Annotated in this window: 59 protein-coding genes and 2 pseudogenes (1 of these 61 cut by a window edge); 30 read left to right on the forward strand and 31 right to left on the reverse strand. The window is 65.0% G+C overall.

Going from position 1 to position 55288, the window contains the following annotated elements; translation table 11 throughout:
* Both AAGA11_07850 and AAGA11_07855 read left to right on the forward strand, forming a co-directional pair.
* Window positions 1–391: class II fructose-bisphosphate aldolase (locus AAGA11_07850; GenBank protein ID MEM9602761.1), on the forward strand; the 391-nt coding region annotated here is incomplete at its 5' end.
* A gap of 1181 nt (window positions 392–1572) precedes the next feature.
* Window positions 1573–2763, forward strand: a pseudogene (locus AAGA11_07855) (multidrug effflux MFS transporter).
* 15 nt (window positions 2764–2778) lie between these two features.
* On the opposite strand, the gene AAGA11_07860 reads toward AAGA11_07855, so the two are convergent.
* Together AAGA11_07860 and AAGA11_07865 are read right to left on the reverse strand one after the other, a co-directional pair.
* Window positions 2779–3804 carry a DUF5666 domain-containing protein gene (locus tag AAGA11_07860; GenBank protein ID MEM9602762.1) on the reverse strand — a complete coding sequence of 342 codons (1026 nt, stop codon included), beginning with the start codon at window positions 3802–3804 and terminating at the stop codon, window positions 2779–2781.
* A complete protein-coding gene (locus tag AAGA11_07865; protein MEM9602763.1) occupies window positions 3801–4655 on the reverse strand; it encodes a DUF6502 family protein in 855 nt (284 codons plus the stop codon). The genes AAGA11_07860 and AAGA11_07865 overlap by 4 nt, the downstream gene beginning before the upstream one ends.
* A gap of 166 nt (window positions 4656–4821) precedes the next feature.
* Here AAGA11_07865 and AAGA11_07870 point away from each other — a divergent pair, with 166 nt between their 5' ends.
* The 5 genes from AAGA11_07870 (at window position 4822) to AAGA11_07890 (ending at window position 9293) form a co-directional block, all read left to right on the forward strand.
* The gene (locus AAGA11_07870; GenBank protein ID MEM9602764.1) at window positions 4822–6558 is read left to right on the forward strand and encodes a serine protease; all 1737 of its coding nucleotides are present in this window, start codon (window positions 4822–4824) and stop codon (window positions 6556–6558) included.
* A gap of 112 nt (window positions 6559–6670) precedes the next feature.
* Entirely contained in the window at window positions 6671–7015 is a 345-nt protein-coding gene (locus AAGA11_07875) for a hypothetical protein (GenBank protein ID MEM9602765.1), read from the forward strand.
* Window positions 6972–7799 (forward strand): transporter, encoded by an 828-nt coding sequence (locus tag AAGA11_07880; GenBank protein ID MEM9602766.1) that lies wholly within the window; start codon window positions 6972–6974, stop codon window positions 7797–7799. Before AAGA11_07875 ends, AAGA11_07880 begins: the two co-directional genes overlap by 44 nt.
* A gap of 71 nt (window positions 7800–7870) precedes the next feature.
* The gene (locus AAGA11_07885; GenBank protein ID MEM9602767.1) at window positions 7871–8296 is read left to right on the forward strand and encodes an HIT family protein; all 426 of its coding nucleotides are present in this window, start codon (window positions 7871–7873) and stop codon (window positions 8294–8296) included.
* Between the two features lie 49 nt (window positions 8297–8345).
* Complete coding sequence (locus tag AAGA11_07890; GenBank protein ID MEM9602768.1) at window positions 8346–9293, forward strand: pyridoxamine 5'-phosphate oxidase family protein; 948 nt, start codon at window positions 8346–8348, stop codon at window positions 9291–9293.
* Window positions 9294–9477: 184 nt separating this feature from the next.
* Here AAGA11_07890 and AAGA11_07895 read toward each other — a convergent pair whose 3' ends face one another.
* On the reverse strand, window positions 9478–10089 hold the full coding sequence (locus tag AAGA11_07895; protein ID MEM9602769.1) for a luciferase family protein: 612 nt from the start codon (window positions 10087–10089) through the stop codon (window positions 9478–9480).
* Between the two features lie 207 nt (window positions 10090–10296).
* Here AAGA11_07895 and AAGA11_07900 point away from each other — a divergent pair, with 207 nt between their 5' ends.
* From AAGA11_07900 to AAGA11_07910, 3 genes are all read left to right on the forward strand, one after another.
* The gene (locus tag AAGA11_07900; GenBank protein MEM9602770.1) at window positions 10297–11601 is read left to right on the forward strand and encodes an NAD(P)/FAD-dependent oxidoreductase; all 1305 of its coding nucleotides are present in this window, start codon (window positions 10297–10299) and stop codon (window positions 11599–11601) included.
* 440 nt (window positions 11602–12041) lie between these two features.
* A complete protein-coding gene (locus AAGA11_07905) occupies window positions 12042–13340 on the forward strand; it encodes a hypothetical protein (protein MEM9602771.1) in 1299 nt (432 codons plus the stop codon).
* A gap of 285 nt (window positions 13341–13625) precedes the next feature.
* Window positions 13626–14099, forward strand: coding sequence for a GNAT family N-acetyltransferase (locus tag AAGA11_07910; protein MEM9602772.1), 474 nt, complete (start codon window positions 13626–13628; stop codon window positions 14097–14099).
* Window positions 14100–14112: 13 nt separating this feature from the next.
* Here the strand turns inward: AAGA11_07910 and AAGA11_07915 are convergent, their stop codons facing one another.
* On the reverse strand, window positions 14113–15270 hold the full coding sequence (locus tag AAGA11_07915; GenBank protein MEM9602773.1) for a M20 aminoacylase family protein: 1158 nt from the start codon (window positions 15268–15270) through the stop codon (window positions 14113–14115).
* Window positions 15271–15560: 290 nt separating this feature from the next.
* Here AAGA11_07915 and AAGA11_07920 point away from each other — a divergent pair, with 290 nt between their 5' ends.
* The 3 genes from AAGA11_07920 to AAGA11_07930 all read left to right on the forward strand — a co-directional run bounded on the left by AAGA11_07920 (window position 15561) and on the right by AAGA11_07930 (window position 17183).
* Entirely contained in the window at window positions 15561–16145 is a 585-nt protein-coding gene (locus AAGA11_07920) for a DUF2087 domain-containing protein (protein MEM9602774.1), read from the forward strand.
* A 29-nt stretch (window positions 16146–16174) separates the two neighbouring features.
* On the forward strand, window positions 16175–16543 hold the full coding sequence (locus AAGA11_07925) for a VOC family protein (GenBank protein MEM9602775.1): 369 nt from the start codon (window positions 16175–16177) through the stop codon (window positions 16541–16543).
* Between the two features lie 103 nt (window positions 16544–16646).
* Window positions 16647–17183, forward strand: coding sequence for an acyloxyacyl hydrolase (locus tag AAGA11_07930; GenBank protein ID MEM9602776.1), 537 nt, complete (start codon window positions 16647–16649; stop codon window positions 17181–17183).
* Between the two features lie 6 nt (window positions 17184–17189).
* On the opposite strand, the gene AAGA11_07935 is transcribed toward AAGA11_07930, so the two are convergent.
* Window positions 17190–17600, reverse strand: a complete 411-nt coding sequence (locus AAGA11_07935) for a hypothetical protein (protein ID MEM9602777.1) — start codon at window positions 17598–17600, stop codon at window positions 17190–17192.
* Window positions 17601–17783: 183 nt separating this feature from the next.
* Between AAGA11_07935 and AAGA11_07940 the strand changes: the two genes are divergently transcribed.
* Window positions 17784–18332, forward strand: a complete 549-nt coding sequence (locus tag AAGA11_07940; protein ID MEM9602778.1) for a hypothetical protein — start codon at window positions 17784–17786, stop codon at window positions 18330–18332.
* Window positions 18333–18353: 21 nt separating this feature from the next.
* Here AAGA11_07940 and AAGA11_07945 read toward each other — a convergent pair whose 3' ends face one another.
* Window positions 18354–18776, reverse strand: coding sequence for a GtrA family protein (locus tag AAGA11_07945; protein ID MEM9602779.1), 423 nt, complete (start codon window positions 18774–18776; stop codon window positions 18354–18356).
* A gap of 242 nt (window positions 18777–19018) precedes the next feature.
* Between AAGA11_07945 and AAGA11_07950 the strand changes: the two genes are divergently transcribed.
* A complete protein-coding gene (locus tag AAGA11_07950; protein MEM9602780.1) occupies window positions 19019–20185 on the forward strand; it encodes an FAD-dependent oxidoreductase in 1167 nt (388 codons plus the stop codon).
* A gap of 21 nt (window positions 20186–20206) precedes the next feature.
* Here the strand turns inward: AAGA11_07950 and AAGA11_07955 are convergent, their stop codons facing one another.
* A complete protein-coding gene (locus AAGA11_07955; GenBank protein ID MEM9602781.1) occupies window positions 20207–20680 on the reverse strand; it encodes an FKBP-type peptidyl-prolyl cis-trans isomerase in 474 nt (157 codons plus the stop codon).
* Window positions 20681–20792: 112 nt separating this feature from the next.
* The gene (locus tag AAGA11_07960; protein MEM9602782.1) at window positions 20793–21518 is read right to left on the reverse strand and encodes a hypothetical protein; all 726 of its coding nucleotides are present in this window, start codon (window positions 21516–21518) and stop codon (window positions 20793–20795) included.
* A gap of 93 nt (window positions 21519–21611) precedes the next feature.
* On the opposite strand from AAGA11_07960, the gene AAGA11_07965 reads away from it, so the two are divergent.
* On the forward strand, window positions 21612–22154 hold the full coding sequence (locus AAGA11_07965) for an NUDIX hydrolase (GenBank protein MEM9602783.1): 543 nt from the start codon (window positions 21612–21614) through the stop codon (window positions 22152–22154).
* A 168-nt stretch (window positions 22155–22322) separates the two neighbouring features.
* Here AAGA11_07965 and AAGA11_07970 read toward each other — a convergent pair whose 3' ends face one another.
* Window positions 22323–23462 (reverse strand): alpha-D-ribose 1-methylphosphonate 5-triphosphate diphosphatase, encoded by a 1140-nt coding sequence (locus AAGA11_07970; GenBank protein ID MEM9602784.1) that lies wholly within the window; start codon window positions 23460–23462, stop codon window positions 22323–22325.
* 49 nt (window positions 23463–23511) lie between these two features.
* Here AAGA11_07970 and AAGA11_07975 point away from each other — a divergent pair, with 49 nt between their 5' ends.
* Window positions 23512–24183: a DUF1045 domain-containing protein gene (locus AAGA11_07975; protein MEM9602785.1), complete on the forward strand. Its 672-nt coding sequence runs from the start codon at window positions 23512–23514 to the stop codon at window positions 24181–24183.
* Here AAGA11_07975 and phnN read toward each other — a convergent pair.
* Genes phnN through phnG form a run of 7 tightly spaced genes read right to left on the reverse strand, consistent with a single transcriptional unit; the run spans window position 24165 to window position 29154 of the window.
* Window positions 24165–24725, reverse strand: coding sequence for a phosphonate metabolism protein/1,5-bisphosphokinase (PRPP-forming) PhnN (gene phnN / locus AAGA11_07980; GenBank protein MEM9602786.1), 561 nt, complete (start codon window positions 24723–24725; stop codon window positions 24165–24167). The two genes, AAGA11_07975 and phnN, sit on opposite strands and share 19 nt — an antisense overlap.
* Window positions 24722–25405 carry a phosphonate C-P lyase system protein PhnL gene (phnL, locus tag AAGA11_07985; protein MEM9602787.1) on the reverse strand — a complete coding sequence of 228 codons (684 nt, stop codon included), beginning with the start codon at window positions 25403–25405 and terminating at the stop codon, window positions 24722–24724. The genes phnN and phnL overlap by 4 nt, the downstream gene beginning before the upstream one ends.
* Window positions 25406–25414: 9 nt before the next feature.
* Window positions 25415–26194, reverse strand: a complete 780-nt coding sequence (gene phnK / locus AAGA11_07990) for a phosphonate C-P lyase system protein PhnK (GenBank protein MEM9602788.1) — start codon at window positions 26192–26194, stop codon at window positions 25415–25417.
* Window positions 26191–27048: an alpha-D-ribose 1-methylphosphonate 5-phosphate C-P-lyase PhnJ gene (locus tag AAGA11_07995; GenBank protein ID MEM9602789.1), complete on the reverse strand. Its 858-nt coding sequence runs from the start codon at window positions 27046–27048 to the stop codon at window positions 26191–26193. The genes phnK and AAGA11_07995 overlap by 4 nt, the downstream gene beginning before the upstream one ends.
* Window positions 27045–28136 (reverse strand): carbon-phosphorus lyase complex subunit PhnI, encoded by a 1092-nt coding sequence (locus AAGA11_08000; protein MEM9602790.1) that lies wholly within the window; start codon window positions 28134–28136, stop codon window positions 27045–27047. Before AAGA11_08000 ends, AAGA11_07995 begins: the two co-directional genes overlap by 4 nt.
* On the reverse strand, window positions 28136–28699 hold the full coding sequence (gene phnH / locus AAGA11_08005) for a phosphonate C-P lyase system protein PhnH (protein MEM9602791.1): 564 nt from the start codon (window positions 28697–28699) through the stop codon (window positions 28136–28138). Before phnH ends, AAGA11_08000 begins: the two co-directional genes overlap by 1 nt.
* Window positions 28699–29154: a phosphonate C-P lyase system protein PhnG gene (phnG, locus tag AAGA11_08010; GenBank protein ID MEM9602792.1), complete on the reverse strand. Its 456-nt coding sequence runs from the start codon at window positions 29152–29154 to the stop codon at window positions 28699–28701. The genes phnH and phnG overlap by 1 nt, the downstream gene beginning before the upstream one ends.
* Before the next feature lie 83 nt (window positions 29155–29237).
* On the opposite strand from phnG, the gene phnF reads away from it, so the two are divergent.
* Window positions 29238–29960 (forward strand): phosphonate metabolism transcriptional regulator PhnF, encoded by a 723-nt coding sequence (gene phnF, locus AAGA11_08015; protein ID MEM9602793.1) that lies wholly within the window; start codon window positions 29238–29240, stop codon window positions 29958–29960.
* Window positions 29961–29967: 7 nt separating this feature from the next.
* On the opposite strand, the pseudogene AAGA11_08020 reads toward phnF, so the two are convergent.
* From AAGA11_08020 to AAGA11_08030, 3 genes and pseudogenes are all read right to left on the reverse strand, one after another.
* Window positions 29968–30585 (reverse strand): annotated as a pseudogene (locus tag AAGA11_08020) (chloramphenicol acetyltransferase).
* 73 nt (window positions 30586–30658) lie between these two features.
* Complete coding sequence (locus AAGA11_08025) at window positions 30659–31534, reverse strand: hypothetical protein (protein ID MEM9602794.1); 876 nt, start codon at window positions 31532–31534, stop codon at window positions 30659–30661.
* Entirely contained in the window at window positions 31531–31989 is a 459-nt protein-coding gene (locus AAGA11_08030) for an ABA4-like family protein (protein ID MEM9602795.1), read from the reverse strand. Before AAGA11_08030 ends, AAGA11_08025 begins: the two co-directional genes overlap by 4 nt.
* A 125-nt stretch (window positions 31990–32114) precedes the next feature.
* On the opposite strand from AAGA11_08030, the gene AAGA11_08035 reads away from it, so the two are divergent.
* The 3 genes from AAGA11_08035 to AAGA11_08045 all read left to right on the forward strand — a co-directional run bounded on the left by AAGA11_08035 (window position 32115) and on the right by AAGA11_08045 (window position 34282).
* Window positions 32115–32729 carry a TetR/AcrR family transcriptional regulator gene (locus AAGA11_08035; GenBank protein ID MEM9602796.1) on the forward strand — a complete coding sequence of 205 codons (615 nt, stop codon included), beginning with the start codon at window positions 32115–32117 and terminating at the stop codon, window positions 32727–32729.
* A 74-nt stretch (window positions 32730–32803) separates the two neighbouring features.
* Window positions 32804–33637 carry an AraC family transcriptional regulator gene (locus AAGA11_08040; protein ID MEM9602797.1) on the forward strand — a complete coding sequence of 278 codons (834 nt, stop codon included), beginning with the start codon at window positions 32804–32806 and terminating at the stop codon, window positions 33635–33637.
* A 126-nt stretch (window positions 33638–33763) separates the two neighbouring features.
* Window positions 33764–34282 carry a YbhB/YbcL family Raf kinase inhibitor-like protein gene (locus AAGA11_08045; protein MEM9602798.1) on the forward strand — a complete coding sequence of 173 codons (519 nt, stop codon included), beginning with the start codon at window positions 33764–33766 and terminating at the stop codon, window positions 34280–34282.
* A 78-nt stretch (window positions 34283–34360) separates the two neighbouring features.
* On the opposite strand, the gene AAGA11_08050 is transcribed toward AAGA11_08045, so the two are convergent.
* The 6 genes from AAGA11_08050 to AAGA11_08075 all read right to left on the reverse strand — a co-directional run bounded on the left by AAGA11_08050 (window position 34361) and on the right by AAGA11_08075 (window position 41153).
* Complete coding sequence (locus AAGA11_08050; protein MEM9602799.1) at window positions 34361–35494, reverse strand: substrate-binding domain-containing protein; 1134 nt, start codon at window positions 35492–35494, stop codon at window positions 34361–34363.
* A gap of 82 nt (window positions 35495–35576) precedes the next feature.
* Window positions 35577–36701, reverse strand: coding sequence for an ABC transporter permease (locus AAGA11_08055; protein MEM9602800.1), 1125 nt, complete (start codon window positions 36699–36701; stop codon window positions 35577–35579).
* The gene (locus tag AAGA11_08060; GenBank protein MEM9602801.1) at window positions 36701–37459 is read right to left on the reverse strand and encodes an ATP-binding cassette domain-containing protein; all 759 of its coding nucleotides are present in this window, start codon (window positions 37457–37459) and stop codon (window positions 36701–36703) included. Before AAGA11_08060 ends, AAGA11_08055 begins: the two co-directional genes overlap by 1 nt.
* A gap of 89 nt (window positions 37460–37548) precedes the next feature.
* Window positions 37549–38586, reverse strand: coding sequence for a substrate-binding domain-containing protein (locus AAGA11_08065; GenBank protein MEM9602802.1), 1038 nt, complete (start codon window positions 38584–38586; stop codon window positions 37549–37551).
* A 28-nt stretch (window positions 38587–38614) separates the two neighbouring features.
* The gene (locus AAGA11_08070; protein ID MEM9602803.1) at window positions 38615–39637 is read right to left on the reverse strand and encodes an ABC transporter permease; all 1023 of its coding nucleotides are present in this window, start codon (window positions 39635–39637) and stop codon (window positions 38615–38617) included.
* Entirely contained in the window at window positions 39624–41153 is a 1530-nt protein-coding gene (locus AAGA11_08075; GenBank protein ID MEM9602804.1) for a sugar ABC transporter ATP-binding protein, read from the reverse strand. Before AAGA11_08075 ends, AAGA11_08070 begins: the two co-directional genes overlap by 14 nt.
* A gap of 155 nt (window positions 41154–41308) precedes the next feature.
* Here AAGA11_08075 and AAGA11_08080 point away from each other — a divergent pair, with 155 nt between their 5' ends.
* Window positions 41309–42301, forward strand: a complete 993-nt coding sequence (locus AAGA11_08080; protein MEM9602805.1) for a LacI family DNA-binding transcriptional regulator — start codon at window positions 41309–41311, stop codon at window positions 42299–42301.
* 20 nt (window positions 42302–42321) lie between these two features.
* On the opposite strand, the gene AAGA11_08085 is transcribed toward AAGA11_08080, so the two are convergent.
* From AAGA11_08085 to AAGA11_08110, 6 genes are all read right to left on the reverse strand, one after another.
* Window positions 42322–43518, reverse strand: a complete 1197-nt coding sequence (locus tag AAGA11_08085) for an MFS transporter (GenBank protein MEM9602806.1) — start codon at window positions 43516–43518, stop codon at window positions 42322–42324.
* 1 nt (window position 43519) lies between these two features.
* Window positions 43520–44281 (reverse strand): ABC transporter permease, encoded by a 762-nt coding sequence (locus tag AAGA11_08090; GenBank protein ID MEM9602807.1) that lies wholly within the window; start codon window positions 44279–44281, stop codon window positions 43520–43522.
* On the reverse strand, window positions 44278–45201 hold the full coding sequence (locus AAGA11_08095; protein ID MEM9602808.1) for an ABC transporter ATP-binding protein: 924 nt from the start codon (window positions 45199–45201) through the stop codon (window positions 44278–44280). Before AAGA11_08095 ends, AAGA11_08090 begins: the two co-directional genes overlap by 4 nt.
* A 98-nt stretch (window positions 45202–45299) precedes the next feature.
* Window positions 45300–46187: an NAD(P)-dependent oxidoreductase gene (locus AAGA11_08100; protein ID MEM9602809.1), complete on the reverse strand. Its 888-nt coding sequence runs from the start codon at window positions 46185–46187 to the stop codon at window positions 45300–45302.
* Between the two features lie 20 nt (window positions 46188–46207).
* On the reverse strand, window positions 46208–46735 hold the full coding sequence (locus AAGA11_08105) for a gluconokinase (GenBank protein MEM9602810.1): 528 nt from the start codon (window positions 46733–46735) through the stop codon (window positions 46208–46210).
* Window positions 46732–47499 carry an SDR family oxidoreductase gene (locus AAGA11_08110; protein ID MEM9602811.1) on the reverse strand — a complete coding sequence of 256 codons (768 nt, stop codon included), beginning with the start codon at window positions 47497–47499 and terminating at the stop codon, window positions 46732–46734. The genes AAGA11_08105 and AAGA11_08110 overlap by 4 nt, the downstream gene beginning before the upstream one ends.
* A 110-nt stretch (window positions 47500–47609) precedes the next feature.
* Here AAGA11_08110 and AAGA11_08115 point away from each other — a divergent pair, with 110 nt between their 5' ends.
* The 8 genes from AAGA11_08115 to AAGA11_08150 form a co-directional block, all read left to right on the forward strand.
* On the forward strand, window positions 47610–48533 hold the full coding sequence (locus AAGA11_08115; GenBank protein ID MEM9602812.1) for a 2-hydroxyacid dehydrogenase: 924 nt from the start codon (window positions 47610–47612) through the stop codon (window positions 48531–48533).
* 25 nt (window positions 48534–48558) lie between these two features.
* Window positions 48559–49590 carry an L-idonate 5-dehydrogenase gene (locus tag AAGA11_08120; GenBank protein MEM9602813.1) on the forward strand — a complete coding sequence of 344 codons (1032 nt, stop codon included), beginning with the start codon at window positions 48559–48561 and terminating at the stop codon, window positions 49588–49590.
* 144 nt (window positions 49591–49734) lie between these two features.
* Window positions 49735–50742: a LacI family DNA-binding transcriptional regulator gene (locus AAGA11_08125; GenBank protein MEM9602814.1), complete on the forward strand. Its 1008-nt coding sequence runs from the start codon at window positions 49735–49737 to the stop codon at window positions 50740–50742.
* 149 nt (window positions 50743–50891) lie between these two features.
* Window positions 50892–51986, forward strand: a complete 1095-nt coding sequence (gene ugpC / locus AAGA11_08130; GenBank protein ID MEM9602815.1) for a sn-glycerol-3-phosphate ABC transporter ATP-binding protein UgpC — start codon at window positions 50892–50894, stop codon at window positions 51984–51986.
* 93 nt (window positions 51987–52079) lie between these two features.
* Entirely contained in the window at window positions 52080–53354 is a 1275-nt protein-coding gene (locus AAGA11_08135) for an extracellular solute-binding protein (GenBank protein MEM9602816.1), read from the forward strand.
* A 100-nt stretch (window positions 53355–53454) separates the two neighbouring features.
* A complete protein-coding gene (locus tag AAGA11_08140; protein ID MEM9602817.1) occupies window positions 53455–54324 on the forward strand; it encodes a sugar ABC transporter permease in 870 nt (289 codons plus the stop codon).
* Window positions 54324–55256, forward strand: coding sequence for a carbohydrate ABC transporter permease (locus tag AAGA11_08145; protein MEM9602818.1), 933 nt, complete (start codon window positions 54324–54326; stop codon window positions 55254–55256). The genes AAGA11_08140 and AAGA11_08145 overlap by 1 nt, the downstream gene beginning before the upstream one ends.
* Window positions 55256–55288, forward strand: partial view of a cytochrome b561 domain-containing protein gene (locus AAGA11_08150; protein ID MEM9602819.1) — the 5' portion only. The gene runs 702 nt beyond the window's last position; the window shows 33 of its 735 coding nt (coding positions 1–33); it begins with the start codon at window positions 55256–55258; the stop codon falls past the right edge of the window. Before AAGA11_08145 ends, AAGA11_08150 begins: the two co-directional genes overlap by 1 nt.

The raw sequence follows: 55288 nt of genomic DNA on the forward strand, positions 1-55288 counted from the left end.
CGAGGGCACCGACCCGGCCGAGGCGGCGGTTTTCGCGCGCGACACCCGCGTGGATGCCATGGCCATCTCCGTTGGCAACGTCCACCTGCAACAGGGTGCTGGCGATGGCCTCGACATCGAACGCATCCGCGCGATCGAGGCACTCACCGATGTGCCGCTCGTGATCCACGGTGGCTCGGGCGTGCCGGTCGAACAGCGACGGGAACTGGCCCGTGACACGCACATCTGCAAGTTCAACATCGGCACCGAGCTTCGAATGGCCTTCGGCACCGCCCTGCATGCGTCCGTCGCAAGGGACCCCGACCGCTTCGATCGCCTCGCGCTCCTCGGTGATACGGTCGAGGCGGTCACCGCCGCTGCGCGCACCAGCCTGAGCTCACTGAAGGTGTAGTGCTATCCACTACACTGGAGTGGCTTCGAGGAGTACGCAGTGTCTCATCCATTTCCGTCTCGACTGTCTATGAACGCGGAGGCTGGGTGTGCCGGTTTGACGCTGACACGTTCGCATTAGCCTGGGCTAGAAAGGCCACAGTGATGGCGGACACATTAATTGAAAGTCTTAATTAGAACACCAAGGGTGGCTGATCGGCCTCGTGGCATCTTTCTCCAGCAATCGCCTGGTAGGCTTCGTTATTTTCGAAGACTAGATGCACCTTGCAAATACAATAAGACTCGTTTAGTGCTTTGATCGTATGCACGTTTGGGTTTCTAGACTGATCGAACAAGATATAGGCTTTCGCACTGATCAGTTCTTGCTTGCTAAGCTTTGCCGCGGCGATCTTTTGGTTGAAAAGCTTAACGGACCGAACCAGGAACTCCGTCAGTTCCGATGAAGCTGGGAATATCGACTGTTTTATGAAGTCTACAGCGATAGGTTGGCTTTTCATTCCGACAGATGACCCGATCTGCCTGGAGATGCTGAGAAGTTTGGGCAAATGCCAGTGAGCTGGGTCGGGATGCTCATTGTAAATGAGGCTTTTTGCAATATCAGCGCTCAACCTATCCATGGTTTTTTAAAATACGTAGCAGTTAGGTGGGGTGATCTCGGCTGTCCCTATCAATTGTTAACATGCAATCTATTCGTAAGAGGGTTATGTGGGGCAGTCGGGCCGACAGTTGTTAGTGACCAGTATCTTGCTGTCAACAACAATGTGTCACACTGTCAAATCTTATATTTTTGGGTACCTGGTACCTTTAGAAGGGGTGCTGTTCGCTCTCGTATGAAAGAGGCGTAACGAATGCAATCTACCGTCCCGATGTAAATTGGCGCGCGCGTTATTGCTAATTTCTTGGGAGAATATCAGTATGTTGCACGCTGATTGTGTGAAACTGAGTGTTGCATTGGTGTCAGTGTCTGCGTTCTGTGAAGAGCATGCAGCAGGAAGGAGCAGATAGCAAGCGAGTCTGCAAAGTAGCGAATGGAATTACTTAAGTACAGCGCTGACTAGTAGCCCAAACCGTATCTCTCTCTTTTCATCTCGTTGCTGCGGGGGTAGCCACCTTAGATTGCTGCTGCTCCCGTCGTGACGTCTACGCACTTGGTGCGCTGGACAGGTTTCACACTGTGTGCTTATGCGTGCTAGCCCGCCCCACCTTCTGACCCTGATCCTGCTGACCGGCTTCTCGCCGTTGTCGCTCAACATGTTCATGCCGTCGCTTGCGAACATCGCGTTGGACCTCGGGACGGACTACGCGACGGTGAGCTGGTCGGTGTCGGGGTACCTCGCGATCACCGCGTGCGTGCAGCTTGTGATCGGGCGTCTGTCCGACCGGGTGGGCCGTCGACCGGTGCTCCTCGGCGCCGTGGGGGTGTTTGCCTGAGCGTCGGTCGGGTGTGTGTTTGCCGACTCGGTACAGAGCTTCCTGTTCTTTCGCATGCTGCAAGGTGGCATGACGGCTGGTTATAGCCTGTCGATGGCCATCGTGCGCGACACCCGCACCGAGCGTGAAGCGGTCAGCCTGATCGGCTACATCGGCATGTCGATGGCCGTGGCACCCCTGTTCGGCCCGATGCTGGGTGGCGTGCTGGACACGGTCTTCGGTTGGCGCTCGATTTTCGTCTTCTACGCGTTGGCGGGTTTTGGGTTGTTTGCGGTGTGCTGGGTTGACCTTGGCGAAACCCGGCGCGTCGCTCCCTCTGAGTCGGGCGCAGCAACCCGGTCGACCGGTTCCCTGTTGCGCGAGCCAACCTTCTGGGCCTATGCCCTGTGCAGCGCGTTCTCGGTTGGCGCCTTTTACATCTTCCTGACCGGTGCGCCCTGGGTCGCGGTGACGGACTTCGGCGTTGGCACGGCCGAGCTCGGCGTCTACATCGGGACCATCACGCTTGGGTTCATGTTCGGCGGGTTCCTGAGCGGGCGCTTCGGCGCTCGATTCGAACTGACCACGATGATGGTGGCCGGGCGCGTGGTCGCCTGTGTGGGTCTGATCATCGGGCTGCTGTTGCTGGCGTTCGGCGTGAAAAACCCGCAGTTGTATTTTGGCTGCACTGTGTTTGCCGGTCTCGGAAACGGCCTCACCATGCCGGCGAGCAACACCGGCGCCATGTCGGTGCGGCCCGATCTCGCCGGCAGCGCGGCCGGCCTGAGTGGCGCCTTGATCGTGGCGGGGGGCGCGGTGCTGACGGCCATCACGGGAGCGGTGCTGACGGAACGCAACGGCGCGGTCGCGGTGCTCGTCCTGATGCTGTCGGTGTGTCTGGTGGGCCTCGGCCTCGCGCTCTGGGCCGCCAGACTCAAACGCACTGCCCGGTTGGCGCGCTGACTGGGGCTGCGATCGCTACTCGAAGAACAGGTCGATCTCGTCGTCGGTGAAATCGTCGAAATCGGAAAACAGGTCGATGTAGTCGCCGCCATCCTCGGGGAACACCGACAGGCCGTTGCCGTAGAAGAGGTCGTCATCGCCGAGTTCGGCTTCAATGAACACCGGCTGGTCGAAATCGATACTCGCATCGAGTTCGACGTGCGCGGGCAGGACGATGTCGATCCCGCCGACGGCGATATCACCCTCGAACGCACCGTCGACCAGAAAGCCTTCGATCAGCAGTTCGCTTGATTGCGCCACGGTGTAGGCCACATCGTCGAGTGCGACGGAGTCGATGTGCACTCGGCCATTCTCGAGTCGACCGCGGGCGCGCAACCGACCCGCGGGGGTGGTCCCGGCCAAGCCCGATGCCAGCACCACGGGCATACCGGACAGCATGCCGTCGCGCAGCGTGCCGACGAGCTGGACCGTGGGCGAAGGTGGAGTGGACTCGATGAGACTGGCGACAATGCTACCGTCAGCGCGGCGCAAGCCGCTGACCCGCACACGCTCGCCCGGTGTGAGGTCGGCGAAGCTGACGGCGGCGTCTCCCCTGATGACCCGTGCCGCATTGCCCAGCGTGATCGACTGGTTCAACACGGTGAGTCGGTTGGCGCTGCGGTCGACAGTGGCGATCGCGCCGATCACCTCGTACACAATGGCGATGCGCCTGGCCCGGTAGCGCGCGTCGAGCTTGTCGGATAACACGGCCACCACCTGGCCGATCTCGAGGGCGTCGGCCGGCCGTGTCTGACCGTTGGCTTCGATGGTGGTCGTCTCGTCGAACTCGACGCGCACATCGGAGAGCCAGATGGACCCGAAATCGGTGACGGTGCCGACGATGCCCGTCCCGCCAATGCCGTCCTCGAGGCGCTGACCGGTGCCCCCGATACCGTCGGCGAGGCGTTGCCCGGTACCCCCGATGCCGTCGCTCGGCAGCGGCAGTTGGCAACCCAACACCGCCGCCGCGGCCAGCAACGCCGCCCAGAGCAGTCGTGTCACTGTGGCGTCTCGGGGCGTGTGCTGTGCTCGTGCCAGGTGTAGATGCCCATGTTGATGCGTTGTGTGCCGCCACCGCGCGCCGCGTCGCGTTGCTTGAGCTCGCGCGCGCGTGCGTTTATCCGCTTGAGCGCATCCATGCCGACCTCCTCGGTCAACGCCCGCAGCTCGGCGATGGCTTCGTCGCTGAGTTCGTCGTAGTAGACACAGCGTTCGAAAAAGGGCGGGGTGCCGCCCTGGATGTTGTGTGCCACCGCGTTGAGGTGGTCCGAGAGGTTCATGCCGAGGAAAAAGGCCTGCTCCTCGACGCCTTGACGTGGTACGAACGCCTCGCTCTGCAACGTGATCCGGCCGTCGTCGGCTTCCGAAACGATGCCCAATCGCAGCCATTCGTCGAGCACGACGCGCGGCCGCAGATCCTGTCGGCAGACCTCCTCGACCAGCGATTCGAAGCTCGGTTGATCCGTCGCCTTGAACGGTAAGGGTGCAGCGCTGCCGTCCGGTAACCGGTAGTGCGGTTCGCTGATCCAGCGGGCGACGATGCGCACGCTCTGGTTTACCGCGAGCGGTTCCTCGACGCCGGCTGCGAGTTGTGTGCGCAGCCGCTTGATGTCCTTGCGGTGGATACCGGTGAGCAGGCTCATGCGCGTGTCGGTCTGCGGTTTGCCCGGCAGCGGGTGTTCGTGCTCAGCCACCTGGACGTAAGCGCTCTTGAGCAGCTCCAGCAACTGGGGATAGACGACGCGGTAGCGCATCAGCAGCCGCACCAGCGCCAGCACGATCAGCCGTAAAGCCTTGATCAAGGGTGCAGGAGGCTCGCCGAGGCCGCCCTTTGTCGGGGGGGCGTTGTTCATGTCCACGACCGTAGCACAAGGAGGGAATTATTCCCACTCACTGGTTCCCAGACGGTGTGAACGGTTCTCGAGGCGACATCTCAGGGTTGACGTGGGAAATTTTCCCACTATTATTGCCTCCGAAAGCGAGGGAAATAATCCCACGCTATAACCGGAGACACTCGACATGAAGACCCCCTTATTGGCACTCGCCGTGTCAGCCGCTTGTCTGGCCAGCGCGCACGCGCAGGCGTTCAGCGTTCGGATCATCAACGGAACCACCGCACAACCCAGCGCCTACCCCTGGATGGTGTCGCTGCGGCAGGGCGGAGGACAGTTCTGCGGTGCGAGCCTGATTGCACCCAACTGGGTGATGACCGCCGCGCACTGCGTTGAGCAGGAGAGTGCGCAAGGCATGCAAGCGGTGATCGGTGATTTCGACCTGACTGACACTGACCAGGCCGAGCAGACACGGGGCGTGAAGCGCATCGTGATCCACCCGGACCGCACAGGTCGGGACGAGGACCACGACATCGCCCTGTTGGAGCTGCAACGGCCGGCGAGCAACGCCGCGGTGGCACGTGCATCCGCCGCCGAGACCGACGCGATCGCCGCCGGCACGCCGCTGACGGTGATGGGCTGGGGTAACCGGTCCACCACAGGTGAAGACTTTCCCGATCGGCTACACGAAGTCCAGGTGCCGTTGGTCTCGCAGCGCCAGTGCGAGACCAACTACGGCGGTGGCATCACTGGCAACATGATCTGTGCCGGCCTGCCGCAGGGCGGCAAGGACTCGTGCCAGGGTGACAGCGGTGGGCCTTTGGTGTTCCAACGCGATGGGCAGTGGTTGCAAGTCGGCATCGTGAGCTGGGGCGAAGGCTGCGCGGTACCCGACCGACCCGGTGTCTACGCGCGCGTCGGCGCCTACACCGACTGGATTGCCAACACGCTGTCCGGTGGCGCCGGCAGTAACGGCGGCACGGGTGACATGGGTGACACAGGCGGCACGGGCCAGCCGGATGAGCCCACTGACCCGGATGCCGGCCCAGATGTCGGCGGTGGCGACAACGGGGATGGCGGTTTCCCGCTGGCGGGAGACGTGTTTGGTCTGCCCGCGTGGCTGGATCTCTTTGCCTATGAGGGCGAGGTGGCCGAGGCGAGCCTGAGCTTCGTCAACACGACCGACACGTCGGTGGTCGTGTCGTCTGCAACCATCGACAGCCCGGCCTTTGACGTCGTGGCCAACGGGTGCACTGCATCCCTTGCGCCAGAGGCGAGCTGCGACATCGGCGTCGCGTACCAACCGGGCGACTACGGCGACTTCGACACCGCTAACCTCATGATCACTGTGGACAATGGCGCACTGATCGACGTCGTGTTGGTCGGGGAAAACCTTGCCAGCCTGCCGGGTATTGGCGGCGCCGACGAAGGTGACTGGTTCGCCGACGACAGTGTGTGGATGCTCGATGCCGACGGTGATGGCTACGCGCTCAATGCCTGGTCCGTGGTGGACGGGGACACCGGATTGCTGTTCGCCGAATTCGACGGACCCGGTCTGCTCGAATTCGAGTGGGGTCTGTTTGGTGAAGACCCAGAGAATCGTCTGGTCTATGCCGTGGACGGCGAACCGGTGCGCACCTTGACGGGCGGACACCGCACGGTCGGCACGCATGCGACGACGCTGTCCGACGGTCGGCACACGGTGACCTGGGCGTTTCAGAAGCGGGCGGCGTCGACCGGTCAGGCCAAGGTCAGTGCGCCCCGGTTTACGCCTCGGACGAACGTGGCAACGCAGACGCAGTCTCGACCCACAGCTGCTCAACCGGACGCTGGGACACCGATAACCGGGGGCGGTGCTGGCGGCCCGCTCGGTACGCTCATGCTGCTCGGTGCGGTGGCGTTGCACCGTCGTCGCCGCGGCTGATGACCACGGCGTGACCGCGTGTTTTCGGGGCGGGTCGTCAGCCCGCCCCGAAACCGCTCGCGGCACGGCCCAAACCCGCGTCCGCGCGGATCGTATTGTTCAGGAGCTCACCATGTTGATCGACACACGTTCTCTTTTTCTCGCCCTCGGCTTGTGCAGCATCGGCCCGTCGGTGGGGGCCACCGCCGCACTCGAACCCCTGCGCGCCGTGGGATTTGATGCCGAGGGTGTTAGCATCGAGGTGCGTAGCCACGGCTGCACCCACGCGCACGACTTCGTGCTCGACTGGGTGTTTGTCGAGCAGACGCCGGTTGCCTTGCAGGTTCGCCGGGAACGGCCCGACCGCTGCCGCGGTAAGCCGCGCTGGGTGCGCTTGCGATTCGATGTGAACCACACCTTCAGCCGAGACATTGATGTCACGAACCCGTTCTCCGCGTGGGCGCGGTCCCCTCAGTAACGGCCTTGCGTTGACCGTGTGCGCCAGCGCCCTGTGGCTGCTTCCCGCTGCGCACGCGAGCACGGTCGGCACACGGGGTGCGACCTCGTTGCTCAGCCTCTCGCAGACGTTCAGCAACGGTGACTACGGGCTGGATGTCGACACCGACCTCAAGGCGACGGTGGTGAAGTGGGTTTACCGCCAACGCGACTGGGGCTTCAGTCTCAGTGTGCCGTACCTCGACATCACCGGGCCTGCGACGGAAATCTGGGAGGACATCGACACCGGCGAGCTGTTTCTCGTCGACGTCGACGACGACAACCGCGAGGGCCTCGGGGACACGGTGTTCAGTGTCGACCGCGTGCTGTCGCACTCCGTGGCCGGGCGACCCCAGCTCAAGGCGGGCGTGTCGCTCAAGGTGCCGACGGGCGATGAGTTCAAGGGACTGGGCAACGGTGAGTTCGACCTTGCCCTGGTGGGCAGCGGCCGTGTGCGGCGTGCCGAATCGGTCTTCAACGTGTCCGTGGGCTACCAGTTGATGGGCGACACCGATGACATCGACTACAACAACCGGGCGTTCGTGGCTGCCGGTGTTTTCCGTCAGCTCGACAGGCGATCCGGCGTGGGGTTGCGCTGGCAATACAAGCAGGCTTCGCGTGATGAGCGGGACGACCTGATGTCCGTGGGCGCCTTTGTCACCCACCGGCTGCGACCCGCGTGGACTGCGGCAGTGAATCTGAACGTCGGCCTCAGTGATGCGGTGGCGGATGTGGCGTTTGGTGTGCAGGTCTCCCGGCGCTTCTGACCGCAGCTGAGTCGCGCTTTATGGACGCAGGGCGTACCCTCAACAGTCCACGGGTTGCGAAGCGGTTCGTCATGTGTCTCTTCTGCGAGATTGCCAACAAGCGGGTGCCATCGGTCATTGTCTGGGAGGACGCGGACATCATGGCGTTTCTGGATATTCACCCCATCAGGGAGGCGCATTGTCAGATCATGCCAAAGGCGCACTACGAGACGTTCGAGGACGTGCCCGCGAGTGTCATGACCGAGCTGGTTGCGGCCGCGCAACGGCTGGCGAAGCGTATGAAGCAGGTCTACACGGTGGATCGGGTCGCGTTCCTGTTCACCGGCGGTGATGTACCGCACGCGCACGCGCACCTGCTGCCAATGCACGAGAAGACCGACATTACCTCGGTGCGGTACATTCTCAACGACGAACCGCTGCGCTACGGTGAAGCACACCTGCACGCCGACACGGACACACTGAAACGGGTAAGGCGGCAACTCGACTTCAGCGTCTGATGCTGTGCCGGCGGCCAGGCCGATTCGTTCCACCCCGGAGAAAGGCCCGATGACGCGATCTGACAACGCAATCTGGCACGCAGGCGAACGTGCACTGCAGGACGAGGCTGGTGTGCGCGCTCGCATGGAGGCGGTGGGCCGCCACGCCATCCGGCCGTACCTGCAACTGGAAGACAAGGCCTTCTACGCGCAGTTGTCCTGCATCGCGATCGGGACGGTCGACGACCGAGATCGACCCTGGGCCACGCTGTTGTTCGGGCAACCCGGGTTTGTGCACGCCGACTCGTTCACCGAGATGCGTGTCGCAACCGCGCCGCCCGATACGGATCCTGCGGCGTCCGGTCTGCAAGCCGGGCGGGCCATTGGCATGCTGGGTATCGATCTGGCGACACGCCGTCGGCACCGCGTCAATGGCCGCATTGGCTCTCGCGCGGAGGGCGGGTACTCGGTGTCGGTCGATCAGGCGATGGGCAATTGCCCGAAGTACATTCAAACCCGAGACACTGCCGTCGACGGTGGCGTGAAGCGCGGTGGGGAAAAGCGCAACCTGAGCCCAGCCGCAGACGACGTCCGTTCCAGGGTCGGTCGCGCAGACACCTTCTTTGTGGCCTCCTACACCGACATCGAGGATGTCCGCTTGGTCGATGCGTCCCACCGTGGCGGCAACCCCGGATTCGTGCATGTCGACGACGACGGCACCCTGACAGTACCCGATTTCGCAGGCAACGGCTTCTTCAACACACTCGGCAATGTTCACCTCACCCCGTTTGCGGGGTTGGCATTCCCCGATTTCGACACGGGTGAGCTCTTGCAGCTCACCGGTGAAGTGGAGCTCGTCGCACACGACGCCACTCGCCTCCACTACGCGGGCGCGGAGCGGTATTGGCGTGTGACACCAAGCGAGGTCGTGCTTCGGTCCGACGCGGTGCCGGTCGGCTGGACGCTGCGCGCAGCGTCGATGTACAACCGTCGGCTCGGGCCGTGGTCGTCGCCGTGACCCTGCGTCAGTCGGCGGGAAGAGCCAGCCCGTCACAGCAGTGGTTGTTTGTCGGTTCGCTGAGCGAGTTGTTGCGCAGACGCTGAAGCCCGTCCCGTTGGTACCGTCGCTGGCTGCGGCGCGTAGAGGTGTCGTGCTCTCTGCACGTGCTGCCTGTCAACTGTCGGGGTATCGGCCCGGCAGTTCAGGAAGCGGAAATCGACACGGACAGACCGGTAACATGGTTGTATGACTCAACAATGAGTTGTTTCACTACCTGAAGCTGTGCGTCTGTCAAGGGTGTGAAGATCATCACCAGGCCGTCCCAGCCGTCGCGCCTGTCGGCCCAGGGGTGGCGCTCACCCCAACCCCGCTCGACCATCTCGAGCGCCCGTGCATAGGGCAGCGGTGCGTGCAGACTACCGTCGGTGTGAATGTGGGCGAACTCCCTGCCAGAGACGATGGTTTCAGGTCGGGCGACCGGCAGGCTGTCGTTCAGCCACATGCCCTTTGCGCCCGGTAATGACACAATCGTGCGACGTTGCTCGACGCCCGGCAGGGCGAACGCGAATCGTGTCAATGCCGTGAGCAGTTCGGTGTCTGGCGTGATGTTTTTTTGCACGTGCGGCACCTGGCCGCTGGTTGTGATCGGGTCGCCAACGCGCTGAGGCAAGGGTGCGGTTGCCGTTGTCGATGCCGTGGCCAGCGCCGCCATTGCTATCGGCATGCTGCTGCGGTTCACCGCAGCGACCGCTTGCCACACGCCGAGCGCAGCGGCCAAGACCGCGGCGAGCGTTGCTGTGCGTGAGATGGACATCGCGTTCTCCCGGTGTGCGGCACATCACGGCGTCCCGCGGGCGTGCACTGCGTGTGGGTTGACTATACGGCAGGCGCTGGCGGTCGGAACCCGAAGACACTGTTCGGCTGACCGGTGCAATCGGGGGCGCGGGTCTCGCGCGGTTGCACGCGGGCAATGCGGGTATCGGATAGACTGAGCGACCTGGCGGAGCTCTTCAGGCGCGACATGACAGACTGTGACATCGCGATCATGGGCGGCGGCCTGGCGGGCGTCACGGCCGCGCGCGAGTTGCGCGCGGCAGGGCGCTCGGTAGTGCTGCTCGAGGCGCGCGACCGCGTCGGCGGGCGGGCCTGGTTTCAAGCCTGGCACGGCTACCCGATCGAACTGGGCGGGGGCTGGGTCTACTGGTCGCACCCGCATGTGTGGACGGAAATCACCCGCTACGGTCTCGAGCTGTTCGAGCGGCCGGGGTGGCCGAGTTCGCCGGAGTCCCGTGTGCATGCCCTGGTCGGCGGCAAACGTGTGACCCGAGCGCTCGGCGACAACCTGGCCGCGCTGCAACCGGTGATCGAGGATTTCGCAAACGAAGCACGGCGGGTGTTCCCTCGGCCATTTGACCCGACGCATGCCTGGGACGTGGTCTGTGCGCTGGACCACCTCTCGGCGCAGGACCGCATGGACCAGCTCGAACTGCCCGACCTGCAACGTGCGATGCTGCACCGCATGTTGGCGATGCAGAGCCACAACCACCCGTCGCAGGGCGCCTACGTTGAGTTCCTGCGCTGGTACGCGCTGAGCCATTTCAATGTCGAGGTGTATCTGTCGTCAGCGTCGCGCTTGCAATTCCAAGGAGGCACCTGCAGCTTGATCGACGCGATGTTGGCCGACGCCGATGCCGACGTGCGGCTGAACTGGCCAGTACGGTCGGTGACTGAGTCGTCAGATGGGGTTGTGCTGACATCCGTCTCGGGATGCCAGCTTACGGCACGGCACGCTGTGGTGGCCACACCGCTCAACACCTGGAAAGACATCGATTTCGACCCGCCCTTGTCGACGGAGAAACGCACCCTGAGCCAGGAGGAGCACACTGGCAAGGGCCAGAAGCTCTACGTGCGCGTCAAAGGGCACTGGCCCGACCTCAACCTCGCCGCCGACGGCGAGGCGGCGATCTGCACGGTGATCGTGCAGGAGGCGCGGCCCGACGAAACGCTGTTGGTGGTGATGCTGGTGAATGACCAGCTGGCGCCCTACAACGTAGCCATTGTTCAACGCGGTCTGCGCGCGTTTGTGCCTGAGTTGGAGGTCATCGACTTGTTTCACCACGACTGGGTGGCCGACCCCTACGCGCAGGGCACCTGGTGTGGCCTCCGGCCCGGTCAGACGTCGCGGTACCTGCTGCAGGCGCAGCGGCCCGAGGGCAGGCTCGTGTTTGCCGGAGCCGACATCGCCTCGGGTTGGCGCGGGTTCTTCGATGGTGCCATCGAATCCGGGCTGCGCGCGGCTCGAACGCTGTTGCAAGATCCGCCCTAGGGCGTTGTATCGCCACGCCGTCATTGTGCCAACCCGGCACAGCGTGTTCGATTCCCGCTGGGTATCCAGTTCGGCGTCGCCCGTCGAGTGGCCTCTATGGCGACAGCCGACGCGTCTTGCGTCACGTTTTCTCCACGGTGTTTTTAGACGCGTCGCACACAGAAAACCGCGGTTTTTCTGACCCATGCCGCATTGGGTGCATTTGTGTGACCAGCGTCACACGCGTTTTGTGACGGGCGTCACACAAGCCCTATCAATCGCATTCAAGCGAACGCCGATACCTGAAGTGCGTGTGCGGGGTAGTGCTCAAGTCCTCCCCACACCCGACTGCAGACCCCTCCGGGGCGACGCCGCGAAGAAAAGCAACAACTCAACCCCAATCGGCTCCGGCTGCGGGCCATGTTTCACGCAGCACTGGTCGTTCAGTAGGAAAAACCACAATGAAGAAGCACGTATTGCTTGTCCCCGCCGCACTGCTCCTGGCCGCCTGTGGCGGCGGAGACAACACCACCGGTTCCCGTCAGCTCAGTGCCCCGGTGCAATCCGACACCACCATCCAGGGCGACGTGCGCACCAGTGCGTCGTTGCTGCCAGTCGGCGAGATCCGGGTCTCGGTGCGCGGCAGTGACGTCAGTACCACCGTTGACGCGGCCAGCCAGTACCGCATCGACCTGCCAGCCTCGGACGACGACCGCACCGTCATCGTCGACTTCCGCGGCGACAACATCGTCGAACAGAGCCTCAGTGTCTTCGTGCCCGCACAGATCGAGTCGGTTGAAGCGGACGTCGACGTCGGCACACGCACCGCACCGGTCGCGTTCAACCTCGACGTCGGTGGCGAGCTCAAGAACGCAGGCAGCTCGACCCGCACGTCCGTGACCGTGCCGCCGAACGCCTTCGAGTTGCCCGACGGCACGATTGCGACCGGCGACGCCTTCGTCAGTATCACCGAGATCGACATCCAGGACTACGCGGGCAACAGTGCGTGGGTGCCCGACATGATCGGCACGCGTGTGAACAGCACAGAAGAAGTGGCGATCACGTCCTTTGGCATGAGCGACTTCCACTTCTACCAGGGTGACCAGGTTTTGCAGCTGCGAGCCGGTGTGGAAGCAACCATCAAGATGGACCTGCTCGAGCCCTACACCATCACCAACGACAACGGTGTGCCGCTGCCCGCGCAGGCCGGTGATGTGATGCCGCTCTGGCACTACGACCCGCAGGACATGATCTGGGAAGAAGAGGGCTTCGCGGTGGTGTCAGCCGACGTCGGCTCGTCTTCGGGTTACAGTGCAGCGGGCAAGGTGTCGCACTTCTCGACCTGGAACATTGACGTCTGGACGCCGCAGATCCCGGCTGAAGTCAACTTGTATTTCGAAGACGAGAACGGCGTGATCATCGAGGGCTCTAACACCTGGATCAAGAGCTACCACGTGACAGCCAAGACCGTGCGCCCGAGCTGGCACGGCGAGAGCGCCTGGACCAACCGCCGCAACCTGACACCAACCGACCGCTGGATCACCGTGATGGCCAACGGACCCGACCGCCAGCACCTGATCGACACGGTGCCCTACGTCACGGGCTGGGTGGAAATGGACATCTCGGTTGACAGCATCGTGCTGGACGACGCCTACCTGCCCGGCATGGGCATGAACTTCCAGCTGCCGGTGTCGGGCCGCAAGGTGTTCCGCAGCTACGACGGTGACCACTCCATCACCCTCAGCTTGCCAGTGAACTGACACAGCCAGGCCCCGTGCAGGCCTGCGGGCCTGCACGGGGCTGTTCGAAACCGACGACAAGACGCGCCTCAGCGCGTCTTTTATGTGTGCCCGATCTGAAACGCGCCGATCGCGGGTGCCGCAAGAACACTGACCCCACCGCCGTTGCACTGAATTTGTTGGGTGGGCCGCTGTCTACCGGGGTGCGTGTGCTCCGGAGCCCCGGTGGCAGCGTGGCGTGATTGAATCTGCATTGCGCGCCTGCATGTTAGGCACGCCGCGCCACACCATAGCTTCGGTGACCCCATGTCCACTGACACCCTGCAACTCGAATTGGCCAAGCAATCCGATGCCGCGGCGATGAGCGTCCTGTCGCGTGACGAGATCGAACACGGGCTCGGCTGGCGCTACACACCGCAGCGGCTGGTGCAGGTGATTCGCCATCCGGCCAAGAATGCGGTCGTGGCGCGGCGCGACGGGGTGCTCGTGGGCTTCGGCGTGATGACCTACCGGCGCAACCAGGCCAACCTCGACCTGCTCGCGGTGGCGCCAGAGCACCGTCGCCACCGCGTGGGCTCGGAACTGGTGCGGTGGCTCGAGAACGTCGCGGACACGGCCGGCTGCTACAACGTGTTCGTGCAACTGCGCAGCCGAAACGCCCGCGCCACAGCGTTCTACCGTGCGCTTGACTACCACGCGCTCGGCCGCGTGCCGCGCTACTACCAGGGTGTGGAAGACGCGACCGTGATGGCCAAGAGCCTGCGCCCGATGGTGGGCTGACGCAAACGGTGCCTCAGGCCGCCGTCCGCGTTTCGATCAGCCGCGCGTAGATCGACGCGCCAATGGGCAGACAACTCTCGTCGAGGATGAAGCCCTCGTTGTGCAGCGGCACGGTGCCCTCGTGCCCGACCGTGCAGTAGGCGCCGGGCACGGCGCGCAGCATGTCGGCAAAATCCTCCGAGCCCAGCACCGGGTCGGGGGTGAGATTGGCCTGGTCGTCGCCGACCACCTCGGCGGCGACGTCGAGCATCACCTGCGACAGGGGTTCATCGTTGACCAACACGTCAAAGGTGTCGCGAATGTCCACGTCGATGTCGACGCCGTAGGCGGTGGCCGCGCCGGCGCACAGGTCGCGGATCCGCTGCCGCACAGTCTTGGCGAGCTCGGCATCAAAGTAGCGCATGGTGCCGGCGATGGCACACTGCGACGGAATGACGTTGTACGCTGACCCGGCGTGAATCTGGGTCACCGACAGCACGATCGAGCTGATCGGCGGCACGTTGCGGCTGACGATGCTCTGCAGCTGCTGCACGAGCGACGAGCCGATCACGATCGGGTCGATCGACACGTGCGGCATGGCGGCGTGCGCGCCCGAGGCGTTGATCGTGATGTCGAAGAAATCCGCCCCGGCCATCGCAACACCGGGTTTGATGCCGACGGTACCGGGCTTGCCATCCGGCTTGTTGTGCATGCCGTAGATCTCGTCGCAGGGGAAGCGCTCGAACAGCCGGTCGGCGAGCATCGCGCGGGCGCCGCCAAGCCCCTCTTCGGCAGGCTGGAAAATGAACACCGCCGTGCCGTTGAAATTGCGGGTTTCGGCGAGGTAACGCGCGGCACCGAGCAGCATGGTCGTGTGCGCGTCGTGGCCACAGGCGTGCATGACGCCCGGGTTCTTGGAGGCAAAGGGCAGGTTGGTCTGCTCGTGTATCGGTAAGGCGTCCATGTCGGCGCGCAGACCGATCGTGCGGCCGGGCGCGGTGCCTTCGAGCACGCCCACCACGCCGGTCTTGCCGACGCCGGTGTGGGTGGTGATGCCCCACTTTTCGAGGTGCTCGGCGACCAGGGCCGAGGTGCGGACTTCCTCCATGCCGAGTTCGGGGTGGGCGTGGATGTCGCGTCGAATGGCGACAAGGTCGTCGGAGAAGTCGGCGATCCGGTCGATCACGGCCATGGCGGGGGGGCTCCGAGCGCAGAAGGGTGTGGCTGCCACCTTACAACGCCGCGCGCGGTGTGTCTGTGTGCCGTGGGCTGGTGTTCTGCACGGCGTGGCGGGTGCCCGGCTTGACGGCATTTTGGCGTGCGCCGGATAATGGCGGCGGGTCGGCAGTTCCCCAGGCGTCGCTGCTCCTCCGGGAGAGCTAAACCTGCCGCGTCATATTTTTCAGGCTCCGCACGTCACAGGGCGCCGTACCGTCAAGTCAGCGACCAGCGATCACCCAGCGCGCCCGCTGTGGATGCACCATGAGCAAGAAACCCGTTCCGCTTCAGGTCGACGATCTGTCGGCGTTCACGCGCGCGCTGTCACGCCAACTCGGTGACGCCAGCCCCGCCCACCTCACACTGCTGAACATGGTGGCCCGCTCGGCGGGCTTCCAGAATGCACAACACATGCGTGCCGCGACCACAGCAACGCGGCGGCCCAACCCACCGTTGGACTCGCCCCCCACCGATGTGCGCGCAGTAGAGCGCTCGCTGCGGCAGTTCGACGCGGAGGGCCGACTGCAGCAATGGCCAACCCGCCGCGCCGTGCAGACCTTGGCGCTTTGGGGGCTCTGGGCGGTGCTGCCGGCCGCGACCGAGCTCTCGGAAAAAGACATCAACCGTGTGCTGGAGGGTGAACACCTGTTCGGCGACCCGGCCACGTTGCGCCGCACCTTGATCGCGTGCGGTTTGCTGACCCGCGAGACTGACGGCTCCCGCTACCGGCGGGTCGAGCAGGCCCCGTCTGCGGAGGCGCGGGCCGTGATGCGCAGTTTGCGGGATCGACGTCGACAGCGCGCGCAGGTCCACACGGACGCGCCCTCGGCGGCGCCCGCAACGCGGTAGAGTGGCGGCACCCAACCGGAGTCGCCGCTGTGGACGCACTCAACGTCACTGAAATCAAGGCCTTCGTGCCCGCACGCGACTTCGCACAGTCCAAGCGCTTCTACACCGACATCGGTTTCACGATGGCGTCCGAGGGCGGGGGCGTTGCCTACTTTTACCGGGGCAACGCGAGCTTCCTGTTGCAGGATTTCTGCACGGACGGGCTGGCGCAGGACTTCACCATGCACCTGTTGGTGACCGACGTCGACGCCTGGTGGCAGCACATCGACGACGCCGGCGTGGTCGAGCGCTACGGCGTGACGCTGTCTCCGGTCGAGCAGCAACCGTGGCGCATGCGCGACTTTTGCCTGAGCGACCCCACCGGCGTGGTCTGGCGCATCGGTCAGAACACCGACTGAGCCCGCCCGAGCATCGCCAATGCGCTGGCGCCGGCGCGGGGTGCCGGCCGGTGCCGCTCGTGGTAGGCTTTCGCGCCCTGTGACCCAGCCCGTGGAAGCGGACGTGCGCTCTTGGCATTCGACCTTGTACCCGATTCTGTTCGCCGGCGCGGCGAGCGTGTGGAGCGGCACCGCCCCCGCCTTTGACGGCATTGTCTACGGCGTTGGCGAAAGCCGAGACTCGATCGCGATTTTCAGGTCAGGGCTGCAATTGGCGTTCGGTCGGCGGTGGTACGAAACCGAGCGCGGCTTCGTGTCGGGGTTTCACGAGGTGTCACTGAACCACTGGTGGACCGGCGAGGAGTCGATCACCGGCGTCGCGTACTCACCCGTGTTCACCTACCACTTCGTCGGCGGGGCCCGCGTGCAACCCTACGCCGAGTTCGGTATCGGCGTCGGTTACCTGTCCGACAAGACCATCCGCTTCCGCAACCTCTCGACGCGGTTTCAGTTCGAAGACCGCTTGGGCGTCGGGTTGACCTTCGGCAAGGACAACGCGCACGACCTCAATTTTCGGTACATGCACTACTCCAACGCCAACATGAAGGAGCCGAACCACGGCATCGACATCTTCATGCTGTCGTACGCCTACACCTACTGACGCGGGTCAGTCGCTCGACCCGCTGGCCGTGGCGCGCTTGGGCCAAAGTCGGTACCACGCGCGCTGCCACCACGGGCGTGTGTCTGTCGGGTCGGGCGATGTGCTCGCCTCCGGGTCGGTCTCCAACCACACCACCAACGGCAGGTCGGTGTCGGGCAGTTCGCGGCAGCCGTCACCGCCGTCCGCGTCGCTCGCGCGGGTCGGGGCGACTTCGATGTACACGGTCTGCTCAAGCGCGTGCAGGACGGCGAGTTCGGCCTCCCGCTCCACGGTGAACCGTTGGCGTGGCGCGTCGTCGGTGTCCCAGGGGCAATCCATGCCGACGACGGTGTCGCCCAGTGCCAGGGACGTGGACAAGACGCGGCGCAGGTGGGTGCGGGCCGGGCCGGTGACGCCGTTTTGTGACTGCACTTTCATTTTTCTCAAGGTGTGCTTCGACTTTGAGACAGAATGCCCATTTCAGGCGGGAACAGATGTGACGCAGTTCGCAAAACGCGGGCGCGGGTGTACCGTTTTCGAGCCGGGTGTCTGTGGCCGTGTTGTTGCACACTGGCGGTGGTGTCGAGGCCGGAGGGTGAGATGACGAGACGGGGGCGGGGTATGACAATCGATTGGCGCTGTGCGCTCTGCGTGTTCTTCGCCGTTGCAACCACCGTGGCCGCTGCCCGTGACGTTGTGCACGTGCGGTTGCAGGACCGCCTCGACCGGCCACGTGATGGCTATTGCCTGGACATCGTGGGCACTGGCTCGAACCTGCGCCTCGACCTGCCGTTGTTTGCACACAACTGCAAATCCGGCCCCACGCCGGATAGCAGTGTGCGCGTGAGCCGCGAGGGCTGGCTGCGCTTTCCCGGTCCCGGCGTGTGCGTGACGGCCTTCGGTGTCAACAACACGGTGTTGCCCGGGACGGCGGTGTTGCTGCGCCCGTGCGGTCACCAGAGTGCGTTTTTCGACGCATCACGTCTGCAGCGCTTTGACTGGCAGTCGAACGGGCAACTGCGACTGCGCGGTTTCGACGTGTGCCTGTCGGTTGGTGAAGACTCAGCGGAGACCTTCTCCCCAGCTGATCGGTGGCGGGTGTTGCTGCTGGCACGCTGCACCGAAGTGCCCCTGCGTCTCTCGGCCTGGGAACGCGCGCCGCTGCGGTGACCACAGGCGTCGCGGCGCGAGCTAGTCAGGCGGTGGGCGGGTGTCGCCGGGCCGGCGGAAGGTGATGAGCTTGTTGCAGGTGAAGTTGAACAGGAATACCACGCCGATGGCCATGGCTGTCGCGATCAGGTACTGCACGTGCAGCTCGTGGATGCTGAAACTGAAGATGAAACGGTTGATGCCAAGCCCGATCACGGCGAAGCCGACGAACAGCGGAAACTGCTGCAAGTGGTACTGCACTTCACTGCTGAAGGTGATGAAGGCCTGAAACAGGTAGTTCACGATGACGCCGAAGATAAAGCCGATGGAGTTGGCGTCCTCCTTGTCGACCGCGGCGAGCTCCACCAGTCCGGCCACAATCGAGATGTGGATCCCCGCCGCGAGGCAGCCGCCGAGGATGTAGCAGAAGAACGTGATGCGTAGCAAGCGTCCCAGGACAGACACGACAGACCCCAGACAGAGCGTTTCACCCTAGTGTACCGAAGCCCGTGCAAGGCAACAGGCCAAATATGGGGACTGCATTCGGTTTTCGCACGAAAGCGCGATGCGGTGGATCACTATTCTGCCGGTTTGGCGTCCGGGCTGCAGTGGTGCGATTGGCTCCCGCGACACGCCTGCGCACGCACCCAGACATCGGCAGGCGTACAATGTCGCGGCTGGTGGCACGCGGCAACGGGGAGACGACAGTGAACAGGCGGCGGTTTCTGGCGATGGCGAGGGCGCTCGGGCTCGGCGCACCCGCGGCGGCGGCGCTGGCCGCCTGCGCGGGCACCCCGGCGGGGGCGACGACAGTCGGGCGCGTCACGGTCATCGGTGCGGGTGCGGCAGGCCTCACGACGGGCTATCTGCTGCAGCAACTCGGCATCCCCTTCACGATCCTCGAGGCGGCGGCGCAGCCCGGCGGCCGCATGAAACGCACGGCCGACTTTGTCGACTTCCCGGTCCCGCTCGGCGCCGAGTGGATCCACGTCGACACCGACATCCTCGAGGAGATCGTCAACGACGACACCGTCGACGTCGACGTGCCGACCACGCAATACAACCCGCGCACCGACTACGCGCTCTTCGAAGGCGATCGCTACACCATGCGGGACATCGGCTTCGCGATCGAAAGCAAGTTCATCGGCGCCACCTGGCTCGATTTCTACGAGCGCTACATCCTGCCGTCGGTGGCCGAGCACATCCGCTACAATGCCGTTGTCGAGTCGGTGGACTACACCGCCGACGCGGTGGTGGTGCGCACGCGGGAAGCCGCCTACACCTCCAAGCGTGTGGTTGTCACCGTGCCGGTCAAACAGCTGCAGCGCAGTGCCATTGCCTTTTCGCCGCCGCTGCCGGGCTGGAAGCAAACGGCGATCGACCGCGTGCGCGTCTGGGACGGCTGCAAGGCTTTCATCGAGTTCTCGAAGACCTTCTACCCGGCGGCTGTCGCCTTCGAGATCACGCCCGAAACGGCGGGCCAGAAGCTGTACTACGACGCGGCCTACGGGCAACGTGTCGACCGGCACGTGCTCGGGCTCTTCGCCGTCGGCACCGGTACGCTGCCCTACGTCACGCTCGACGACGACGCGTTGATCGCCTACATGCTGGCGGAACTCGACGCCCTCTTTGAGGGGCAGGCCTCACGCCACTACCTGCAGCACACCTTCCAGAACTGGAACACCGAGCCCTTCATCAACGGCGCCTACGTGGTCAGCCACGAGAACTGGCGGCGCGTGCGCACCCTTGGCAAGCGCGTGGGCGAGCGGCTGTATTTCGCCGGCACGGCCTACACCGAGGGCGACGACTGGAGCAGTGTGCACACCGCGGCGCGCTCAGCGGCGCGCGCCGTGCGCGAGATGCTCGGGGCCTGATGAGGCGCCGTGCGGCGGTGTTCAGTCGGGGTTGATCGCCAACAACTCGACGTCGAAGACCAGCGTCGAGCCCGGTGCGATCTTGCCCGCCGCGCGGTTGCCGTAGGCGAGGTTGCTCGGGATGAAGAGCCGTGTTTTCTCACCCTCGACCATGAGCTGCAGGCCTTCGGTCCAGCCCGGGATCACCTGATTCAAGGCGAATGTGATGGGTTCGCCGCGGTCAACCGAGCTGTCGAACACCGTGCCATCGATGAGTGTGCCGTGGTAGTGCACCTTCACCCGGTCCCGCGCGCCGGGGTGGTCAGATCCGCTGCCCTCGGTCAGCACTTTGTATTGCAAGCCGGACGCCGTCACCTCGACGCCGTCCTCGCCCGCGTTGGCATCGAGAAACTGCTTGCCGAGCGCGATGTTCTCCTTGGCTTTGCCACTGCCGATGAACTGCATCGCGATGTACGCGACAAGGAAAACGGCGATCAGGATGAGAACAAATTTCATGGGAGTCACTCAGGGGTCAGGTCGGCGTCCGCGTCAGACACCGCGCGGGTAGGCAGCGCAGTATAGCGACTGATCGCTGTCTTCTGTGGCCAACACGCGACGGCTGATCGGGTCACTGGTGCAACCAGATGCGGTGGCGACCCAAAGGCGACACCGTCAGCGGCGCGAGGTCGTCGAGGTCGGTAGCGTCACCGTAGCCCACAACAGGGCGGTCGTCTGTCAGCGCCATCGCGTGCCGAACGGCGTCGCGCAACACCCCCGCGCGGGCAGGCTCGGTACCGACGAACACATTGGACAGGCCGATGCCGTGTCGGTCTACGTGCGTGATCGCACCGCCCACGGCATGCTCGCGATCGCGGAGGGTCCAGAAGGCGTTGTCTGCATGCTGCAACACGGCGGGTGGGAAGACGCGGCCTGCAGGTGAGGGTGACCACTGGCGCCACCGGGCTTCCCAATCGGCGAGTTCAGGTGCGGTCGTCACCCGCTCGAAACGCAACGCGGTCTCCCGCTCGGGCTTGACCGCGTCATCGACGCCAAACCACTCGGCGTCGAACAGGATCCTGAAGCCCAGCGCTGCCATGGCGGCGACGTCGAGCGCGGCCGCACAGTCGGCCACGCCGAGCGGGTGGGGTCGGCGCTCTGCCACGATGGCGTCGATGGCAGCGAGCTGCCGCTCGGGGTCACCTGCAACGCGGGTGACGATGTCGGAGTAGTAGGGCGGCGCGCGGTCGCGCGCGAGTGCCCAGAGGTCGGCGTCGCAGGCGTAGGCGAGGCCGTGCGCGTCCATGACGCGGCAATACCACGCGAGGTTGTTTTCGCTGGCGTCGGCTCGGTGCATGGGTGCGCTCGGCGAGTGGGTGGGGTCTCGGACTATGCTCAGTATGCAGCCCGCCCCCGGTGGCTGCACGACCGCACACGAAGAGACCCCGCCGTGGCTGAAATCGAATCGATCGACAGCGTTGTTGCCTACCAGAACAAGTGGATGACGGTGCGCGAACACCGCATTCGCCGCCCGAGCGGCGCCGAGGGAATATTCGGCGTGGTCGAGAAACCCAATTGCGTGGTGTTGCTGCCGATCGACCGCGGGGAGATTCACCTGGTCGAGCAGTACCGCTTCCCGGTGGGCGCGCGGTTCTGGGAGGCGCCGCAGGGCGCCTGGGAGGAACGCCCCGACGCGCCGATCGAGGCGCTCGCGGCCGGCGAATTGCGCGAGGAAACCGGCCTGGTGTCCCACCGGCTCCGCTGCCTCGGGCAGGTGCACCTGGTGCCCGGGTACTCGAACCAGGCGTGTTGGGTGTTCCTCGCCAGCGAGCTCGAGTCGGCTGGCGAAACGCGCCTCGACCAGGAGGAGGAGGGGCTGATCTCGCGGGCGTTCCCGGTGGAGACGTTCGAGGCGATGATCGCATCGGGCGAGGTCAAGGACTCGACCACCCTGTGCGCCTACGGTCTCGCGAAAGCCAAGGGCGCGCTCTGACCTGAACCGGACTGGGGAGCGCGCTAGCAGGATGCTGAAAAACTACTGCGAGCCTCAATTACCGCGTTGCTGCGCTGCTCGGACCGAGCCTATCTGCTTGATATGTCTCGGCCTCTGCGCTGCTCGCGCCTTGTACTTGAGTCTCTCGCTACGTTTTTCAGCAACCTGCTAGACGCGCGTGCCCTTCGACCAGGTGCTGCGCACGCGTGGCGTGCCCTCGTGCACGGCCACGTGCAGCAGGTCGCCCCGGCACCCTACGGCGATGCGGCCGCGGTCGAGCAACCCGCTGGCGACAGCGGGGTTGTGCGAGACACAGTTGATCGCGCGCGGCAGGTCCTGCCAGAGGTCCGCCAGACGAAATGCTGACAGCAGCAGCGCAGCGGGCACGTAGTCCGACGAGGCGATGTCGAGCAGGTCGGCCTCGGCGAGCGCGCGCGCCGACACATTGCCCGAGTGCGACGCGCCGCGGATGATGTTGGGCGCGCCCATCATGATGTGGATACCGTGCTCGCGGCAGGCGGCAGCCGCTTCGACTGTGGTCGGAAACTCCGCGATCTGCACGCCGTGTGTGTGGGACGTCGCCACCTGAGCTGCGGTGGTGTCGTCGTGGCTTGCGAGCACCGCGCCGTAGCGGGCCGCCTCGGCCACGGCCGTGACTTCGTGTTGGATGCCGACGCGGGCATGCAGTGCCTGCTGGGCGGCAACGTGTTCGCGGAACGCGTCGTCGTTCATGTTGCGTTTTTTGCCGAGGTACACCTTCAGGGCGTCGAGGTCGCGAAACTGGCGTTGCCCCGGTGTGTGGTCCATCAGGCTGACGATACCAACCCGGTCGGCCGGGCCGAATTCGGCCAGTTCCGAGGTCAGGGTTTCCGAACACACCTCGGCGCGCAGATGCAGGAAATGGCTGATGCGCAGCACCCCTGCGGCACGTGCGCGCAGCAATGCCGTGGCGAGCTTGCGCGCGTAGGCGCCGTAGTGCACATCGCGCGACACGATCGAGCCGACGCGCAGCGCGTCGAACACGGTCGTGATGCCGGTTGAAGCGAGCTCGGCGTCGTGTGCGATGATCGCGGCGGTCAATGGCCAGTGCACTTCCGGCCGCGGTTCGATGTGGCGCTCGAGGTTGTCGGTGTGCAGCTCCACGAGGCCCGGCACGACGTGGTCGCCTTGGCAGTCGACGCCGCCGTCGGGCACGCGGGCGCCCTCGCCAATTTCCGTGATGACACCGTCCTCGACGCTGACGTACCCTCTCAGTACACGGTCTTGCAATACCAGGTTGGCGTTGGCGAGACTGACGGTGCCTGACACGGCGCTGTCATCTGCCGCTGCTATACGGTCAGCAGCCAGGGATAATGTCATGACCTACTCTCGCTTTGCACTGTACGATCTGCCGGCGGATGCCGAATTGGCGCGGCACGGTGCCGCGTGGCTCGGCTGGGACGCAGAGCGCGGCACGGTGTGCGACTCGCCTACGCTGCCCGGCCTCGATGACGTCACGATGACACCGCGGAAATACGGCTTCCACGGCACGCTGAAAGCCCCGTTCCGTCTGGTGGACGGCGTCGATCTCGATGCCCTGAAAGAGGCCGTTGCCGCGCTTGCGTTGTGTACGGCACCTGCGCGCTGCGATGGCTTGCGCGTCGCGACGCTCGGACGCTTTCTCGCGCTGGTGCCGGTGGGTGACGCGAGCGACGTATCCGCCCTCGCGGCGCGCTGCGTGACGGCGCTGGACTGCTTTCGCGCGATGCCGAGTGACGCCGAGATGGCGCGGCGGCGTGCCGTCGGCCTCACACCGGCCCAGGACGCGCTGTTGCTGGAATGGGGCTACCCCTACGTGCTGGAGGCCTTCCGCTTCCACATCACCTTGACCGGCGTCCTTGGCGCCGACGCGCTCGACGCGTGGTATGCCACGGTGGTGTCCTTCCTGCCCGCCCTGCCGGCGCCGTACACCGTTTCGAGCTTGGCGTTGGTGGGTGAGCGCGAGGATGGTCATTTTGAGCTCATCGAGCGCTACGCGCTGACCGGTTGAAGCGCCCGCAAGGCGGCTGCGACCGCGTCGTCGAGCGAACCGTCGTTCGCGATGTGGACAACATCAACGCTGTCCGGCAACGGTCGGTTCGACCGCGCGAGCCGGTGCCGTATCTGGTCGAGGCTCTCGCGGCCGCGCTGGGCCAACCGCGCCGCGATGGTCTCGGGGCGTGCCGTGACATGCAAGGCAATCACGGCTGGAAACCGGGCCACGGCGTCGCGCACCGCGTCTCGAGACAGGTTGACCACGCAGTGCTCGCCGGCCGCCACGTCGCGCAGCACGTGCAAGGGGATGCCGTAGGACAGCCCGTGGGCGTGCCAGTGCAGGCAAAAGGCGCCGGCGGACACGGCCTCACCGAAGGCTTCGGCGTCCATCGGTATGTGGTCTTCGCCGGGTAGACCGGCTTCGCGCGTGACCACACGGCGCACACGCCGCAGTCGCGTGTCGGCTGCGAGCATGCCGTCGATGACGCTGTCCTTGCCGACGCCGGAAGGCCCGACGACGGCGATCAGCCGGCCTGCGTCCAGGCTGTCGCGGTTCACGCTGCCTGCTCCGGTGTGAAGGCGCTTATGTCGATCGCCCGGTCGCAGACCCGGTCTCGCGCCTCCGTGTCGTGGAAAATGCCGACGATCGCGGCACCGCGGGCCTTGGCCCGTTCGATCAGCGACAACACCACTTCGCGGTTGACCGGATCGAGGCTGGCAGTGGGCTCGTCGAGCAACATGGCCGGAAAGGCGTGGGCAAAGCCGCGCGCGATGTTGACGCGCTGCTGTTCACCGCCCGAGAAGGTCGTGGGCGAGAGCGACCACAGGGCCTCGGGAATGTTGAGTTCGCGCAGCAGTTCGCGTGCGCGGTCTTCGGCGTCGGCCTCGGACACGCCAAGCGCACGCAGCGGCTCGGCGACCACCGCGAGGGTCGGGACGCGCGGTACCACGCGCAGGAATTGGCTGACATAGCCCAGCACCTCGCGCCGGGTGGCGATGATCTCACGTGGCTCGGCGGAGGCCATGTCGACATCGCCGACCCGGATGACGCCCTGACCGGCGAGGTAGTTGCCGTGGATCAGGCGCATCAGGGTGGACTTGCCCGAGCCCGAGGCACCCATCAGGGCGACACACTCACCCGGGTCGACACGGAAGGACACACCCTCGAGCACCTGAATCACCGCGCTGCCCTGGTTGTGCAGCGTGAAGGTCTTGGCGACGTCGTTGAGTTCGATCATGGCGGTGTCTCAGACCTGCAGGACGGAGCTGACGAGCAGCTGGCTGTACGGGTGTTGTGGGTCGTCGAGCACCTGGTCGGTCAGGCCGCTCTCGACCACGTAGCCCGACTTCATGACCATCAGCCGGTCGGCGAGCAAACGGACCACGGCGAGATCGTGGGTAACGATGATGGCGGACAGCCCCATGTCGCGCACGAGGCCGCGCAGCAGGTCGAGGAGCCGGGCCTGCACCGAGACATCGAGGCCGCCGGTGGGCTCATCCATGAAGATCAGGCGCGGGTTGGTGACGAGGTTGCGCGCAATCTGCAGGCGTTGCTGCATCCCGCCCGAGAAGGTACTCGGGCGGTCGTCGATGCGCGCCTCGTCGATTTCAACGCGCGTCAGCCAGTCGAGTGCGCTGTCGCGGATGCTGCCGTAGTGGCGTGCGCCGACGGCCATCATGCGCTCACCGACATTGCCGCCCGCCGACACGCCCATGCGCAAACCGTCGCGCGCGTGCTGGTGAATGAAGGCCCAATCGGTGCGCGAGAGCATGCGGCGCTCGGGTTCGGACATCACGACGGTGTCGCGCGGCCCGTCGACGCGGGTGTCGAACACCACCTCGCCGTTGTCGGGTGGCAGGTGGCCGGCCAGGCAGTTGAGCAGCGTGGACTTGCCCGAACCGCTCTCGCCGACGATGCCCATGACTTCGCCTGGGTAGAGGTCGAAACTGACGTCGGCGCAACCGATGTGCGCGCCGTAGAACTTGTCGAGTTGGCGCACCGACAACAGGGGGGTGGGTTGGCTCATGCTGCGTCCTTGCCGCGGTATCCCGCTGCGCGTCGGTCTTCACAGTAGTCGGTGTCGGAGCACACGAACAGGCGGTTGCCGGCGTCGTCGACGATGACTTCGTCGAGGTAACTCGTGTCCGCGCCACAGAGCGCGCAGGCGTGGTTGGCCTTCGAGGGGTCGAAGGGGTGGTCGTCGAAATCCAGGCTCACGACGCGGGTGTAGGGCGGCAGCGCGTAGATGCGCTGCTCGCGGCCGGCGCCGAAGAGCTGTATGGCCGGGCACTCGCCGAGCTTGGGGTTGTCGAATTTCGGGATGGGCGACGGGTCCATCACGTAACGGTCTTCGACCCGGACGGGGTAGGCGTACGCCGTCGCAATGTGGCCGTGTCGACTGATGTCCTCGTACAGCTTGACGTGCATCAGGCCGTACTCTTCGAGGCTGTGCATCTTGCGCGTTTCGCTTTCGCGCGGCTCGAGAGAACGCAGGGGCTCCGGGATCGGCACCTGGTACACCAGGATCTGGTCTTCGGTCAGTGGCACTTCGGGGATGCGGTGCCGTGTTTGTATCAAGGAGGCCTCGCGCGTGTGCGTGGTTGTCTCGACCCCGGCCGTGCGCTCGAAGAACTGCCGGATAGACACCGCATTGGTGGTGTCGTCCGCCCCCTGATCGATCACCTTGAAGCGGTCGTCGGGGGTCATCACCGCAGCCGAGACCTGCACACCGCCGGTGCCCCAGCCGTGGGGCATCGGCATCTCGCGTGCGGCGAACGGCACCTGGTAGCCCGGCACCGCCAGCCCCTTGAGGATGGCGCGTCGGATCATGCGCTTGGTTTGTTCGTCCAGGTAGGCGAAGTTGTAGGCTTCGTCTCTCATGCGGCACTCTGCGGGTTGGCGGCGTGTTCCGTGGCCTCGGTGCGCAGCTTGCGAATCAGTTCCAGTTCGGACTGAAAATCGACGTAGTGCGGCAGCTTGATGTGCTCGAGAAAACCGGTCGCCTGGATGTTGTCGGCGTGGTACAGCACGAACTCGGTGTCCTGTGCAGGTGCACCGACGAAATCCTCACCGAGCTCTTCCCAGCGCAAGGCACGGTCGACCAGGGCCATGGAGATCGCCTTGCGCTCGGTGTGGCCGAACACCAGCCCGTACCCGCGGGTGAATTGCGGGGGCTCGGTCTTCGAGCCCATGAACTGGTTGACGGTCTCGCACTCGGTCAGGGTGATCTCGCCGATCTCGATCGCGAAACCGAGTTCCGGGATGTCCATTTCCACCACGACCGCGCCGATGCGCAGCTCGCCGACAAAGGCGTGGTTGCGTGCGTAGCCGCGTTGGGTCGAGTAGGCGAGGGAGAGCAGAAAACCCTCGTCCGAGCGGGTCAGGGCTTGCAATCTCAGGGCGCGATCCGCTGGCATTTCCAGTGGCTCGCGCGTCAGGTCAGGCGGTTCGCTGTCGTGTTGCGGCACCGCCTCCATCAGGCCTTCACGGTTGAGGAAATCGCTGACACGCGGCACCGGCTCGGGGTCGGTGTCGCGCACGGGCGCGGTGGCGGGCTCGCCGTCGGCGAGCAGCGTGAAGTCCAGCAGGCGGTGGGTGTAGTCGAATGTCGGACCGAGCACCTGACCGCCCGGCACGTCCTTGAAGGTGGCCGAGACGCGTCGATCGCAGGCCATGGCCGCGGTGTCGACCGGCCGGGACGCGCCGAAGCGGGGCAGTGTGGTGCGGTAGGCGCGCACCAGGAACGTCGCTTCGATCAGGTCACCGCGGGCCTGCTTGATGGCCAGTGCCGCGAGGTCCGGGTCGTAGAGCGAGCCCTCCGACATCACCCGGTTGACAGCGAGTCGAAGTTGTTCGCGAATGTGGTCGACACCGAGCTCGGAGACCGCCGTGTCGCCGCGGCGCTCCTCGGCCAGCCACGCGTGGGCGTTCTCGATGGCGCGTTCGCCGCCTTTGACCGCAACGTACATCAGTTCACCTCCGTCGACCGGGGCAGGGCGGCCACCTGATCGCCACACGCGAAAACGAAATCCAGTCCGAGGGGGTACTGCCGGTGGTTGCGCTGGAAGGCGCTGATGTCCGGTAGCGACACGTGCGCGGTGTCCCGGATACCGGGGCCGCGCAAGGTGGCGCCCGATTGGGTCAGCGCGTCGAGCTCGACAATCAGCGTTGCCGACCGGTCGGGGTAGGCCGGCGTGCCGACGGGGTAGTCCGCGAGTGGCAGCAGCTGCTCCCAGCGACCCACCGCGAACGCACAGTCGCTGCGGTCGACGCGCGGCGCGCCGGTGTGGAAGGCCATCCAGTCATGGACGGCGGGCGTGTCGATGTCGCCCGCAAGGTGGACCGGCGTGTCGGTGTCGCACAGGGTCAGCAGGCAGGCCGCCGCTGCAGCCGACAGAGGCGTTGGCGGTGCCGCACCGCTCAGCCGGTGAACGGTTCCGGGTCGGGCCAGGGCGGCCATGATGCCGCGGAACGCGTGTGCGGCCTGCACGTCGGGTTGCGTGAATCCGCCCTCGAGCGCGTGCGTGTCCATCAGTCTTCTCCGCGTGCCAGGGTGAAGAAATCCACTTTGGTCGCGGCGGCCTTGGCGGCCCGTGCGGCCTTGGCGGTCGCGTGTGCCGAGCGCAAGGGCTCGAGCACCTGGGTGCGCACCGTGTCGGCCTGCTCGGTTTGCATCAGCGCGTCGACCAGTGCGGCTGCTTCGGCGCAGCGCTTGCGCCGCCCCTGGACATAGGCGTGGCCGACGGCGCCGTTCGACAACCGCAGGCTGCAGCGCGTGACACTCATCTCGCCGAGATTGAACGGTGCGCCCGTGCCACTGGCGCGACCCCGCACCATGACGCTGCCGATCTCGGGTGCGCGCAACCACGTGAACGTGGGCAGGGGCGCGAGCCCCGCCAGGTGTTCGGCGGCCCGGCCCTCGGGCGCTTTCGCCAGCAGGCTCATCCAGGCCTGCCGGTCGTTCAGGGTGTCGGTCGTGTCGTTCACGGGTTCCACTCGTTCGAGTACTAGACAACTATACAACTTATCTGATGGGATACCATAGCGCCGCTCTGTGAAACCTGCATGACATGACCACGACCGCCCGAACCCAGACGCCGGTGTGGCGCGCGATCGCCGAGGCACTGCGCACCGACATCGCGCGGGGCCGCTACCGTGCCGGTGACAAATTGCCGACCGAGCACGCGCTCGCCGCGCGCTTCGGTGTCAACCGCCACACGGTGCGGCGGGCCGTGCTGGCGCTCGTCGAGGACGAGCTGGTGCGCACCCGACGGGGTGCCGGCGCCTTCGTGCGCACCGAGGCGACCGAATACCCGCTCGGGCGGCGCGTGCGGTTTCACGAGAACCTGCTGGCGGCGGGGCGCGCCCCGCGCCGGCGCGTGCTGACGCTGGAGCAGCGTGCGTCGACCGACGGCGAAGCGGCGGCACTCGCCATCGACGTCGGCGCGCCGGTCTGCGCCTTCCACGGCGTGTCGCTCGCGGACAACAGCCCCATCGCCGTCTTCGAGAGCCTCTTTCCCGCTGAGCGGCTGGTGGGCATCGAGGCCGCGTTGCGTGTTGCCGACGGGGTCACCGACGCGCTGTGCCGCGTCGGCGTGGTGGACTATATGCGTGCGTCCACGCGCGTGACGGCGGTGCTGGCAGATGCAAGCCAGGCCCTACACCTGGAGCTGAAACCGGGCGACCCGTTGCTGCGCACCTCGGCCGTCAATGTCGACCCGGACCGTGTGCCGGTGGAGTACGGTCGCACCTGGTTTGCCGGCGACCGCGTGACGCTGACGCTCGACACCTGAGCGCCGGTCAGCCGTCGTACCTCTCGAGGAACGCTTCGGCGTCCAGGGTGCGGAAATCGTTCAGGCGTTCGCGCAACACCGCGTGTGACCCGTCCCACCAGGCCAGCGCCATCAGGCGTTCGGCGATGGCAGCCGGCTGGCGTGGCCGCAACACGCTGGCCGGTGTGCCAGCGACAATCGTGTAGAACGCGACATTGCGGGTCACGACGCTGGCGGCTGCGACCACGGCGCCGTCGCCGAGGGTCACGTCGGGCTAGATCATGGCGCCGTGCCCGATCCAGGTGTCGTGGCCGATGCGGGCCCGGCGTGAACGACGGTGTTCGAAAAACGCGGAGTCGTGCTCCACGTCGTCCCAGTAGTCCGCCGACCGGTAGAGAACGTGGTGGCAGGCGGCCGTGTGCAGAGGGTGGTCGGTGGCGCCGATCCGCGTGAGGGCGGCGATGTTGGCGAACTTGCCAACCGTGGCATTGGCGATGTCGGCGTAGCGGTCGCAGCAGGCGTAGTCGCCGAAATCGACGTTCGAAAGCCGCGAGCCACGGCCGACTTCGGTGACGCGCCCGAACTGCACGTCGGTCAGCAGGAAGTCGTCGTGCAGGGTCGGCGTGTCTGGGGAGAGTCTGGCCATGCCAGCGAGTGTAGCCCGCCCCGTGTGTCCGGCACGTGACAGCCGGCATCACCTGCGCGACAGTGCCTGCACGTCACACGAACGGCTGGCCACGGACCGCTTGGGCGAGCACCCCCAGGACGAACACGGCGTACAGCGCCGTGAGGGCCAGTGCGATCCGACGTGGGGTGCGCGTTTCACCGCTTGTCGCGCGCGGCAACACCGCCACGATCACCCACGCCACCAGCGGGACGCCGTGCAGCGCGTGGGTCGAGAAGAAATGCGCGACACGCAGGTCACCGGCGTTCATCAACCAGCCCAGCACCGGCAGACCCGCGCGCGATTCCAGCGCCGTGACGCCGGCCGGCAGGACGGCGTGCGTCTGTGCCGGCGCACCTGACATGTAGCCGGCCGTCAGGACGGTCAGGACAGCCGTTGCCAGCAGGCTGTACCCGATGGCGTAGCGCAGCAGTGCGGGCACCCCGCTCTCGTGGTGGCGGAGAATGCCAACCCCGAACACCGCGGAGAGCGACGTCAGCAACACCGCGAGAACGCCCATCAGGCCGTACATCGGCGCGAGCACGGGGTGGGTCTGGTTGAAGTGTGAGGGCTCGCCGATGGAGGCGGCGTAGATCAGCCAGGCCATCTCGAACACCACGGTCAGCGCGATCGCCGCCACGTAGCGGTTGAACCACCGGCTCGTTCTCCAGTGAGGCGGCAGCAGGTGGGCGTAGGCTGACAGGGTGATCAGGTAGATCGCGATGGCGAGGTCGAACTTGATGGGTTTGAGCCAGACGTTGGTGTCCAGCACGGTGCGTGCGTCCAGCGTGTACGCCAGCAGCAGGGCAGGCAGGATCACGAGCAGGGCGGCCGTGTAGGCGGCGAGCAGGCGGTGACCGGTCCACACGGTCAACCACGTCATGCGGTTGGCGGTTATCGGAATCGTGGCGTCGATGGCGTGGGCGGTCATGCGGCAGCTTCCATGGGGTGGGCGTTGATCTGTGTGGCCACGCGGGCCGCGGTGTAGAGCAGCAAGCCCACCGGGCCGAGCATGAAGGTGAAGCCGAAGCAGGGAACCACGAACCAGCGGGACACCCGCCGCTGCACCGCGTCCTGCGCGATGCACCAGCCGACGAAAAGATCGAAGGCGAGGTAGTGGACCCAGCCCGCGAGCACCATGCCCGGTTGGGTGAAGAGCAACATCACGTCCTCGAGTGAGTCGAACCCGCCCACGCTGTCGCTGAAATACACGCCAACCGCGGCGGCGTAGAGCAGGCTCAAGGCGAGTGGCAACGCGAGGCCGATGTAGCGGCTGCGGCGTTGCCAGGCGGCAGGCAGGAACAACCAGACGATCAACACGATCCAGCCCAACAGGGCCGTCGGGTTGGCGAGGTTGAACGCCATCTCGGGTGTGGTCGGTGGCATAGGGTGTGCTCCTGAGGGCCGTCGCCCAAACTAGACACTGTAAAGATTTGCGTCTCAGGCTAGTGCTGAAAATTGACAGTGTCAAGATTGAGGGCGAAAATAACCGAAACGCAGCGAGCGAGCCCATGGAGCCAAAGAAGCAGCGGTACCACCACGGCGACCTGCGCGCCGCGTTGCTCAAAGCCGCCGAGCAGGAGCTCAAGGCGCGGGGCATCGAGCAGTTTTCCCTGCGCGGTGTCGCGCGTGCCGCCGGCGTCAGCCACGCGGCGCCGGCGCACCATTTCGACGATGTTACCGGCCTGCTGACGGCCCTGGCCGTGGTCGGTTGGCACCGCTTCGTCGAGGCGCAACGTCGGCAGCAGGCGAAGGCGGAGGCCGAACCGCTCGCCCAGTTGGTGGCGGCGGCGAAAGGCTATGCGGCCTTTGCCAAGGCCAACCCCGAGTTGTTTGTTCTGATGTTCGCGTCCCAGAAAGCCGACCGCTGCGACCCGGCCTTTAAGACGGCGGGTGACGCCGCTTTCGACCACCTTCTGGGTCTGGTCAACACGGTGGCAGGGCGTGACGCGGATGCGCACCCTGACACCATGATCGATGCGCTCGCGACCTGGTCGCTGATCCACGGTATTGCAAGCCTGCTCAACAATGGCTTTCTGCTGGTACTCGGCGGTGGCCGGGCCGAGCGCGATGCGGCCATCGCCGCCATGATCACGCGCTACTGGCAGGCGCAACCGGCGGTGTGATCGGTTGTTGGCGAGAAAGCGCACCGGGTCTGCCGACTTGCTAGGATAGCGCGATCAAGGCTCTGGAGGACGGTGTGGCATCGCCCCTCTCGGCGGCGCAGGTCGATCGCCTGGTGGCAAGCATCGATCGCGCAACCGCCTCGAACACCGACGTGCCGTTCTCGGTGTACACCTCGGTGCATGAACAGCGTTTGGTGGATGTGCCGATCAACAAACCGCTGTTGGTCGTGGTGTTGCGCGGCAGCAAGCACATCGGGCGCTCGCCCGTGCAGGTGTGCAGCGCCGGTGAGTTTGTGTTCCTCTCGGACAGTGCGGCAGTCGACATGCGCAACATTCCGGGTGATGAGCGCTACCACGCCCTGTTGATCGAATTCGACTACGCCGATTTCGACGTGCTGCCGGTGGTCGCCGCCTCGCCAACAACCCAGGTCATTGGCGTGTCGGAGGCGCCGTTTCTCGATTGCCTGCAGCAGTGGGTCGACAGCGTCGGCTGGGGCATGCCGGCGATCACGGCGGCACGCAAACGGGAACTGCTCGCGGTGTTGTCAGCGCTCGGCTTCACCGGCCTGCGTGGGTTGATGGGGCGCTCCGAGTTGAGCCACCGCCTCTACGACCTGCTGAGCCGCGAAGCGGATGAAGAGGCCTCGCTCGCGGCGCTCTGCCGTCTGCTCGGCGTCAGCGAGTCAACCTTGCGGCGCCGCCTGCACGCGGAGGGCACGGGGCTGCAGGCCATCAAGGACGCGGTGCGTCTCGGGCGTGCCTTGCATTTGCTGCAAACCACCGCGTTGCCGATCGGCGTGATTGCGGGGCGCTGTGGCTACAGCTCGCAGTCGCGCTTCACCGCACGGTTCAAGGCGCGCTTCGGTTTGACGCCGTCGGCACTGCGCAAAACGCACGTGACCGGATAGGGCGAACATCTGACCGGTTTCGGTGTAGTGCCATTCGACGCCCGCCACCACGCTGTGTGTTCAACACAAACGGTGTGGGAGCACACGATGAACACAAAGAAAACGGGTCTGTTGTTGGCTGCGGCGATGGTGGCCGCGTCGGTGTCGGCGGGGGACTTCACCCTGAGCAGCTCGGACATCGCACACGGCGAGTCGATGTCGGCCAGGCACGAGTTCGCCGGTTTCGGCTGCACCGGCGACGACCTCTCGCCCCAGCTGGCCTGGTCGAACCCGCCGGCCGGCACGCGGAGCTTTGCCATCACCGCCTACGACCCGGATGCGCCGACCGGCAGCGGCTGGTGGCACTGGCAGGTGGTCAACCTGCCGGCCACGGTTCGCCTGCTTGAAACCAACGCGGGTCACGCGTCGGGCGAGGGCTTGCCGGCCGGTGGTCAGCAGGTGGTGAACGACTACGGTGTCGCGGGCTTTGGTGGTGCGTGCCCGCCGGTGGGCCACGGGGTGCACCGCTACCGGTTCACCGTGCATGCGCTGTCGGTTGAATCGCTCGATGTGCCACCGTCGGCGTCGGGTGCGTTGGCAGGCTACCTGATCAACGCCCACACGATCGAAAGTGCAACGCTGGAGGCGCTTTACGAGCGGCAGTGAGGCGAGATGCCGGCCCCGATGGGGCCGGCGGTGTGGCGTGGCGGCCGGTTGCGGTGGCAACCGGCCCCATGCCAGGGTTCAGCGCTCGAGTGCGCCGACGCCTGAGAAGCGGAAGGCTTCCTGTTCGAGCGCGTCGATTTCCTCGAGGCTCATCTCGTCGTGCGCCACGGTGATGCGGCCGAGGAAGACGAATGGCAGTTCATCAGCCCGGCCCTCGAGGTCGGCCTTGATCGCTTCAGCGGTGGCTGCGCCAACGTCGTCACCCATGCGCATCGGTGTGGCGTCGAGCTCGCCCTTGCGGATCGCTTCGAGTTCGAGGCCGGTGCCACCCCAACCTGTGGAGAAGATCTCTTTCTCTTTGCCCATGGCGAGTTGCGCCTCGACCGAACCCATCGCCATGGCCGTGTTGGCGTTGTGGATGATGGTGGCTTCCGGGTACGCCTGCATGATCAGCGAGGTGCCTTCAAAACCGCCTTCACGCTGGTACTCGCCGTAGTGCTCGTACACCGTGGTCCAGCCGGCCTTGGATTCCACACAAGCCTTGAAGTCGCCGGAGCGCTGGTTGTCGGTGATGCCCGGAATGCCGCGGTTCATCGCCATGGTTACGCCCTCGCCGAGGCGACCGATCATGTAGTCACACATGGTCAGTGCACCGGCGGCGGAGGAGAAGTCGAACCACGCGTCGGGCTGCGGGTCGAGGTACTTCAGCGGCGTGTGAAAGGCCCACACATAGGTGGCAAAGCCGTCGTTGCCGGCCAGCTTCGAGATGTTGTCGGCTTGGATGGCCAATTCGGAGGGGCCGAAGATCACGTAGTCGTAGAGGTCGGCGTCCTGCTCGACCTGATTGGCATAGGTCGATTGCAGCGAGTGCTCGATCTGGCGACTGGCGAACTCGGTGGTCTCGTAGGAGATACCCAACTGGTCGAGTCGCTTGGTCAGGGCAAGGTAGTTGCGCGCCCAGAAGTCCGAGGTGTCGGCCGACGGGTAGATCAGCGCGATCTGGATCGGCTTGTCCTGCGTGCCGCTGAACGGCACAGCGTCCGCGCCGACGACCGCCTGCATGGCTTCGAGTTTACCCTCGGCGTTGACTTCGCCCGGAATCCAGTAGTCCCGGTCGGCGATACCGTCCATCTCTTTCAACGGGAGTTGCGTGGCGGCGAACGCGCCGGATGCGACGCTCGCCAAAAGTGCTGTTGTGATCAGTCTGTTCATAACGTTTCCTTCCAGTGTGTGAAGTCAGCGTGGTCGGCCGGCGTGTGTCCACGCCGTCGACGCACCGCTGTCGAGCGCCAGCTCAACCGCTCGGGTTGGGATTGCCGGCGAAGAGGCCACCGAGGGCCAAGAGGGCTATCAACAGCCCGAGTAGCGCTGCGGTGAACCGCAGCATTTTCTGGCCGTCCGGTGTTTGCAGGCCGGCCAGCCAACCGCTCGCACCGTCACGGTCCTTTTTCTGAATCCAGGCGTAGAGCGCGACCGAACTCACGATCACCACGCCCGAGGCCACCGACTGCCAGAAGAACTCGATGCGCAAGGTGACCAGGGCATTGATCATCATCGAGAGCAGCAACACGCCCGCGAAGGACCCCAGCATCGACGCCCGTCCACCAAACAAGGACGTGCCACCGACCACGACAGCCGCGATCACGTGCAGGTTGAAGTAGGGCGCCGAGGTCGCCTGGATCGCGTTCAGCTTGCCGGTCAACATCACGCCGGCCAGTGCGGCACAGGCGCCGCACATCACGTAGGCGTACACCTTGTGGCGATTGACCGCGATGCCGGTGAGTTCAGCGGCCTCGGGGTTGGAGCCGATCGCGATGGTATACCGGCCGAAGTAGGTTTTACGTAGCACAAAGTACCCGGCTACCATGGTTGCAATACCGATGATGACGGGGATCGGGATGAAGCCCGGGATCTGCCCACGCCCGATACCGGTCAGAAAATCCGGGAAGCGCGCCAGCACCAGACCCTTGGCGAGTACCAGGGCGAAACCGCGGTAGACGAGGTCCATCGCGAGCGTGCCGATCAGGTCCGGCACGTTGAAGCGCGTGATGATCAAGCCGTTGATCAGGCCCATGACCGCGCCGAGGGCGATCGCGATCGGCACGGCGACGTAGACAGAGTACCCGTACTGCTTGATCAGGAAGGCCATCAGGATCCCGGACAACGCGGCGATCGAACCGATCGAGAGGTCGATACCGCGCTGGGTGATCACGAAGGTCATCGCCATCGCCATCGGCATGTAGAGCGCCGCGTCAAGCAGGATCAGGTTGAGGTTGGTGGTGCGGAAGTAGCGCGTCGGCTCTGCCACACCCATGAACAGAAGGATCGCGAGGATCATCGCCAGCGGGCCGATGATCGCGATGTACGGCTCGATGCGTTCGGTCCAGGGGGCCTTTTCGGCGTCGATAGGCTGTTGCATCACGCGTTCTCCTCTTTGGCGCCAACGATCAGGCCGAGCACCTCCTGGGTGTTGCTCTCGGCGGTCTTGACCACGCCGACACACTGGCCGCGTCGCTGCACGTGCACGCGGTCGGCCACTTCGAAGACGTCGTCGAGCGAGTGGCTGATCAGGATCACGGCGAGGCCTTGGGCCTTGAGGGTCTTGATCAGCTTCAGCGTGCGCGCGGTTTCCTGGGGGCCGAGTGCCGCGGTGGGTTCGTCCATCACGAGCACCCGCAGGTCGTCGTGGTAGACGGCGCGGGCAATGGCAACCGCCTGCCGTTGTCCACCGGACAGGCTCTCGGTGGGTGCGTCGAGTGACTTGAGCTTCACTCCGAGGCGGTCCATGAGCACACGCTCGGTCTCGGACCGCATGCGTTTGTTGTCGAGCACCGTGACGCCGAACACCGAGGTGGTGAGTTCGTTGCCCAGGAACAGGTTGGCTGGCGGGTCGAGGTGGTCTGCCAGTGCCAGCGTTTGGTAGACCGCGTCGATACCGACCTTGATCGCATCGGCGTGGCTTGCGAGCTGCAAGGGCTTGCCGTCGAGTTGCAGCGTTCCCGATGTCGGTTGGTAGACCCCGGTCAGGATCTTGATCAAGGTCGATTTGCCGGCGCCGTTGTCGCCGACGATGGCAAGCACCTCGCCGGCGTGGGCGTCCAGGTCGACGTCCTGCAAGGCGGTCACACCCCCAAAGCGCTTCGAGATGCCGCGCATTTGAACCAAAGCTTCGGACATAAGCTCCCCCTGGCTCGGGCAACACCGCCCGAACCCCGTCAAAAGTGAAAGGTGTGCGCCGGTCAGTTCACCGGCGCGCGGTCAGCCGCTCAGTTGGACCAGATCGCGGTGTAGGCCTCGCGGTACGGGCTGTCCGGATCGAAGGCATTGCTGTCGCCCATCTTCTCGAGACCGGTTTGCGTCACCAGCGCGGGGGAGGTGATGTAACCGGAGCACGGCTCGCCCTGGATGGCGCGGTTGAGCTCGTCGACCAGTTGCCAGCCTTGCAGGTTGAGTGGTTCGGCCACGGTGATGGTCTGGTAGTTGCCGGTGCGGATGCGCTGGAACGCCGCTTCGGAGCCGTCGCCGGCCGAACCGGCCTGCGGGCCATCACCGGCCGAAATACCGGCCGAGGCGAGTGCCGGGCCCATGAAGTCGAAATACAGGTCGTTGATCGCCAGTGCGTGCGTCCAGCTGTCGCCGTATTTCTGCAACAGACTGATTGTCAGCGGCCCCATGCGCGTGGAGGTGTCGGCGATCGGCGTGTCGACGTACTCGAGTACCGTGCCACCCATATCCTCGATGGTTTTCTGGATGCGGTCGGCCTTGTCGATCGCGATCTGGTAGGTGCTGTCGGTGAAGATGATCGCGCCCATGCCGTTGCCGCCGTCGTCCATCGCCCACTCTGCGGCGACTTCTGACACGGTCATCGCGTCGGTCGAGATATTGGCGAAGATGCCGCCGGGCGCATCGCAGCCGATCTTCGGGCCGGAGTGCCAGGCGACCATCGGGATATTGCTGGCGGTCACGCCTTCGAGCGCCGCCTGTTGTTCAACGGCGTCAAAGCCGTTGATCACCAGGCCGTCGGGTTTGAGCGCGAGCGCCTGACCGATCGCCGCGGTACGCCCCTGAATGGAGCCGGCACCGTCGAGGATGCGCACGGTCCAGCCGATCGCTTCGGCGGCTTCTTCCACGCCTTCGGTCACGCCGAGGATGCCGCCGTTCTTGAGGTCGGCGGCAACCACCACAATGGATTGGCCGGCGGCGGCCGACGGGCCGGTGGTGGGCCCGTCCCAGGCGGTTTCGGCGACCGCGCTGGACAGCAGCACGGCGTTGGCGATCAAGAGCGCGGTGTGTGTGAGTTTCATGGTGTGGTCCTCATGACAAAAGGGTGTATCAGCGCTTGCGGGCGCCTTTGTTGCGTTGGGCGTACCCTGCGATACCGATGGCGATCAGCAGGGTGACCCCGTTGAAGAGCGGCTCGACCCAGAAGGAGCCGCCGAATTGTTGGATGCCGGAGATGCCGACGGCGAGAATCGCGACGCCGACAATCGTGCCGAGCACGTTGACGCGACCCGGTTTGATCGTGGTCGAGCCGAGAAAGGCGCCGACGAGCGCGGGCAGCAGAAATTCAAGCCCGACACTCGCCTGGCCAATGCGCAGCTTCGAGGCGAGGATGATGCCGGCCAATGCGGTCATCGTGCCCGAGGCGACAAAGGCCGCGATCACGTACTTGCGTGTGGGAATGCCGTTGAGCTGGGCCGCGCGCTGGTTGGCGCCGATGGCGTAGAGGTAGCGGCCGGCCGGGGTGAACTCGAGCACGATCCACATCGCCAGCGTGATGGCGAGCAGGTAGAAGCCGGTGATCGGCAGCCCGAACACGAAGGTTGTCGAGATGTCGTAGAAACCGTCGGGCAAGAGGCCGACCATTTGCCGGCCGCCGGTGTGCCAGAGCGCGAGCGCGTAGAGCACGGTGCCGGTGCCGAGCGTTGCGATGAAGCTGTCGATCTTGGCGACTTCCACCAACAGGCCGTTGAGAAAACCGACGAAGGCACCCAGGCACAGCACGAGCAGCACGGCCGCGGGCCACGGCAGGCCGAGCAGCGTCTGGGTGGAGATCGCGAGAATGTGCCAGAGCACGATGCCGTAGCCCACCGTGAGATCGATGCGACCTGCCGCCATCGGGATCATGGCGCCAAGGCTGAGCAGCGCAATGATCGCCTTGTCCGAGATGATCGCGCGCAGGTTCAGCATGGTCGGGAAGGTGTCGGGCAAGAGCACCGAGAACAGCGCGATCAGGAACACCATCAGGATGACCAGCCCGTAGGCAGGCAGGAAACGCAGCACCCGTTTGCCCAGCGGCAGGCCACGCAGCTCGGACGCGGTGGGTTCGAGGGCGCTGCTTTCAAGCGACTGCATCAACGGCTCCTGTGCGGGGTGTGGCGTTGGTGGACGACGCGGCCTGGATCAGGCGTTCAGTCGAGAGGCGGGTGCCGCTGAGTTCCTCGACGATGCGCCCCTGGCTGAACACGATGGCTCGGTGGCAAATGGCGCAGATCTCCTCGAAATCCGTGCTGATCAGCAAAATGCCAACGCCGTCTTCCAGGGCGCGGTTGAGCAACGCGTAGATCTCGGCCTTGGCGCCGACGTCCACGCCAGCGGTTGGATCTTCGCAGATCAGCAGCTTGCGACCGGTGGCGAGCCAACGGCCAATGACCACTTTCTGTTGGTTGCCACCAGAGAGGGCCTCGATGGCGAGTTCGGGTTCGTTGGGCGAGAGGCCGAGCTCGGTGCCGATTTCGGTGGCCTGGTCGGCTTCGGTGCGCGTGCCGAGGATGTTGAGCAGCGAGCGGCCGATGCTCGCCGGGTTCAGGAAGGTGTTTTCACGGATGCTGAGGTTCATCGCGACCGATTCTTCGGTGCGGTCTTTGGCCACGAGACCAATGCCGGATTCCATCGCCGTTCGGGGTGAGCGCAGATCGGGCGTTACACCGTTCAGTGTCACCTCACCGGTGCAGGGGGCGAGTCCGAACAGCGCACGCGAGATGGTTTCGTGCCCGGCGCCCCGCAGGCCCACCAGGCCGACAATCTCTCGGGCCTTCAACGCGAACGTCAGTGGGCCGATGCCATCAGAGGCGAAGTCCGTCAGTGAGAGGATCGTCTCGCCTGGCTCGCCCTTCAGCTTCACCGTGGCGCGCGCCTTCCGTCCGACGATTTTCTGCACCAACTCCTCGGGCGTGGTGTGTTCGATGCTGCGGACGCCCACCATCATGCCGTCGCGCAGCACCGCGACGCGGTCGGCAATCTGGAAGATCTCGTCGAGGCGGTGGCTCACGTAGATCATGCCGACACCACGGTCGCGAAGCGGGCGCAAGGCGCTGAACAGCCGCTCCACCTCGTCTGCCGGCAACGATGCCGTGGGTTCGTCGAGCACCAGGAATTCACTCTCGACGGCAAGGGCACGCGCGATGGCCACCAGGGATTTCTCGGTCCGCGTCAGGTCCTCGACGCGCACGGTGGGGTCGAATTCACAGTCGACGCGCGCAAGTGCTTCGGCGGCGTAGCGTTCGACTGCGCGCCAATCAATGAGGCTGGCGCGTTGGCTGAAACCCAGCGCCAACGCCATGTTCTCGGCCACTGTCATCCATTCAATCAGGCCGAGGTCCTGGTGGATGAAGGCGACTTTCTGACGCTGGCCGAAACCGCCAGGTGCGTGGTGGTACGGCTGACCGTCGATCAGCACGTCACCCTTGTCGGCGCGGTGGATGCCGCCGAGGATCTTGATCAGCGTGGATTTGCCCGCGCCGTTCTCGCCCAGGAGCGCGACGATTTCCCCACGACTGACCGCCATCGACACGTCCTTCAGCGCGTAGGTGCCGCCAAAGTGCTTGTCGATGCGGTCAAAAAACAGCCCGGTGGGGTGGGTGTGTGCCATGGTTAGCCGTTATCATCCTGCACGGTTGTGCATACTTTACCCGTAACGTAGCCTGCATGTTCCGATTCTTGGTCGTGGTTGTCAAGAATTAAGTTATCGGTAAACTTGAATTATCAAAGCCGCTGGGTGCCGCTATCAAAAGCAAACAGGTCAGCCTGTCAGACGTCGCCAACGCCGCTGGCGTGTCCAAGATGACCGCGAGCCGCGTGTTGCGCAACGAGGGCGGGTACTCCGAGGCGACGCGCGATCGGGTGTTGGAGAAAGTCGAGGTGTTGGGCTATTTGCCCAACCGGTTGGCGACCGTGTTTTCCGGCGACACCCGCTCGACATTCGTGGGTGTGTCCATCCCGGACCTCGGCAACGAGGTGTTCTCTCAGGTGCTCGAGGGCATCGACCGCAAATTGCGCTCGCTCGGCTACCAGAGCGTGCTCGGCCTGACGCAGCACACGCTCGAGGAAGAGGAGAACTGGATCAAGACCGTGTTGTCCTGGCAGCCGGCCGGGCTGATCCTCACCGGCCGATCGCACTCGCGCAAAGCCCTCGAAATGCTGCGTGGCTGCGGGCTGCCGATTGTTGAAATCTGGGACCTCAATTCCAGCCCGCTCGACGTCAGCGTGGGCATCAACCACTTTGACAGCGGCTTCGAGATGGGCCGGTACCTGACCGAACTCGGCTACCGCAACCTCGCGTATGTCGGCACCTCGCACGACACCGCCAACGCGGCCACGGCGCGTTTGGAGGGCTTCTCCAAGGCTGTCTCGGTCAGCCAGGGGCAGCTGACGCGGCAATTTTGCCTGCACGACACGGCAACCTTCTACCCGGGCTACTACGGCACCGAACAGTTGCTGGCAACCGGCGCGGAGGTTGATTGCATTTTCTACCAGAACGATTCGATGGCGTTTGGCGGTATGCAGTACTGCCAGAAGGTGGGGTTGACGGTGCCCGACGACATCGGCATCGCGGGGTGGGGGGACATGCCGGTGGCGTCGGTGCTCAACCAGCGGCTCACCTCGGTGCACGTGTCGCACCTCAAGATCGGCCAGCTCGCCTCGGAGACCCTCGTCGCCCGGTTGTCGGGTGAACCCTGTGAGACCTCGATTGACGCCGGTTTTCACCTCGTGCCTGGTGAGACGGTGAGACGTCAGTAGCGTGCGCGTCCCCCCCGCGTTCAGGCCCGCTCTCGCGTGGGGAGAGTGAGGCACAGCAGCGAGCCGATCAGAGCCAGTATCGCCAGGCCTGCAAAAGAGAAGCTGTAGTTGCCGAGCTGGTCGTAGGCGTAGCCCACGAGGATCGGGGCGATGGCGCCGGCGACGGTGCCGCTGAACAGCACACGCCCGAACACCGCACCGTGCTCGCGCAATCCGAAGTACTCCGCCACCGTCGGCGACACCGCGGTGAAAAAGCCGCCGTGGGCCACGCCGTACACGCCCGCAACCGCGTACAACCAGAGGGGATCGCTGATCACGAGCAAGGCCAACAGCGAACCGATCAGCAACACGAAGCCCGTCAGCAGCGAGAGCTTGCCGCCGAAGCGGTCGGCGAGGTAGCCGAGCAGGAAGCGCCCGATCACGCTGCAGCCGCCGATGGTCGAGAGCATGGTGGCTGCCTGCGTCTGGCTCATGCCTAGGTCGACGGTGTGCGGGGCGATGTGCAGCGGCACTGACATCAGCGCGGCGAAGAAGGAAAACTGGATCAGGCACAGCGTCCAGAGCAGTCGGGTGCGGGTGCCACATCGGACTTCCGACGCGTCGGTGTCGGCTGCGTATCCGCTTGTCGGTGTGCCGACCGGGTGTGCGGCCGCGCCGACGGCCAGCAGGTGCGCTGCGTAGAGCAGGATGGCCGCAGCCAGCAGGCCGAGACCGAGCACCGTGTGGCGCCAGCCGAACGCGACAATGCCGGCTGCGACCAGCGGTGGCGCCACCACCTGACCGAGTGCGGTGCCGGTCTTGACAATCGCCGTGAACAGGCCGCGGCGTTTTCCGAAAGCGCGGGCGACGAACGACAGCGTGACGACGTCGTGTGTGGACATGCCCATGGCGACGAACACACCGAAGAGCGCTATCAGGTGCCAGGGTTGCTGCATGAAGGCCATCAGGACGAACCCGAGGCCGATCGCGGTGCCGGTGATGCTCATCAGGACCCGCGGTCCGTGGTGGTCGTTCAGCACCCCTGCGAGCATCGCGAGCACACCCATCATGAAAATGCCGATAGAGAAACTCGACGACAGCAGCGTGCGCGACCAGCCGAACTCGGTTTCGAAGGTCGTGAAGAAGACCCCGTAGCTGAACAGGCAACCGACGGCGGTGAACTGGGTCAGGAAGCCGCCCGCGACACCGTCGTAACGCGCGTCGGTGAACAGCGGCACCTCAGCTTTTCATCTTGTAGCCGGTCTTGAACATCCAACCGACGACGGACAGGCACGCGAACAGGAACACCGCGACCGCGATCAGGCTCCACACGATGTTGACGTCGGAGACCTCAAAGAAGCTCCAGCGGAAACCGCTGATCAGATAGAGCACCGGATTGAACAGCGAGATGGTCTGCCAGACAGGGGGCAACATGTCGATCGAGTAGAAGCTGCCGCCCAGAAACACCAGCGGCGTGATGACCAGCAGTGGCACCAGCTGCAGCTTCTCGAAGTTGTCCGCCCAGATGCCGATGATGAAACCGAGCAGGCTGAAGGTCACGCAGGTCAGCACGAAGAAGCTCACCATCCAGATCGGGTGGGCGATGCGGATGTCGACGAAGAAGCTCGCGGTTATCAGGATGATCGTGCCGATAATCAGCGATTTGGTTGCTGCCGCCCCGACGTAGCCCAGCAGGATCTCGAAATGCGAGATCGGCGCCGACAGGATCTCGTAGACGGTGCCGATGAATTTCGGAAAAAAGATGCCGAAGGACGCGTTGCTGATGCTCTGGGTGAGCAGTGACAGCATCATCAAGCCTGGCACCAGAAAAGCGCCGTAAGGCACGCCGTCAATGTCTTCGATGCGCGAGCCGATCGCGCTGCCGAAGACGACGAAATAGAGCGAGGTTGAGATCACCGGAGACGCAACGCTTTGTGCCATGGTACGAAACATGCGCATCATTTCGGTCACGTAAATCACTTTGACGGCGTGCCAGTTCATTCTTGATTCACCAGGTTGACAAAGATCTCCTCGAGCGAGCTCTGTCGGGTTTGGATATCGCGCAATTCGAGTCCGGCCTGTTGGATGGCCTGCAGCAGCCGTGTGATGCCGGTGCGCTCGGCGCGCACGTCGTAGGTGTAGATCAGGCGTTGACCGGCCTCGGCAAGCTCGAGGTCGTACTCGCCGAGGGTGTCGGGCACCCCGTCGATCCCTTCACGCAGTTCGATGATGAGCTGTTTCTTGCCGAGCTTCTGCATCAGCGTGGCCTTGTCCTCGACCAGCAGCAACTGACCCTTGCTGATCACACCGACGCGGTCGGCGATGGCCTCGGCCTCCTCGATGTAGTGCGTGGTCAGGATGATCGTGACGCCGTCGGCACGGAGCTTCTCGACGATCGCCCACATGTCCTTGCGCAACTCGACATCGACACCGGCCGTGGGCTCGTCGAGGAACAGCACGCGGGGCTTGTGGGCGAGTGCCTTGGCGATCAATACCCGGCGCTTCATACCGCCCGACAGCGTCATGATCTCGCTGTCGCGTTTGTCCCAGAGCGAAAGGTCCTTGAGCAGTTGCTCGACCCAGGCGTCATCTCGGCCCTTGCCGAACAGGCCGCGGCTGAAACTGACGGTGTCGGACACCCTGTCGAAGGAACCCAGTGTCAGTTCCTGCGGCACCAGCCCGATCAGGCTGCGCGTCTTGCGGAAGTCGGTGACGTTGTCGTGGCCGGCGACCGTGACACGCCCCTCGCTCGCGTTGACGATGCCGCAGATGATCGAGATCAGTGTCGTCTTGCCGGCGCCGTTCGGGCCGAGCAGGGCGAGGATTTCGCCCTCGCGGATGTCCAGGTTGACGCTGGTCAGGGCCTCGTGCCCCGACGCGTACCGCTTGCTGAGGTTCTCGACCGAGAGGATCGTGGACATGAGAGATGGGTCTGGCACAGGCAATCGCCCATCGTATCAGCTTGTGATGCTCTCGCGTGTCAAGACACCGTGAGCATCGTCCTGCGGCGCGCGTGGGCTCAGCCGGCGGTGTCGCGACCAAACCCCGCGTAGTACTCCATCAGTGTGGCCTGATCGGCGTCGCCGTAACCGGCGCGCACCATGAGCTTGTGCAGCTCGGCGACCATCGCGGTCAGCGGCAGCGACGTGCCGACGGCGTTGGCGACGTCGAGGGCGCCGCCGAGGTCCTTGACCATGTTGTCGATCCGCCCGGTCGGGCGGTAGTCGCGCTCGCTGTAGCGTGGCATGTACTCCTGCAACAATGCACTGTCGGCGCGGCCGCCGGCGAGGGCCTCCGGGACTTTCGCCGCGTTGATGCCGGCGTCCTCGGCGAGTTTCGTCGCCTCGGCCACGGCGACGAAGCCGAGCGCGCACAGCACCTGGTTGATCAACTTGGTGGTCTGTCCGGCGCCGGCTGGGCCCATGTGGGTGATGTTCTTCGCCACGTGCGAAAGCACGGCGCGAGCGCGTTCGACCGGCTCGGAGTCGCCCCCGAGCATCAGGGTGAGCTCGCCGATCAGGGCCTTGGGCGCACCGCCCGACAGCGGGCTGTCGACCCAGTCGAAGCCGTTTTCGCGAGCGCGGGTGGCCAGCGTCCGGGTGGCCTCGGGTGCGATCGATGACATGTCGATGATGACCGTGCCGGGGCGGGCGCCGGTCGCCACTCCGGCAGTGTCAAAAACCGCCCGCTCGACGATCCCGGCGGTGTTCAGGCTCAGGATCACGGCCTCCGAGGCGGCGGCGGCAGCGGCGGCGGTGTCGGCCGCTGTGGCACCGAGTGCCACGAGGGCTGCGACCTTGTCCGGGTCGATGTCGAACACGTGCAGGCGTTGGCCGGTTTCCAACAGGCGTGTGCCGATGGCGTTGCCCATGGCGCCGGCCCCGATCAGGGCGATGGATGCGGTCATGCGGGGAGTCTCCTTGGAGATCAGGTGTTGTCGGGCAACGGCCCGACGGCGCCGCGCGCGTAGGCCACGGCTCGGTGGATCACCTCCTCGAGCGGGGCCGCCACGTCCACCACCGTGCCGAGTTCGTCGGGCTCGAGCGCTTCGAGCAGGGCGATCTGGCTGTCGAGCAGTGAAGTCGGCATGAAGTGGTCCGTGCGCAGTCGCATTCTCGCGGCGATGACCTCGCGCGAGCCGTGAAGGTGGATGAAATGGGTGGTGTCCGCGCGCTCGCCGCGGAGGGCGTCCCGGTAGCGACGGCAGAGAGCGGAACAACTCGCGACCGTCACCGGGGCACTGTGCGCCAGGGCGTCGGCGACGCGTGCCAGCCAGGGCCAACGGTCATCGTCCGTCAGCGGGTCGCCCCGCGACATCTTGGCGATGTTGTGCTCCCCGTGCAGCGCGTCGCCCTCGATGTACGGGGCCTGCAAGGCGCCCGCGAGCGCCTCGGCCACGGCGCTTTTGCCGCAGCTCGTCACGCCCATGACAACAAACTGGGTGCCGCCGCTCACAGCGACGCCGTGATGCCGCCGTCGACGTAGAGCGTGTGGCCGTTGACGAAGCTCGACGCAGCGCTGGCGAGGAACACACAGGCGCCGACGAGCTCTTCGACCTCGCCCCAGCGGCCGGCCGGGGTGCGCTTCTCAAGCCAGGCCGAGAAGGTCGGGTCGGCGACCAGCGCGGCGTTGAGCGGCGTGTCGAAGTAGCCCGGGGCGATCGCGTTGCACTGCAAGCCGTACCGGGCCCAGTCGGTCGCCATGCCTTTGGTCAGGTTGCCAACCGCGCCCTTGGTGGCGGTGTAGGGTGCAATGCCGGGTCGGGCCAGCGCGGTTTGCACGCTCGCGATGTTGATGATCTTGCCCTGCTTGCGGCTGATCATGTGCGTGGCGGCGGCCTGGGCCACGTTGAACACGCTTGCAATGTTGGTCTGCAGCAGTTGATTGAACATCACCGGATCGAAGTCCTCGAGTGGACCACGGTGCTGCATGCCGGCGTTGTTGACCAGGATGTCGACCTGGCGGCCGTCGGCCTCGAGGCCGTCGATGGCCGCCTTGGCGGCCGCGTGGTCGGTGACGTCGAAGGCCAGCGTTTCGACTTCCAGGCCCTCGGCACGCAGTGTGGCGGCGCTGGCGTCAAGCTTGTCGGTGTCGCGCCCGTTCAACACCAGTGAGGCGCCGGCGGCGCCAAGCCCGCGTGCCAGCGCCATGCCGATGCCTTGTGACGACCCGGTGACGAGGGCGCGGCGGTGGGTCAGGTCAAAAAGCGGTGTGGTCATGGTGGTGTGCTCGGGCGATTCGGATGGGAAAGGGCATGTGTGTATGCTAAGTTACCGGTAACGTCACATCAAGGGGGTGGGAAGCGCACGTGAAGCCGGTGGTACTGCAGATGGGAGCCTTGCCCGACTGGGATCAGGGACCGCTCGAGGCGCAATTCGACGTGCGTGCGTTTTTTGCCGCTGAGGACGGTAACGCATTTCTGCGCGATAACGGCGAATCGGTTCGGGCCATCGTCACCCGCGGTGAACTTGGCGCCGACAGCACCGTGCTTGACGCGTGCCCCGCAGTGGAGCTCGTTGCAGTCTACGGTGTGGGGTTCGATGCGGTGGACATGGCGGCGTGCACGGAGCGCGGCATTCGTGTCACCAACACCCCGGACGTCCTCACCGAGGACGTCGCCGACCTCGGGGTCGGCATGATGATCGCGCTCTCGCGCGAGACGGTGCAGGCAGCGGCCTGGGTGCGCTCCGGCCGCTGGGCGTCAGAGGGCAACTACCCGCTCACGACACGGGTGCACGGGCGACGCGTCGGCATCCTCGGCATGGGGCGCATTGGCCAGGCGGTCGCACGGCGCCTGCAGGGTTTCGGGGTGTCGATCCACTACGCGGACCTCGCGCCGCTCGACGACCAACCCGCTTGGGTGCACGTGGACAACCCGGTCGCGCTCGCCGAAGCCGTTGATGTGCTCTTTGTGACGCTTGCGGCCTCAGCGCGCACCCGCCACATCGTCGACGCGGCCGTGTTGAGCGCGCTCGGGCACAACGGGCAGCTGATCAACATCTCCCGGGCGAGTAACGTCGACGAGTCGGCCTTGCTCGACGCCCTGGAGGGCGGCACGCTCGGCGCGGCGGCGCTCGACGTGTTCGAGGGCGAGCCGGCCATCGACCCGCGGTTTCTCGCACTCGACAATGTGCTGTTGTTGCCGCACTGTGCCTCCGGCACGGTCGAGACCCGACAGGCCATGGGCCAGCTCGTGCGCGACAACCTGGACCGTCACTTCGCCGGTGACGCCCTTCTCACGCCTGTCAACTGACACCCCAACCTTTCAGGAAAACGCCATGCGCGCTCTCGTTGCCCACGCTGCCCGCGACATCCGCATCGAAGACCAGACCGTCCGGGAGCCGGGCGAGAACGAGGTGCTGGTGCGGGTGCTGCGCGGTGGTATCTGCGGTTCGGACCTGCACTATTACAACCACGGTGGCTTTGGCACCGTGCGGTTGCGCGAGCCCATGGTGCTCGGCCACGAAGTCGCCGGCGAAGTGCTTGCCTGCGGCCCGGGCGTTGACGTCGTTGTGCCCGGTCAGTTGGTCGCAGTGTCACCGTCGCGTCCGTGCGGCCAGTGTGTGCAATCCCGGCGCGGGCTGTTCAACCACTGCCTCAACATGCGTTTTTACGGCTCGGCGATGCCGTTTCCGCACATCCAGGGCGCGTTTCGCGAGCACCTGGTCGCGCACACCAGTCAACTTGCCGTGGCCGACGGTCTGTCGGCTGCGACGGCCGCGATGGCCGAGCCGCTCGCGGTGGCAATCCACGCAGCGAACCAGGCGGGCAGTCTGGTCGGCAAACGGGTGCTGATCACCGGCTGCGGTCCGATTGGCATGCTGTGCCTGTTGGTCGCCCAGGCGGCCGGTGCGGTCGAGGTGGTGGTGACTGATCTCGCCGACTTTCCGCTCCGGATGGCGAGCACACTCGGCGCGACGCGCGCCGTGAACGTTGCGACGGACGCCGACGCACTGGATGACTACACGGCGGACAAGGGGTACTTCGACGTGCTGTTCGAGTGCAGTGGCGCCGAGCAGGCTTTCGCTGGCGCGCTGCCGGTGCTTCGGCCGGGCGGGGTGATTGTGCAGCTCGGCCTCGGCGGTGACATGTCCATCCCGATGCAATTGCTGACGGCCAAGGAACTGCAGCTGCGCGGGTCGTTCCGTTTCCACGAGGAGTTCTTTGTCGGCGTGCAGTGGATGCGGCAAGGTCGCATCGATGTCACGCCCCTGCAGACCCACACCTTCGCGCTCGATGATGCCGAACAGGCCTTCGCGCAGGCCAACGACCGCAGCCAGGCGATGAAGGTGCACCTCGACCTGAGCTGAGTCTCACGTTGGCCTCGACGTGCTTGGCTTACGGGGTTGTCGGCGGCGGGGTGTGCCCGGCGAATTCGGGTAGACTGACGGCTCTGGTCGCAGGCGCAGTGGGCCATGGCGAAATCGGATCACGGACCCGTCACGTCGGTGACAATGGAAGACGTCGCGCGTGCTGCGGGCGTCTCGCGCATGACCGTGTCCCGCGCGCTTCGCGAGAACAGCCCGATCTCCGACAAGACCCGTGCGCGCATTCTCGCCGTGGTGCGCGAACTCAACTACGTACCCGACCAGATGGCCGGCAGCCTGACCACGCGCAAGTCGGGCTTCGTCGCGGCGCTGTTGCCGTCGCTCAACAACCTGCACTTCGCGCTCACCGTACAGGCCCTCACCCAGGAGCTCGAATCGGCCGGTTTGCAGATCCTGCTCGGTCATACCGAGTATTCGGCCGAGCGCGAGGAGCGCTTGGTGGAGTCGCTGTTGCGCCGACGTCCGGAGGCCATGGTGTTGTCCTACGACGGGCACACGCCGCGCACCGTGGAGCTGCTCAAGGACATCCAGATTCCGGTGGTCGAGATCTGGGAGCTGCCCGAACGCTCGCTCGACAACGCCGTGGGCTTTTCGAATTTCGAGGCGGCGAAGGCGATGACCGAAGCCTTGATCGGTGAGGGTTTTCGCCACATCACCTTTCTCGGCGAGGTGCACGACGATTGGACACGCGGTGCCGCGCGGCGCCGCGGTTTTGTCAATGCCATGCAGGCGAGCGGCCTGGATGCGTCCCGCGTGCTGCAATACGGTGTGCCGCCTTTGTCGATCGAGACCGGTGCCAAAGCGGTCGAGGCCGTGTTGTCGCGTTTTCCGGACACCGAGTGTGTGTTCTGCGTGTCGGACGCCGCTGCTTTTGGCGTGCAAAGCGAGCTGCTTCGGCGGGGCATTGCCGTGCCGGGTGACATGTCCGTCGCCGGTTTCGGCGATTTCGAAGTCTCCCGTTTCGCCTCGCCAAGCATCTCTACCGTGGTTGTGGATCCTGAACGCATCGGCGCCGAGACCGGACGGATGATCTACCGCATGCTCTCCGACGCGTCGGGACTGCCCAGAGCCCGCGAGTGCATTGATATCGGGGTTCGAATCTCATTGCGTGAGAGCACGGCGCGCGCCGGGTGAGCGGCTGAATTCCCGGCGCGCGCGGATGCGCAACCCGATCTGAAGGCGAGCCGGTCGCCGGGTGCCTGCACATCAATGCCGGGCAGAATTGTGTTACCGGTAACAATGTGCAATGGTGTGCACCTCGGTAGACGCGGATTGGGGCGGCCATGCCACGCATTGAGCTCGAAAAACTGGGCAAACGGTACGGCGACGTGGAGGTGTTGCACGGGATCGATCTCAGCATGGCTGAGAATGAGTTCACCGTGCTGGTCGGGCCCTCGGGCTGCGGCAAATCCACCACGCTGCGCATGATCGCCGGACTGGAAACGGTCTCCTCCGGTGAGATCTACATCGACGGCAACCCGGTCAGCCACCTCGAACCCAAGGCCCGCGACCTTGCGATGGTCTTCCAGGACTACGCGCTGTACCCGCACATGGACGTCGCCCGCAACATGTCCTTCGCACTGCGCCTGCAGAAGGTGCCGCAGGCAGAGATCGACCGGAAAGTGCGCGACGTGGCCGAGGTGCTCGGCCTCACGGCATTGCTGACGCGCAAGCCGGCAGAGCTCTCCGGCGGGCAACGACAACGCGTCGCCATGGGCCGCGCGCTGACCCGCGACAGCGCGACTTTTCTCTTCGACGAACCGCTCTCGAACCTTGACGCCAAGTTGCGCGGGCAGATGCGCGCCGAGCTCGCGCTGATGAGCCAGCGTGTACAAAAAAACATGATCTATGTGACCCACGACCAGATCGAGGCGATGACGCTGGCAGATCGGATCGTGGTCATGCACGGCGGGCACATCCAGCAGCAAGGCACGCCCGAGGAGCTGTTCAAGCGGCCCGCCAACAAGTTCGTCGCGGGCTTTCTCGGCATGCCGCCGATGAACTTCCTCGCCGGTGAATTGCAGGCCGAGGGCGACAGCTTGCAGGTGGTGGGTGACGGCTTTGCCATTGCCCTGCCCGAGGCGCTGGCAGCGCGCTGCGGCGAGCGCACGGAACGTGGCGTCGTGCTTGGCATACGTCCGAGCGACCTGAGCCTCGACGCCGACCGGTCCGCAGCTCCGACAGCGCGCTTCGAACTCGATGTCGTGGTCACCGAATACATTGGCGCCCAGTCTGTGCTGATTTGCGATTGCAAATCGCAGCGCATGGTCGTCGAGCTCAAATCCGATGTGCCTGTGGGGTTGGGTCAGCGGATGGACTTCAAGATCAACCCCGACGGGATTCACCTTTTTGATGCGCGCACCGACGTGGCGCTCTAGACCGTCCCGCGTTCTCACTCACCCATTGGAGATGAACTGATGCAGAAATCGTTGAAGAAACTGGCCACGGCAACGGGGCTTTTCGTTGCCAGCATGGCAGCGGTCCATGCAGGGCCCTACGACGAATTCGCCGGCACCACGCTGGTGGTCAACTTCCCGGCACACCCGCACTACAACGCGGTCATGAAGGTGTTGCCGGAGTTCACCAAGGAAACCGGCATCGAGGTCGAGGTGGACCAGTTGCCCTACCTCAAGATGCGCGAGCGCCAAACGCTCGAACTGGCTCAAGAAGACGGTGACTACGACCTGATCGCCTACGTGGTGTTCTCCAAGGCCGACTACGTCTACGCCGACCAGCTCGAAAACCTCGCGCGCTACTTCATGAACCCGAAGCTCGCCGATCCGGCGTACGACTCGGACGACCTGATCGACGGCTACGTCTACAACATCGGTTTCGCCGGTGGCCGCAAGGGCTACCTCGAGGGCAAGACGGGTTCGCTGTTCGGCATTCCCTTCGGTTCGGAGACCTCGATTCTCGGCTACCGCAAGGACATCTTCGACAAGCACGGCCTGAAAGTGCCGGAGACCTACGACGAGATGCTCGAAACCGCCTGCAAGATCCCCGAGCTCGAGCCGGGCATGGGTGGCTTGTCCTCGCGTGCGGCCTCGGGCCACCATGCCAGCCACGCCTTCTTGCTGCACCTTGCGCCGCTCGGTGGCCGGGTGTTTGACGACGCCTGGAAGCCGCGCATCAACGACGAAGCCGGCGTGGCGGCGGCCAACGCACTGAAGACCATCGTCGATTGTGGCCCTGAAGGCGCAGCCTCGTTCGGTTTCGGCGAGGCCCTCGGCTCCTTCCTGAACGGCGACACCGCCATGTTCCTCGACACCACGGTGGTGGCGGGCCAGATCGATGACCCGTCCAAGTCCCAAGTGGTGGGCAAGGTCGGTTGGGCGATGCACCCGATGGGCGTGCGCCGCGGCAGCCAGACCGGCGGTTTCGGCATCGGCATTCCGAAGAACGCGCTCAACAAGGAAGCGGCCTTTCTGCTGATGCAGTGGCTGACCTCGAAGCAGGGCGACAAACTCGTGGCCATGGCCGGCGGCAACCCGTCGCGCTTCTCGACGCACGCTGACGCAGACGTGAACGCCAAGTTCCCGCACATGGCGACCTTCGGTGAGGCGCTGAAGCACGCTGACCCCGACTGGCGTCCGATCATCCCGGTCTGGGGCAAGATCAACGCGGACATCGGTACCACCTTGTCAAAAGTGTTGACCGAGGGGCTCGACGTGCAGGAAGCCCTGGATGGCGTGGCGGAGCGCGCCGAGGCGATCATGGACGAAGCGGGTTACTACACCTGGCAGTGAGTCGCGCGTGTCGGGCCCGGTGCTGATGCCGGGCCCGACCGGGCACCTCTGAGCACACCTGCGGAGCAAGCACGTGAACCGACTGACGCCGTACCTGTTCATGGCACCGGCCGCCGTGATCATCGTCATCACGTTGCTGTACCCGCTCGGGTACATGGTGTACGGCAGTTTCCGCGATTGGGACCCGAGCCAGACCATCGGCGAAACCGACTGGGTGGGTCTGCGCAACTACGTCGTGCTGTACGGCGACCCCGCCTTCCGCGAGAGCCTGTGGGTGACGCTGAAGTTCGCCTTCTGGGTCGTGACCATCGAGATGCTGCTCGGGGTCGGGCTGGCCTTGCTACTCGACCGCAAACTGCGCGGCATGTCGGTGCTGCGCACGCTGTTCATCCTGCCGATGATGATCGCTCCGGTGGTGGTTGGCCTCATGTGGCGATACATGTACCACCCGACCGTTGGCACGATAAACCGCTGGCTCAAGGAGGTCGGCTTCAGCGGTGTCGACTGGCTTGGGCAGAACGCCTTGCTGTCGGTGATCATTGCCGACGTGTGGCAGTGGACCCCCTTCATTTTCATTCTGGCGCTCGCGGCATTGCAGTCGCTGCCGAGCTCCGCGATCGAGGCGGCGCGCATGGATGGCGCCACCAACTGGCAGACGATCTGGCACATCAAGCTGCCGCTGATGATGCCGGTGCTGATCGTCACCTGCCTTCTTCGCCTGATCGACGCCTTCAAGGTGCTCGAAGTGATACTCGTGTTGACCGAGGGCGGGCCGGGCTTGTCAACCGAGATTCTGGCATTGCGGATTTCACGAACGGCGACCGAGTTCCGTGAGCTCGGTACCGCTGCCGCGATGTCGGGTTACCTGATGCTGTTGCTCATGACCCTGACGGCAGCGATGTTCATTTACACCAAGTTGGTCGAGCGACGTGCACAGCGACTCGCCCGGCTTGTGGCGGAGACCGAGTGATGCACGCGCAAGACAGACAGCACCCCGCGTTTTACGCGGTTCTGGTCGCCTTGGTGTTCATGTCGGTCGGGCCGATCTGCCTGATGTTCATCAATTCCTTCAAGCTCGACGTCGACATCCTGTCCGGCACCAGCGGCTTGTTGTTCATGCCGACCCTGCAAAATTACGAAACGGCGCTCTGCGATGTGCTGCCTTACGAGCCGGAACACCTCGATTACTGCGCGTTGAAAATCGGCGGTTCGTTTGTCAACTCGTTGATCATTTCGATTGTCTCGACGGCGCTGACCCTGGTGATAGGCTGCATGGCGGCTTACGCCCTGGTGCGTTTTCAGTTCATGGGGCGGGACGTGGCCTCGGTGACGACGCTCGCCGTTCGGATGTTGCCGCCGGCCGTGTTGCTCGTGCCGGTGTTCGGTCTCTGGAACAACGAATTCTGCATCGACAAGAACAGTTTCGTCGGCGAACTCATCCGGGACACCTTCGGTGGGCGGGGCGACGTGTGCCTGGCCGGCACGCACAGCGGCATCATCCTCGTGTACATCGCGATGAACCTGCCGTTCGTGATCTGGATTTTGCAAAGCTTCATCGTGCAGGTACCGCGGCAACTTGAAGAGGCTGCACGCATGGACGGTGCAGGGCCGTTCCAGGTGTTTTTCCTCGTGGTGTTGCCCTTGATTCGGCCGGGTCTTGCGGCGGCGGCCATTTTCGCCTTCCGCATTGCCTGGAACGAGTACCTGCTCGCCTCGGCGCTGTCCGACCGTGACACCAAGACGGTGCCCATCCTCATCGTCAACAACATGTCCGAATTCAACATCGAATGGGGCGTGATCATGGCCACCGGCATGCTGCTCGCGATACCGCCGATCATCTTCACCCTGTTGGCGTCACGGCAGATCATCACGGGCATGACGGCGGGTGCGGTGAAAGGCTGATGTGGGAGTGGCTCTGGCTGCCCATTGATGCA

The sequence above is a fragment of the Pseudomonadota bacterium genome, assembly GCA_039196715.1.
In the GTDB taxonomy this organism is placed as follows: domain Bacteria; phylum Pseudomonadota; class Gammaproteobacteria; order CALCKW01; family CALCKW01; genus CALCKW01.

Excerpts from the sequence above, each read along its gene's own strand:
- phnL (MEM9602787.1), bottom strand. The coding sequence starts at position 25,405 with ATGATCGAACTCAACGACGTCGCCAAGACCTTCACGCTGCACAACCAG.
- AAGA11_08090 (MEM9602807.1), bottom strand. The coding sequence starts at position 44,281 with ATGAACTGGCACGCCGTCAAAGTGATTTACGTGACCGAAATGATGCGC.
- AAGA11_07885 (MEM9602767.1), top strand. The coding sequence starts at position 7,871 with ATGTGTCTCTTCTGCGAGATTGCCAACAAGCGGGTGCCATCGGTCATT.
- AAGA11_07920 (MEM9602774.1), top strand. The coding sequence starts at position 15,561 with ATGAGCAAGAAACCCGTTCCGCTTCAGGTCGACGATCTGTCGGCGTTC.
- phnK (MEM9602788.1), bottom strand. The coding sequence starts at position 26,194 with ATGAGCCAACCCACCCCCCTGTTGTCGGTGCGCCAACTCGACAAGTTC.
- AAGA11_07875 (MEM9602765.1), top strand. The coding sequence starts at position 6,671 with ATGTTGATCGACACACGTTCTCTTTTTCTCGCCCTCGGCTTGTGCAGC.
- phnH (MEM9602791.1), bottom strand. The coding sequence starts at position 28,699 with ATGGACACGCACGCGCTCGAGGGCGGATTCACGCAACCCGACGTGCAG.
- AAGA11_08100 (MEM9602809.1), bottom strand. The coding sequence starts at position 46,187 with ATGACCGCATCCATCGCCCTGATCGGGGCCGGCGCCATGGGCAACGCC.
- AAGA11_07905 (MEM9602771.1), top strand. The coding sequence starts at position 12,042 with ATGAAGAAGCACGTATTGCTTGTCCCCGCCGCACTGCTCCTGGCCGCC.
- AAGA11_08045 (MEM9602798.1), top strand. The coding sequence starts at position 33,764 with ATGGTGGCCGCGTCGGTGTCGGCGGGGGACTTCACCCTGAGCAGCTCG.
- AAGA11_07900 (MEM9602770.1), top strand. The coding sequence starts at position 10,297 with ATGACAGACTGTGACATCGCGATCATGGGCGGCGGCCTGGCGGGCGTC.
- AAGA11_08035 (MEM9602796.1), top strand. The coding sequence starts at position 32,115 with ATGGAGCCAAAGAAGCAGCGGTACCACCACGGCGACCTGCGCGCCGCG.
- AAGA11_07915 (MEM9602773.1), bottom strand. The coding sequence starts at position 15,270 with ATGGCCGTGATCGACCGGATCGCCGACTTCTCCGACGACCTTGTCGCC.
- AAGA11_08025 (MEM9602794.1), bottom strand. The coding sequence starts at position 31,534 with ATGACCGCCCACGCCATCGACGCCACGATTCCGATAACCGCCAACCGC.
- AAGA11_07870 (MEM9602764.1), top strand. The coding sequence starts at position 4,822 with ATGAAGACCCCCTTATTGGCACTCGCCGTGTCAGCCGCTTGTCTGGCC.
- AAGA11_08055 (MEM9602800.1), bottom strand. The coding sequence starts at position 36,701 with ATGCAACAGCCTATCGACGCCGAAAAGGCCCCCTGGACCGAACGCATC.
- AAGA11_08000 (MEM9602790.1), bottom strand. The coding sequence starts at position 28,136 with ATGTACGTTGCGGTCAAAGGCGGCGAACGCGCCATCGAGAACGCCCAC.
- AAGA11_08070 (MEM9602803.1), bottom strand. The coding sequence starts at position 39,637 with ATGCAGTCGCTTGAAAGCAGCGCCCTCGAACCCACCGCGTCCGAGCTG.
- AAGA11_07890 (MEM9602768.1), top strand. The coding sequence starts at position 8,346 with ATGACGCGATCTGACAACGCAATCTGGCACGCAGGCGAACGTGCACTG.
- AAGA11_08060 (MEM9602801.1), bottom strand. The coding sequence starts at position 37,459 with ATGTCCGAAGCTTTGGTTCAAATGCGCGGCATCTCGAAGCGCTTTGGG.
- AAGA11_08065 (MEM9602802.1), bottom strand. The coding sequence starts at position 38,586 with ATGAAACTCACACACACCGCGCTCTTGATCGCCAACGCCGTGCTGCTG.
- AAGA11_08075 (MEM9602804.1), bottom strand. The coding sequence starts at position 41,153 with ATGGCACACACCCACCCCACCGGGCTGTTTTTTGACCGCATCGACAAG.
- AAGA11_08050 (MEM9602799.1), bottom strand. The coding sequence starts at position 35,494 with ATGAACAGACTGATCACAACAGCACTTTTGGCGAGCGTCGCATCCGGC.
- AAGA11_08125 (MEM9602814.1), top strand. The coding sequence starts at position 49,735 with ATGGAAGACGTCGCGCGTGCTGCGGGCGTCTCGCGCATGACCGTGTCC.
- AAGA11_07960 (MEM9602782.1), bottom strand. The coding sequence starts at position 21,518 with ATGCACCGAGCCGACGCCAGCGAAAACAACCTCGCGTGGTATTGCCGC.
- ugpC (MEM9602815.1), top strand. The coding sequence starts at position 50,892 with ATGCCACGCATTGAGCTCGAAAAACTGGGCAAACGGTACGGCGACGTG.
- AAGA11_08030 (MEM9602795.1), bottom strand. The coding sequence starts at position 31,989 with ATGCCACCGACCACACCCGAGATGGCGTTCAACCTCGCCAACCCGACG.
- AAGA11_07880 (MEM9602766.1), top strand. The coding sequence starts at position 6,972 with ATGTCACGAACCCGTTCTCCGCGTGGGCGCGGTCCCCTCAGTAACGGC.
- AAGA11_07865 (MEM9602763.1), bottom strand. The coding sequence starts at position 4,655 with ATGAACAACGCCCCCCCGACAAAGGGCGGCCTCGGCGAGCCTCCTGCA.
- phnF (MEM9602793.1), top strand. The coding sequence starts at position 29,238 with ATGACCACGACCGCCCGAACCCAGACGCCGGTGTGGCGCGCGATCGCC.
- AAGA11_07995 (MEM9602789.1), bottom strand. The coding sequence starts at position 27,048 with ATGAGAGACGAAGCCTACAACTTCGCCTACCTGGACGAACAAACCAAG.
- AAGA11_07935 (MEM9602777.1), bottom strand. The coding sequence starts at position 17,600 with ATGAAAGTGCAGTCACAAAACGGCGTCACCGGCCCGGCCCGCACCCAC.
- AAGA11_07940 (MEM9602778.1), top strand. The coding sequence starts at position 17,784 with ATGACAATCGATTGGCGCTGTGCGCTCTGCGTGTTCTTCGCCGTTGCA.
- AAGA11_08145 (MEM9602818.1), top strand. The coding sequence starts at position 54,324 with ATGCACGCGCAAGACAGACAGCACCCCGCGTTTTACGCGGTTCTGGTC.
- AAGA11_08120 (MEM9602813.1), top strand. The coding sequence starts at position 48,559 with ATGCGCGCTCTCGTTGCCCACGCTGCCCGCGACATCCGCATCGAAGAC.
- AAGA11_08110 (MEM9602811.1), bottom strand. The coding sequence starts at position 47,499 with ATGACCACACCGCTTTTTGACCTGACCCACCGCCGCGCCCTCGTCACC.
- AAGA11_08140 (MEM9602817.1), top strand. The coding sequence starts at position 53,455 with ATGGCACCGGCCGCCGTGATCATCGTCATCACGTTGCTGTACCCGCTC.
- AAGA11_07975 (MEM9602785.1), top strand. The coding sequence starts at position 23,512 with ATGACCTACTCTCGCTTTGCACTGTACGATCTGCCGGCGGATGCCGAA.
- AAGA11_07895 (MEM9602769.1), bottom strand. The coding sequence starts at position 10,089 with ATGTCCATCTCACGCACAGCAACGCTCGCCGCGGTCTTGGCCGCTGCG.
- AAGA11_08135 (MEM9602816.1), top strand. The coding sequence starts at position 52,080 with ATGGCAGCGGTCCATGCAGGGCCCTACGACGAATTCGCCGGCACCACG.
- AAGA11_07955 (MEM9602781.1), bottom strand. The coding sequence starts at position 20,680 with ATGAAATTTGTTCTCATCCTGATCGCCGTTTTCCTTGTCGCGTACATC.
- AAGA11_07910 (MEM9602772.1), top strand. The coding sequence starts at position 13,626 with ATGTCCACTGACACCCTGCAACTCGAATTGGCCAAGCAATCCGATGCC.
- AAGA11_08095 (MEM9602808.1), bottom strand. The coding sequence starts at position 45,201 with ATGTCCACGATCCTCTCGGTCGAGAACCTCAGCAAGCGGTACGCGTCG.
- AAGA11_08115 (MEM9602812.1), top strand. The coding sequence starts at position 47,610 with ATGGGAGCCTTGCCCGACTGGGATCAGGGACCGCTCGAGGCGCAATTC.